Here is a 40,704-nt window from a genome sequence, read left to right as displayed (position 1 = left end):
TTCAATCGTTCTTGTTCGTTGTGAGTCATAATCAGAATTCCGTTCATGTGAATGTTCCTTCATTGGTGCAAATTCTCCAATGTCGGAAATACTGACATTTCTAAAGTGGCGAAACCCTGACATTTCTAAAGTGCTATTACAGAAAATTTTCGGGACGGGGTTTTTTATTGTTTTTCACTCCCAACTTTTCTAAATTTCAAACCCTAAATTTTACTACATGAAGTACCAAGACGATACTATTGCCGCGATAATAACACCAATTGGTGAAGGTGGAATTTCTGTTATTCGGCTTAGCGGAACCGACTCGTTTAAGATTGCAGAGAAGTTTTTTCGTGGAAAGATAAACTTAAGCAACGCTCAATCACATACGGTTCACTTCGGTAACTTCGTAGATGAAAATGATGATGTTCTTGATGAAGTTTTGGTAACCGTTTTCATATCGCCCAATTCATACACGGGAGAGAATGTTGCAGAGATTAGTTGTCATGGCTCTTTTTTTGTGACAAATAAAATCCTTGAAACAATACTTAAGGCAGGAGCGAGATTTGCAGAACCGGGAGAATTTACCAAGCGTGCATTTCTCAATGGCAAAATGGATTTAACTCAGGCAGAAGCAGTAGCCGACTTAATTCACTCAAGGGCAGAGATTTCACATAAATCATCTCTCAAACAACTTAAAGGCGGCACATCAAATAAAATACACCTACTTAGAGATAAATTATTAGATATTTGTAGTTTAATAGAACTCGAATTAGATTTTTCTGAAGAAGACATCCAATTTCTTGACAGAGCAGTGACAATTGAGACCATCAAACGGACAATAATAGAAATGGAGGAGCTAATTAATTCTTATGAACAGGGAAAAATTATCAGAGATGGAGTTAAGGTTGTAATATGTGGAGAACCAAACGTCGGAAAATCAAGTTTACTTAATGCACTATTAGAAGAAGAGCGAGCGATAGTGACTCATATTTCCGGAACAACGAGAGACACAATCGAAGAATCGTTCAAGTTAAACGGAATCGTATTTCGAATAGTTGACACCGCAGGATTACGGGAGACTGAGGATGTAGTCGAAAAAGAAGGAATTCTAAGAAGTGAGAAAGAGATTCAGGACGCGGATATTATTCTTTTTGTACGCGATATTTCCAACGAAGACTCCGATTTTCCATTGGAAAAAATTAGTATCTTGCTTGCACGGGAAGAACAGACAAAGAAAATTATAGTCATTAATAATAAAATTGATTTATTAAAAAAAAATACTCATACTAACGACTCGAATAGCGATAATACTGTTTTTGTTTCAGCGAAAACGAGGATTGGATTAAATGAATTGAAAGAAAGCCTCGTTAAATTATCAACAAAGAACACATTGCATTTACAGGAAAACAAGTTGATAATAACCAATGTACGTCACAGGAATCTTATTCGGTCGGCAAATGAATACCTAAAGAAAGGATTGGATAGTATAATGAAAAACATGAGTGGGGATTTTGTTGCGGTTGACCTAAGAATAGCGTTAGGTTTGCTTGGTGAAATAACAGGAGAGGTAACAACCGAGGATATCCTGAATAATATATTTTCAAAATTTTGTATTGGAAAATGATTGTTTCACGTGAAACAGAAAAATTGAAATTCGACGTAGTGGTAGTTGGTGGTGGCCATGCCGGCATCGAAGCGTCTTTGGCATCAGCGCGCATGGGATGCAAGACGGCATTGTTAACAATGTCAGTAAATTCGATAGGTCGAATGTCTTGTAATCCCGCAATCGGTGGTAGTGCGAAGGGGCACCTTGTTCGCGAAATAGATGCACTTGGTGGTGAATTGGGGAAAATTGCTGATGCCACTGGAATTCATTTTAAGATGTTGAATAAATCGAAGGGACCTGCCGTTTGGTCGCCACGATGCCAAAATGACAGAGAGTGGTATTCAAGGGAGGCGATTCGAGTAATATTGTCTCAGAAAAATCTATATGTGATAGAAGACTCCTTGAAGGAATTTTTAGTTAAAGAAAATGAATCTTGGAAAAGTAAGCACAAAATCAGTGGCTTGATTACTCGTATGGGAGAATCAATAAGCGCAAAGTCAGTAATTTTATGTGCTGGAACATTTCTGCGCGGATTAATGCATACCGGGAGGAATAGTAATGCTGGCGGTAGGTATGGGGAAAATGCATCTGACTACGTTACAGAATCGCTTCTAAAATTAGGTTTTGAAAACGGAAGATTGAAAACCGGCACACCCCCGCGCGTGGACATTAAGTCCATTAGCTTTCAGGAAACAGAAGAACAGCATAGCGATGAAGTTCCATCACCGTTTTCATTCTGCAATGAGAGGATTGTTAATAAACTCATTCCAATGTATTTAACATATACAAATCAAAATACGCACGACGTAATGCGGAAGGGTTTTGACGAGTCCCCGATGTTTACTGGGAGAATTACGGGGGTCGGACCACGGTATTGTCCATCTATTGAAGACAAAATAGTTAGATTTTCCGAACGAGAACGTCATCAAATATTTTTAGAACCCGAAGGATATAATTCAAATATTGTATATGTAAACGGATATTCAACAAGTCTTCCCGAGGAAATTCAGTTAGAGGGATTAAAAACAATCCCAGGTTTAGAGAAAGTAAAAATGCTAAGACCAGGTTATGCAGTAGAATATGATTATTTTCCCCCACACCAATTAAGTCACACCTTAGAAGCCAAGCTGGTTGATGGATTGTTTTTGGCTGGACAAATCTGTGGTACTTCCGGTTATGAAGAAGCCGCCGCTCAGGGCTTGATAGCCGGAATTAATGCAGCACTCAAAGTTCAAAATAGAGACCCGTTTGTTTTGAAAAGGTCGGAGGCATACATTGGCGTCCTGATTGATGACTTGATCAACAAAAGCACGGAGGAACCATACAGAATGTTTACTTCGCGAGCAGAATATCGCCTTGTTCTCCGCCAAGATAATGCAGATAGAAGACTAATGCGGTATGGGTATAAGCTTGGATTGATAAGTAATGAAAGTATGTCAAGGTTAAATGCAAAAGAGCGGTTGATTACCATGGGAACAGACTTTCTTGAAAAGATATCTATATTGCCGGCAAAAATAAATGACCTATTTCAGAAAAAAGGAACAAGCGAAATAAGTCAGAGCGAGAAAATGCTCGGAATTTTGAAAAGACCCGAAATTCAACTTGCTGAATTGCTTCATATTTCAAATGAATTAAGCCACCTGTTTCTTTCTGAGTTGTATAAAGTATCCTCTGATAAACTGAAAAAAGAAATCATAGAACAGATTGAAATTGAAACAAAGTATGAAGGATATATTTCAAGGCAGCAAACAGAAATAGAAAAATTCGATAAAGTCGAAAGAATGAGAATCCCCGACGATTTTGATTATGGAAAAATAAAAGCATTGTCGAATGAAGGGAAGGAAAAACTGAAAAAAATAAAACCATCTTCAGTCGGTCAGGCTTCAAGAATTAGTGGTGTAACTTCATCTGATATTTCAGTTCTGATGGTTTTTCTTGGAAGATAATGCCACCGTATTTTCTTAATTTACAATAACTTGATATTATTTGACAAAAGATAAAAAAACAACTCTCACCAGAATATTCGAAAAAAACAACATTCAAGTAACAGATGAACGGTTTGAAGTAATGAACTTGTTTGCCGGTCATCTTCTGGAATGGAATAAGAAGGTGAATTTAATTTCCCGGAAAGACGAAGAGAACCTTTGGGAGAAACATATTTTCGGCTCGCTTCTGTTGCTTTCGAAAATGAATTTTGAATACGCCACGAACATAGTTGATGTTGGTACTGGAGGCGGATTCCCGGGAATTCCTCTTGCAATTTGTTTACCCGAAAATCATTTCACGCTTGTTGATTCAATTCAAAAAAAAATCAACGCGGTAAATGACATGGTCACTCAACTTGGATTGACAAATGTGACTGCGATTTGTTCGAGAGCAGAAACATTAAGCGAAACGAAAGAACATAAAAATCAGTATGATTATATTGTCTCGCGTGCTGTTGCCCGCGTGAACGAGATTGTTCGATGGTCAAAAAAATTCTTGCAAGGGAATCAACAAGAAACAATTAACGAAGGACAAAAAAACACTACAACACTGAAAAGAAATTCAATTGTTATTTTCAAAGGGGGAGATATTTCAGATGAAATTCGGGAGACAGAAATCAAACAAAAACCAAAGTCAATCGAAGTAATACCGCTCGTTGTGAACGGAATAGAATCATATGACTTTACAGATAAAAAACTTGTTATAGTTCGTCCATGAAATCAATCAAGAAGCATAGCACAAAATTGTTCACACAACTCTCGGGTTTGATGACTGAGCAGCGAAACCCCAAAAGTATGAACATAGATACACTGGATATTGAATCTGTGTTACTCCTTATAAATAAAGAAGATACACGCGTTCCGAAAGCTGTCGAAGCAGAACTCCCATTTATCGCGAAAGCCGTGAAGTTGATTGTGCGCTCATTCAAACTGGGCGGACGATTAATCTACGTTGGTGCGGGTACGAGCGGACGCCTTGGAATTTTAGATGCGTCAGAATGTCCGCCGACGTATGGAACAGAACCAACCATGGTGCAGGGGCTTATTGCCGGCGGAAATGAATCAGTGTTTCGTGCGAAGGAAGGAGCGGAAGACAAATCGGAGAATGGAATACGCGACATCAGAAAAATGAACGTGACAAAGATTGATGTTGTCTGCGGAATCGCGGCGAGTATGAGAACACCATATGTTGTTGCGGCGATTCAGGAAGCAAAGCGACTCGGTGCAAAAACAATTTACATTACCACAAACCCGCGTAAGCTTCTGAAGAATAAAGAATACACCCAACTTCGTTCAAGTCTTGATGTTGCTATTTGTCCGGAGGTCGGACCGGAAGTTATTATGGGTTCGACGCGGATGAAAGCGGGAACTGCGCAGAAACTTGTATTAAACATGCTTACGACCGCCTCGATGATTCGGATTGGCAAAGTGTATGAAAACATGATGGTTGATTTGAAACTCAACAGCAAGAAGTTAGAAGAGCGCGCCAAGCGAGTGTTGATGATTGCAACCGGTGTTGATTATGACACCGCCGCCTTGACTTTAGAAAAAGCGGATGGACATGTGAAAACGGCAATCGTGATGCTCAAGAAAAAGGTTTCCCTTACAGATGCAAAAAAGTTGTTGAAGAAAAACAACGGTTTTGTACGCAGAGCAATTTATTAACATGTGGAACGGTCGTTATCAATTTATTCTCAAACATCTAAACAAAGTATTTACATGAAAAAAGAACTATTACTCGATGCAGACATCTACCCACCCTTTGAAGGATTTCCAAAAGAGGGATTAACATTTCTCAAGCAATTGAAGAAAAACAACACACGTGAATGGTTTGCGCAACACAAATCGGAGTTTGAGAACCTCGTGAAATTACCGATGCAATGTTTCATCGCCGAGTTGAAAACTCCGATGTCAAAGTTAGCGCCGGAGATGGAAGTAAATCCTAAGAAAAACATTTTCAGGATTTACCGCGACACACGGTTCAGCAAAGACAAGACACCCTACAAAACACACGTCGCCGCAGTGTTTCATCTTAAAGGGCACTGGGAAGGTAGCGCGGGATATTATGTTCACGTGGAGCCGGGACATATTTATGTCGGTGGAGGAATTTACATGCCCGATGCAGACCAACTTAAGAAAATTCGAGCGGTGATTGCTCATCGCCCGAAAGAATTTCTTGCGGTAGTTGAAAGTGCGAAGTTCAAAAAGGTCTTCGGAAAAATTGAGGGAGAAAAACTTCAACGCGCTCCGCTTGGTTTTCCGATTGACCACCCGATGATTGAGTGGCTGAAGCACAAACAGTTTTACACGGGAATCGAATGGGATGAGAAGGAGTGTTTCACGCCGAAGTTTTTGGAGAGGGTGATGAACGTGTATAAAGATTTGTACCCGTTCATTCGATTTATGAACTCTGCACTCGGGAAGTTGTAACAGCGCAACGCGTGAAGAAAATTTTTTTCCTTACAGCGGGTTCGCTCTCGGTTCTTTTTGGAGTGATTGGTATAGTCGTGCCCTTGCTTCCGACTGTTCCGTTTTTGTTGCTCGCCGCGTACCTGTACGCAAAAGGTTCGGAACGATTTTATTTGTGGTTAATTCATCACAAATGGCTCGGAACAATTCTTACCAATTATCGGGAAGGAAAAGGGATCCCTTTCAAAATAAGGATGTATTCTGTTTTGTTTCTTTGGCTCACAATCGGTGCGTCCGTCGTTTTTCTTATAGAAGACATCACTGCAAAAATCATTATGCTTGTCGTTGCGGTAGGGATTACGCTTCGGTTGATGTTGATGAAATCGAAGGAATAACCACGCTTACTATCAGCAAGGATTTTCTACACCAACGGTTCTAAGGATATATCCTTAATTACTACTTGTGTTTTTAAGGCTATATCCTTATTTTGTGTCTGCAAGATTATGGATTTATCCTTATGAAAAATCAAAACAGAAAAATACTTATTGGACAACTTGACAGAAAGTTTGAAAAAATCACGGCGTTAAGCGAATTTGAGATTCCAACAAAGGGCTGGATTTATTCAATACGAACCGCTTTGAATATGTCGCTCACGCAGCTCGCGAAAAAACTTAGGAAGACAACACAAAGCGTAAAAGAGATTGAAGAGCGGGAAGCGAACAAAAACATTACTATAAAGAAACTTATGGAAGTTGCTGAAGCGCTGAATCTTCAATTTGTCTATGGTTTTATTCCCCGGGAAAAATCAATCGAAGTAATCATAGAAAAACGAGCGTATCAAATTGCACGCGAGATTGTTTTAAGAACATCTCAGTCCATGAGTCTTGAAGCGCAGGAAAACAGGAAAGAACGGCTTGAGAAAGCCATTCAACAACGAGCGGAAGAAATTAAGGAGGAAATGCCTAAGTATTTATGGGATTAGATCTTTTTGACATTGAAGGTCAAACGCCAATAGATGAAGATGAGAAAGAAGAATTGCTCATCAAAACTATTTCAACACGCGCCGAACTTGATGAATTCGAACAGCTCAATGTAGAGAAAGCAATAGAGTGGTCTTTGAGGAAAAAATTCTCTGTTAAAAAAATTTTAACCGAGGAGTTTGTGAAAGAATTACATCGAAGAATGTTTGACGATGTTTGGATGTGGGCGGGTCAATTCAGAACGTCAAATAAAAATATCGGTGTAGATAAGTTTCTCATTGGAGTAGAACTAAAAAAATTGCTTGAAGATTGTCGGTTCTGGATTACCAACACAGTGTTTCACGGGGACGAGATAGCGGTACGCTTTAGTCACCGGATAGTGAGAATTCATCCATTTGCAAACGGCAACGGCAGACACTCACGTTTGATAGCGGACATTTTAGTGAGCCATGGACTTGGTCAACAGCATTTTTCATGGGGCAGCAGGAGTCTTGACAAACAAGGCGAAGCACGAAAGAAATATTTACAGGCATTGAAAGAAGCAGATGACAATGATTATAGATTGCTTATACAGTTTGCAAGAGGGTGATATGATTATGGAATCTTTACCTCAAGATACCACGGCAAAAATTATTATGCTTGTCGTTGCAGTAGGGATTACGCTTCGGCTGATGTTGATGAAATCGAAAGAGTAAATTGTATAGGGTGATTAGGTCGTAAATATATTTGAGTACAAGAGAGTAAAATTTTTGTAGAAAGTCTAGTCAATCATTTGAATAATATGGTGTTATGATGGTGATTATTTCAATGCTTCGCGGAATAAATGTCGGCGGACAAAAGAAAGTTCCGATGAACGAACTGAAAGCACTTTACGAAGAGTTGAAGTTCAAAAACGTTACGACATATATTCAGAGCGGGAATGTTGTGTTTTCAAGCGATGGTTCTGACTCGAACATCCTCTCGAAAAAAATTGAAGAGAAGATTTTCAAACACTTTGGTTTTGAAGTTCCTGTCATCATTAGGACGCTGAAAGAAATGCAGTCAGTAATCAAGAATAATCCGTTCCTGAAAGAAAAGAACATTGATACGGAACGAATGTACGTTACCTTCCTCGCAGAGACACCCGCTAAAGATTCATTACAGAAAATTCAAGCATACCAATTTCCACCGGAGCGATATATCATCAATGGAAAAGAAGTTTACCTGCACTGTCCCAACGGTTTCGGGAACGCCAAAACGAACAATAACTTCTTTGAAAACAAATTAAAGCTCACTGCGACGACACGAAACTGGAAAACTGTGAATGAGTTGGTGAGAATTGCTCAAGAGGATATTAAATTGTAGGTCGAGATTTATCTCGACTGTTAGCGCTGGGATGAAATAAATTTCGTCCTACAGTTTTTGCTTCTCCCTCCTTTTTACGCTACATTTTCATCATGTCAATTGAAATAGCCGGAACATATCCTGCGTATGTAAACGTGGCAATCCCCGTTGCGGTGGATAAACTGTTCGCGTATTACGTGCCACCCGAACTGCAACCGTCGGTGCGACGCGGAATGCGCGTCACCGTTCCGTTCGGGCGACGGAAACTCACCGGCATTGTAGTCGAGACGATTTCACAACCGCCTGTACCGAATTTGAAAACGGTAACTGATGTGCTTGATACGGAGCCCATACTTTCGGATGAAATGTTGATGCTGACACGATGGATGGCTGAGTATTACTTCGCTCCTTTGGGTGAGGTATTGAAAACGGTTCTCGTTCCGGGCGCGTTGAAAGTCGGCAAACGAAGTATCAAACTAGCGCAGGTGAATCTTCAACTTGTTTACTCAGAATTATTTGCCGCACCGAAACAAGCGGCAATCATCCGGGAGTTGGCAAAAGAATCTCCGCAAACGATTCAACAACTTGAAAAAAAGTTGGAGTTGAAAAGCATCTCGCCGCAACTGAACGAACTTGCACGGAAAGGTTTTATCATCATCGAAGAAGAAACACACACGGTGAAAATGAAACCGAAGTTGGAACAGTTCATCCAAATCAATGATGAAGAAAAACAACAATGGCAGGCATGGCTCGGCGAAATCGAATCAAACAAATCAGAAAAGAGATTAGCAAAACAGGTTGCCGTCGTTCGTACCTTGCTTGATTGGAAAGCGGATGAGCAACCTTCGGTCAGTCAATTTCTAAAACTCACACGGGTTTCATCTTCAACAATTACTACGCTGAAAAAGAAAAATCTCCTCACGCTCGCTAAGCGCGAAGTCGAACGCAAGTTGGAGTTTGAATCGTATGAAGCTGCACTCGGCGCGCAGAATGTTGTTTTGAATCCGCGCCAACAACACGCGCTCGATGCAATCCGGACGGAAGTTGAAAAGAATGCGTTTCACACGTTTCTCTTGCACGGCGTAACAGGAAGCGGTAAAACTCAGGTCTATATCGAAGCGATTCGTGATGTCCTGAGTCGCGGCAAAACAGCGATTGTCCTTGTACCGGAAATTGCATTGACGCCGCAAATCGTTCAACGATTCCGGTTTCATTTCGGAGATAAAGTGGCAACGATGCACAGCAGAATGTCGCACGGTGAACGGTACGATGCGTGGCGGCTGACGCGTGAAGGAAAATATTCCATCGTTATCGGACCACGCTCGGCGTTATTCGCTCCGTTAAAAAATATCGGGTTGATAGTTGTGGATGAAGAGCACGAACCCTCATTCAAACAATATGATAAAACGCCGCGTTACCACGGACGGGATGTCGCCATCATGCGTGCTCTGCACAGCAACGCGGTGGTTGTGCTTGGTTCAGCAACGCCTTCGTTTGAATCGTACAACAACGCGTTGAACGGAAGATACACCCTGCTCGAACTTCCCGAACGCGTTGACGATGCGAAACTTCCGCCGATTGAACTTGTTGACATGCTCATCGAACGGAAAAGAAAACTTTCGGAGTTCCGTGAGCAACGCAAAGCCGCGTATCAAGCCGATGCAATCAAAGCAAAAGAAGAGAACAAAAAATTCGAGAGCAATTCGATTTCTGATATTCTGAAAGAAAAGATTGAGAACCGCTTGATGAAAAAAGAGGGAGTCATTCTTTTGCAAAATCGCCGCGGCTTCGCGCCGTACATCGAATGTCCCGAGTGCGGGTTTGTTCTGATTTGCAAGAACTGCAACATCTCGCTCACGTATCACATCACGAAAAAACATTTGCGCTGTCATTACTGCGGTTCGGTAGAGCAACCGCCCGATGTTTGTCCGCAATGCGACAGCACGGAGATTTCGTACCGCGGCTTTGGCACTCAGCGGGTCGAGCAGGAATTGAAAGCGCTGTTTACAAAAGCAAAACTCATCCGCATGGATCTGGACACGACCACGCGCAGAGGTTCGCACGAAGAGATGCTGAGAAAATTCGGCGAGGGTGAAGCGGATATTTTGCTCGGAACACAGATGGTCGCCAAAGGTTTGGATTTTTCCCGCGTTACGCTCGTCGGAGTGATTTCCGCCGACACACAAATGTTACTTCCCGATTTCCGTTCTGCAGAGCGGACGTTTCAATTACTCACGCAAGTTGCCGGACGTTCGGGTCGCGGCATTCTTGCAGGCGAAGTCGTCATTCAAACTTCGCATCCGGAACACGAGTGTTTGCGTCATGTGTTGCTTCATGATTTTCGTTCGTTCTATGATGAAGAACTGAAATCGCGCGAAGAACTTTCCTACCCGCCCTTCTCCCGGTTGATGCTGATTGAATTTAAAGGAAAGCACGAAGAGTTGGTGATGAATGTTGCCGATGCATTCCGTGCAATTCTGAAAAAATACAGTCACAAGTTTGCCGTGCTCGGTCCTTCGCCTGCCGCGCTGCCGAAACTGAAATCATATTTCCGTTGGCATTTGATTTTGAAAGCGCACAAATCCACCGACCCGAACGGACACGATGTTCACCACGCAGTTGCAAGCACGCTCCACGAATACCGGAACACATCGCAGGGGAAAAGTAAATCAGTTATTATTTCTGTTGATGTTGACCCGACGGGAATGATGTAGCCTTTCGGAGTTAAAAGTTATAAGTTATAAATTAAAAGTGAAACGTTTACTACATACTCTGCGTAACTCTGCGTCTACTTCGCGCCCTTTGCGGTTAAAACAATTTTGAAAATTGTTCTGCACTTGAAAAGAACAAAATCATTTAAACTTTTCACTCTATCAATATGAAGTTCTTATACAGTCAATGGACACCCGACTCAATGACCGACGAGCAACGTCTCCAAAACCTGCTCTCGCTTTTCAGTTACATGGTCACGAAAACCAGCGGCGATGTCGAAGAAGCGCTTGATTGGCTCCGGCAGATTGCGCGTGAGTATGGCATCTTCGATGAGAACATGTCGCTCGAAGATTTGATTGAGAAGTTGAAAGAACTTGGACTCATCGAAGAGATTGACGGCTCGCTTCAACTCACCACGCGCGGCATCCAACGCCTGCGCAAAGATGCCCTCGATGAAATCTTCAGTTCGCTGAAGAAAGGGATGAGCGGAAGTCATGAATCGCCGCAAACGGGCGACGGAGTGAACCGCCTGAGCGAGACAAAAAAATGGTCGTTCGGCGACCAACCCACGAACATAGACCTCACCTCAACGCTGACAAACATGTTTAAACGGGATGGAATTGATAACTTTCAAATGAAAGAGGAAGATTTGGAAGTCTATGAAACCGAAAACACAACCACGTGCGCAACCGTGCTGATGCTCGATATTTCCCACTCAATGATTCTCTACGGTGAAGACCGCATCACGCCGGCAAAGCAGGTGGCGATGGCGCTGACCGAACTCATCATGCAGAAATATCCGAAAGATTATCTCGCGCTTGTTGTGTTTGGTGATGATGCAAAGTTGATGAGCATTGCCGAGTTGCCGTTTCTCAATGTCGGACCGTACCACACAAACACGCGTGCCGGCTTGCAACTTGCGCGGCAGTTGCTGAGACGATGCGGCAAAGCCAACAAACAAATCTTCATGATAACAGACGGAAAACCCTCAGCCATCCTCGATGAGAACGGTCGTCTCTTCAAAAACTCCATCGGACTTGACCCGCGCATCGTGAACAAAACACTTGATGAAGCGGTAACATGCCGCCGCGAAAAAATCACCATCAGCACATTCATGGTCGCCCGCGATCCGTACCTGATTGATTTCGTGGAAGAACTCACGAAAGCAAATCATGGACGTGCGTATTACTCCACACTCCAAAATCTCGGTGAGTTTATATTTGTGGATTATATACGGAACCGGAGGAAGAGGTTTGGGATTTCATAGTCTTGTGCAAATAAGCGAATAATTTTATACATTCATTCTACATGAACGTACTTTACCTTGATTACAATTGCTTTCAACGGATGTTTGATGACCAGAGACAAATCAAGATTCAACTTGAGTCGTTAGCCTGTGAAGAAATCTTTAGAAGGGCAGAGAAAAAACAGGTAAAATTAATTTGGTCATTTATGCATGAAGACGAGAATAGTCTTTGTCCGTTTCCTGAAAGAAAACTTCTGGTTGAACAGTTGTCATCTCTTTGTAATATTAATGTCGTTTTGAACGAAACGATTTTTCTTGTAGCAAAGAGTTATCAGCAAAAAGGAAATCTATCATCAAAAGATGCAATCCATGTCGCATGTGCGGAATATGCAAAGTGTAAAGTTTTTCTTACGTGCGACATCGAATTGATTACTCGCTCAATAAGATTACAACTTGATTTTCCGGTTTTGAATCCGTTAGATTATGTTAGCAAAGGAACAACCTTATGACAACCAAAACAATGAACGACACAGAAATAAAATTTAAGGGTATTGAAATACTGAATAAAAATCTCGGGCCATCCGCGGCTTTACGGTTTCTCGTTCTGCTACACCGGGAGCCAACGGACTATGTTGAAATTTCTAAACGACTCTATGATGGTCAAACAATAGAAGAGATTTTCAAACGAGCAAAGAAACAGAAGAAAAAACCTGGTTGAAGGCCGTTCTTTTGTTTTACAGTGAGAGAACTTACCAAAGCAAATCATGGACGTGCGTATTACTCCACACTCCAGAACTTCGGTGAGTTTATTTTTGTGGATTATATTCGGAATCGGAGGAAGGGGCTTGAGACTTGGTAACCAAGCGGCAACCCTGTGAAGGTTTCATCTTGCCGAACTTTCTAAATCAGGAATTCAGGTCGCTTGTTTTTGTACAATAAAACCTTCGCAAGGTTATTTAAGAAAGATATTCTTCAACACCTTCCCACCCCTTGAAGTCGGAAACTCAATCCCCAACAATGAAACAACTGTTGTTGCAAGGTCAACAACCCTTACTTTCAAAGCCCAAGAATAATATTCACCGCATGAGCAATGGCTTGCATGGAAATTCTATCAAGTTGTCCAACTGTCTTGATAATTCTTCGTTTATCAATGACTCGTATTTGTTCACACAATACGACGGAGTTTTCTGCAATGCCACCGGTGCCCGCATTCAAAACAACATGAGATGGTAATAGTGCTTTTCGAATCTTTGTTGTCAACGGGACAATGATAGTGTGAGGGCTGATGAGATTTGCTTTATCAATTTGCAAAACAATAACAGGGCGAATGCCAGACTGCTCGGTTCCAACCACTGGGTTGAGGTCGCATAACACAACATCTCCGCGATGAATGGCTACCACGCAACTTCCCCGCGGGCTAAGATGTTTTCGTATTCTTCGAGATTCCGAAGATAGTCAGGAAAATCCGACTCGATATTTTCAACCGGCATTCTCTTTGAAATCAAAAATTCAACAAAGTCATTGACTTCCTGAATCATCGGTTCAGGCAAACGTTGGATGTTCGAAATTGTTGATTCATAAACAGTCATAAGTTCTCCTACATTTTCTATTAAGTGTAACAAAATCCTTTCAGATAATCAAGTCATTTTTGTATAACTATTTCTGAGCGAACTTTTCCCGCGCTCGATGCCGGAAACTCAATCCCCAACAACGCGGCAACGGTCGGCGCTAAATCTATCGGAGAGGCATCGTCGGCAAACGTACCGGGAGTGATGTTATTTCCAAAGAAGATGAGCGGAACGTGCGTGTCGTATTCCCACGGCATTCCGTGGTTCGTTCCGTCTTTCGCGCCGTCGAGAATCCAATATGGTTTGAAGACAAACATCAAGTCGCCGCATCGGGGAGGATAACAAGAAAGTTGAACCTGCTCGCGAAGTTTGTTGGGCAGAGAATTCTTCTCCAAATCATCGAGCGTGTAGGAGGCGAACACCGGCAATCTTCCCGGCAGTGAATCTTTCAATATTTGCAGGATGGAGTTTTCGTCAGTGTGACGGTATTTACTAATGAATTCCTTGTTGATGTAAATATTATTCTCCACCACTTTTTCAATCCACAGCGATTCTGCCGCATTGAATTTGTTGTTGAGAATATTCATACACGCTTTCTTCACGCTGTCGGTGCCGATTCTTCCGGCATCGGCGCGGGAATCTTTCTTCAATATATATTCGGGAATCGGGGCGATGCCATGGTCGGCAGAAAGTGCAATCAGACAATTGTACAAGCCGAACTGCGTATCCAGAAACGAAAGAAACTCTGCAAGATACGCATCGGTGCGGAGAAGATTATCAAACACTTCCGGGCTGTGCGGTCCGTAGTTATGTCCGATAATATCCGTTCCCGAAATGCCCACGCTCAGCATGTCGGTGACGCAGCGTGTGCCGAGCGATTCTGCAAGAACAGTCGTACGCGCAAACTCAAACAGCGCTTCGGTAAGAAACGGAGACGTTTCGAGCGCGGTGTAATACGAGTCGGTGAGTTTTGTTCTGTCCTCTCCGCTCACGATGTGTGGAAACGTTGTTCCCATTCCCGCATAACTTGATTCGTATTTGTTCGAGTCTTCATCACAAAGCGCTTGTGCGAGTTCCGGTTTTAGCAACTCCCACTTCTTTCCGAAAAATTTCTGCATGAATCCCGACGCGTTAAACTTCGTTACCCACGAAGGTAATTCCTTGGTGTAATAGGTTGAACTCACAAAACCCGACCCATCGCTCCAATACGCAGTTCCGAATTTTCCGGCTGTCAGAATTGCCGCGCGGTCTTTGTTGGAAACGCCAATCACTTTCGAGCGGAAGTTGGTAGAGAGTTTCAGCATGTCGCCGAGCGTGTACGTTGTCAATGTACGCGGCGATTTTCCGGCGCCTTCTTTTCCTACAAGTTTTTCATTCTCATCACCGACACAGTTCACAGTTTTCTTTTTTGTTCTGTCGTACCACGCGTTCCCGACGATGCCGTTTAGGTCAGGATTCGTTCCGGTTGCAATTGCCGCATGACCGCACGCTGTTTTCGTGTATGCGTACTTGTAATTCGTGTTGATGAAGTTCGCTCCGTTCTTCATCAAATAGTTAAATCCTTTATCGGAGAAGTAGGGGGAGAATCGTTCGAGATGTTCGTAGGGGAGTTGGTCAACGACGATGAGAACAAACAGTTTTGGGTTTGTGTTTTGTGTTTCGGGTTTTGCGATTTGAGATTGGAGATGTGAGCTCTGAGCGAAGAGCAGAGAGCAGAGAGTTAGGAGAAGGTAGATGCGTTTCATGAGAGATTGAGTATTGAAAATGAGTGGACAAAGATAGAGAAATTTCCGGTGAATGAAAATTGAATTCATGGAATTTATTTTTTTGAATTTCACACAACTATTTTGCATTTTTACATCAACATGAAACGAAGTCATACAGCAAATCTTTTAGGTCGTTACATTGTAACCGATCCCGGTATATGCGATGGTCAACCGACATTCCGCGGAACCCGCATCATGGTTTGGCAGGTTCTCGATATGCTTTCAAAAGGGAAAGCATGGGAAACGATAGTTGAGGAATGTCACCACAGCATTACAAACGAAGCCATTGCAGAAGCAATCAAACTTTCCGGCGAAGCTTTTATGAAACACTCTGATGAGTTTATCATAAAGCAAACAGCGGCGTGATTCTCCTTGACGAAAATATTCTTGAGAGCCAACGACTCTTTCTCAAACAACGAAGAATACGTTTTCGTCAAATAGGTTATGAGGTTGGGAGGAAGGGAATGAAGGATAATGAAATTGTGGACTTTCTGATGCGACTTCGTCAACCAACATTCTTCTCTTCTGACAGACATTTTTACAAACGAATCCTCTGTCATTCCCGGTACTGCCTCGTGTTTCTTGAGGTGGAGCAGTCTGAGGCGGCGTTGTTTGCGCAACGATTGCTTCGGCTTGATGTGTTCAACACCAATGCAAAACGGATGGGGAAAGTTATCCGTGTCTCTCATACGGGCGGAAGTGTTTGGGAGGTAAAATCAGAAAACGAAAAGCATTTCACGTGGGAAAACCTCACACTCTGACAAGTTTTGTGTTTGAATTTCACACAACTATTTTGCATTTTGCATCAGCAATTCAGCAACTCACATGCTTCTCCTAATTCCCGCAATTGAAATAAAAGACGGTAAATGTGTTCTCACACCGAAGAATGACCGCGGCGTTGTATGCAGTGACGACCCGGTTGAGATGGTCAAACTATGGCGGAAAGAAAACGCCAAATCACTGCACATCACCGATGTTGACGGTGCGCGTGAAGGTTATCCGGTGAATTTGCGATTGATTCGTGAACTGACGAGAGCGGTGGATATTCCCATCGAACTCGGCGGCGGCATGAGAACAATAAATGATATTCACGAAGCATTCAACAGCGGCGTGTATCGCGTAACCATCGGAACGATGTTGCTCGAAAAACCGGAAGACGCGGCGCGGGCAATCGAACATTACACCGCGAGTAAAATTTCTATCGGCATCAATGCGTCGCAGGGAAAGGTAACAATTCATGGCGGGCAAACTGACTCCGGATTGACCGCTGTCAGCGTTGCGCTAAATGCAAAACAATTAGGTTTTCGAAGAGTGATTTACAAAGATATGATAAACGACAACGGACGACGCGTTCCGAATTTTGCCGGCATCAGAATGTTAGCCGAAACTATCGGCATGAGAGTGACGGCATCGGGCGGTGTTTCTCATCTCGAAGATTTACTCAAATTGCAGGAAATGGAAAAGTTGGGGGTGGATTCGGCCATCATCGGTCATGCATTGTACGAGAATAGATTTTCCTGTCAGGCAATCTGGCGGACGTGTGAAGCAGAAAATTATCCATACACAGCGAGGTTGAGCGCATGAAGATTACTGTCATCGGACATTTGTGCATGGATGTCATTCATCATGCAGACGAAACAGAAACGCAAAGTTACGGCGGAATATTTTTCTCCGTTGCCACGCTTGCGAATTTGCTGAGCGAAAACGACACCGTGCTTCCCGTGTTCGGCATCGGTGATAAAGAGTACGAGGAATTCGTCGAGCGGCTGAAACAATATCCGAATGTTGACACATCCGGAATTTTCAAGTTCAACGGACCAACGAATCAGGTGCATCTCTATTACAACGGAGGTGATGAGCGAACGGAATGTTCAAAGCATATCTCCGAGCCGATTCCGTGGAAGAAAATCAAATCAAAACTTGCCGTGGACATGGTCCTGCTCAACATGGTTTCCGGGTTTGATGTCACACTCGAAACGTTGGATGAAATCCGGATGGAACTGCGCGACGACCACATTCCGCTCTACATGGATGTTCATAGTTTATCGCTCGGCATCAGAGAAGATTTTACGCGTGTACGCCGTCCGCTTGAAGCATGGCGGCGTTGGCTCTTCATGCTTCACGGAGTGCAGATGAATGAACAGGAAGCGGTGGGATTAACTTCAGAGAATTTTGATGAGACGACACTTGCCAAACAAATTCTCGCATTGAATACAAAAGTGCTCACCATTACGCGGGGCGAACGAGGATTCTCATCTTTTATTGATGACCGAAAACATGTGAAGCAGGTTGACAGTGCAGGCATCGCTCCTGAGTTGGCAAAAGATTCTACTGGCTGTGGTGATGTTTTTTCTGCAGCGTACTGTGCGAGGTATTTGACTTCAAAAAATATTCAGGAATCTCTTGACTTTGCCAACAGAGTTGCGGCAAAGAAAGCACAGCATCCCGGTTCGCTCGAAATTGATATGCTGAAAGAATTTAGGGAGGATAGTATATGAGTGCTTTTACCTCTCGACAAAAGAGTCATTGCGAGGTTGCTTTAGCTACCGAAGCAATCCCACACTCAGTTCTATATACTATTGTGAGATTGCTTCTCCCGCTAAAGCGGGATCGCAATGACACTGAATTTCAAGGATGACGTTGTATGAACATTGCATTGATCGGCTACGGAAAAACGGGGAGAGAAATTGAACGGCTCGCGCCGGAACACAAGATGAAGATTGTGCAGATTTTTGATGAAGAGAACAACAGCGGCGCATCCGGCTTGACGAAGCAATCGCTGAAGAATGTTGATGTGTGTATTGATTTCTCAACGCCGCATGTTGTTGTGCAGAATATCGAAGCAACGCTTTCGTGCGGAAAGAATATTGTCGTCGGCTCTACCGGTTGGTACGATAAATTGGACGACGTAAAAAAGTTGGTGATGAAAACGAAAACCGGATTACTGTACGCCGCAAACTTTTCGCTTGGGATGAATATTTTCTATCACGGCGTCAGTGTCATTTCCGAGTTGTGCGACAAATTTCATTTTTATGATGTTGCGATTTCGGAAACGCATCACACGCAGAAACTCGACGCGCCGAGTGCGACGGCAATGGCGCTTGCCCACACTGTCATGCAGAAATTCAAAAGCAAGAAATCTATTTTGCAGGAATCGCCGAAAGGAAAAATCAAACCGGAGCAATTGCAGGTGAGTTCGATTCGGCTTGGCGGCGTGGTAGGTAATCATCGCGTCATGTTTGATTCTGAAGCCGACTCCATCGAGCTGGTTCACTCGGCAAAAAACAGAACGGGGTTTGCTCACGGAGCGCTCATTGCCGCTCAGTGGCTCAAAGGAAAAAAAGGTGTTTATACAATGAAAGATGTTATTACTTCAATGCTATGAAAAGAACAATTCCATTTCGCGGAACAGGAACCGCTCTTGTTACTCCATTCACAAAGAATGATACGATTGATGAAGGCGCGCTCAAACAACTTGTCGAGTTTCAGATTCAAAACAACATCGAAGCGTTGCTTCCCGCGGGAACGACCGGGGAGAGCGTAACGCTTACCGACGATGAAATCGTTCGTGTCGTTGAGACTGTTGTTGTGCAGGCAAACGGACGCGTGAAGATATTTGCAGGAGCGGGAAGCAACTCAACCAAGAAAACAATCACACTTTCAAAGCGCGTTCTTGCCGCAGGCGCGGATGGCGTTCTCATCGTCGCGCCGTATTACAACAAGCCAACGCAGGAAGGATTCTTCCAACATTACGCGGCAATTGCCGATGCGATTGACGCTCCATTCATCGTCTATAACGTTCCCGGAAGAACATCGAGCAACATCGAAGCGGCGACCACGCTACGCATAGCCGAGGAAATTCAGCAGGCGGTTGGCGTGAAAGAAGCATCGGGAAATTTCGGTCAAATCATGGAAATTCTCAGGAATCGCCCGAAAAATTTTGCTGTATGGTCCGGCGATGATGCTATCACACTCCCGATGATTGCTCTTGGCGCGGATGGCGTTGTCTCTGTCGTCTCGAACGAAGTCCCGAAAATGTTTTCCGATTTAGTTCGATTATGCTTAGCAGGGAAGTTCGAGCAAGCACAGAAACTTCAATACAAATTATTAGCGTTGATGAATTTCAATTTTGTTGAATCGAATCCGATTCCCGTTAAAGCCGCGCTTGCGATGATGGGAATGATTGAAGAACGGTACCGGCTTCCGTTAGTGCCGATGAGTAAGAAACATCGCCCGGCGTTGAAGAAAATTTTACAAGACTTAGATTTGATTTGAAATGATCCTCCAGCAAATCATCGAACATCTCTACGAACAGTCACCGGAAAAACTTGACAAAGATGATGCTCTCCGCGCTGTTCATCAACTGAAAGTAGCGCTCAACGGCGGAGCGGTTCGTTCTGCCGATAAACATACGGGAACGTGGCGGGTGAATACGTGGGTGAAGAAGGGAATCCTTCTTGCGTTTCGTCTCGGAACATTGAAAGAATTTTGCAACGATTCCTGTTACAAGTATTTCGATAAAGACACAATGGCGTTGCGCCACTTTGAGTTGAGCGACGGAGTACGAATTGTCCCGGGCGGCTCGGTTGTTCGTGACGGAGCGTTCGTTGCGCACGGTGTTGTGATGATGCCACCGTCATACGTAAACATCGGCGCGTACATTGATGAGAACACGATGATTGATTCACACGCGCTTATCGGTTCGTGTGCACAAATCGGGAAGCGGGTTCACGTCAGCGCGGCGGCGCAAATCGGCGGTGTGCTGGAGCCAATCGGTTCGATGCCTGTTATTATTGAAGACGATGTATTTGTCGGCGGTAACTGCGGCGTGTATGAAGGTGCGCTCGTCAAACGTCGAGCCGTACTTGCCTCGGGAGTAATACTCACCGGTTCGTCCGCTGTGTATGATTTGGTTCATCAAACAATTTTGAAAAAGACAGCCACTGAGCCATTGACGATTCCTGAAGGCGCAGTTGTTATCATGGGAAGCCGTGCAATTGAACAACCGTTTGCAACCGAACACAAACTTTCCATTTCCACTCCTGTCATTATCAAATATCGAGACGAGAAAACCGACGCGGCAACGGCGTTAGAAACCTCGCTGAGATAAATCATGCGCGTTCTCATCACCGGCACGAATGGTTTGCTCGGACAAAAACTTGTCGAGTTGCTGTTCCGATGCGGCAACTATGAACTCCTCTTAACTTCGCGTCAGGAACAATCGGTGTTCGATGAACATTCGTTGAAGTATCGTGTAATGGATATTGTCAGCAAGCGGGAGGTGAGAACGGTGATAGATGAGTTCGAACCGGAAGTGATAATTAACTCTGCGGCAATGACGAATGTTGATGCGTGCGAAACCGAGCGTGCGCAGGCATGGCAATCGAATGCGGCGGGTGTGGAAAATTTAGTCTATGCTTCGAAACTTGTCGGCGCGAAATTCATTCAACTTTCTACCGATTACGTGTTTGACGGTAAGACGGGACCGTACGATGAATACGAACGACCGAATCCAATCAACTATTATGGCAAGACAAAACTTGCGGCAGAAAATATTGTCCGTTCGAGCGGCGTACCGTTTGCCATTGTGCGAACATTGTTCTTGTATGGAGCCGGAGTTCGTTCTCGGGCAAATGTTGCGTTGAGAATTTTAGAAGCCCTCGTCGCCGGACAACCGTACAAAGTTGCCGATGACCAATTCAGCAACCCGACATTGGTTGATGATGTTGCATTTGGAATACTAAAAATCCTCGAAATGAATTCTACAGGAATATTTCACATCGGCGGACCGAAATGGATGAGCAAAGCAGAGTTCGCTTTGAAAGTCGCCAAGGCATTCGACTTTGACAAGAAATTGATTCAACCGACGAAGACTGCCGCGTTGAAGCAACCCGCCGCCCGACCGTTGCGTTCGGGATTTATCACACTCAAAGCAGAAACAACATTGGGATTGAAGACGACAAGCATCGAGCAAGGGTTGCTTGTATTGAAAAGTCAGATTCAACACTTCAATGAAGAAGATGAGAGTGAGTAATCCCGGAAAGTGAATTCACAAAATCAAAATTGTTTTGTATTTTGAACTCCTAAGTTAGAAAATACAATCGTTCATTTTGCAAATTGAAATCAAATGTTAGACGTAAAATTCATTAGAGAAAATCCACAAGCAGTAAAAGAAGGAATTGCCAAGAAAGGCGATGTTGACCGCGTTGATGAAATCCTGAACCTTGATGCGAAACGAAGGGAAATTATTCAACAAGTAGAAGTATTGAAGGGGCGGCGCAACACAGTTTCGGCGGAAGTCGGAAAGTTGAAACGAGAAGGAAAAGATGCAAGCGCAGTCATGGCAGAGATGGACAGCGTGAAAAATCAAATCAAACAATTTGATGATGAACTTGCACTGATTGAAACAGACCTGAACAAATTGTTACTCACAGTTCCGAACATTCCGCACCCCGATGTTCCTGTTGGAAAAACTCCTGAGGACAACAAAGAAGTTTCGCGTTGGGGACAAATTGCAGAGAACGATTTCGTGATGAAGCCGCATTGGGACTTGGTTCAGAAACTCGACATTATTGATTTCGAGCGCGGCGTGAAAATAACCGGAGCGGGCTTTCCAATCTATAAAGATAAAGGAGCGAAACTACAACGTGCGTTGATTAATTTCTTTCTTGATGAAGCCGCAACACGCGGCTACAAAGAAATCCAACCGCCCCTGATGATTAACACCGCAAGCGCAACGGGAACCGGGCAACTACCGGACAAAGAAGATTTGATGTACACGATTCCCCGTGATGAATTTTTTATGGTTCCGACCGCGGAAGTTCCGGTGACAAATATTTTCCGCGATGAAATTCTTTCCGAGCAACAATTGCCGATTAAGTTCTGTGCGTACACTCCATGTTTCCGGCGTGAAGCCGGTTCGTATGGGAAAGATGTTAGAGGATTGAATCGTCTTCATCAGTTCGATAAAGTTGAACTTGTAAAGTTTGTTCATCCGGAAAAATCGTATGACGAACTTGAATCGTTGAGAGAAGATGCAGAGCGATTGCTTCAACTGCTCGGACTTCCTTACCGCGTTTTATTGATGTGTACCGGTGACATGGGATTCACTCAAACAAAAAAATATGACTTGGAAGTCTGGGCGCCCGCTCAAAAACGTTGGCTTGAAGTTTCATCCATCAGCAACTTTGAATCGTTTCAGGCGCGGCGTATGAATATTCGATACAAACCAGCAAGCGGCGGAAAACCGGAAATCATTCATACATTGAACGGTTCGGGACTTGCGTTACCTCGCGTTGTCGCCGCGTTATTGGAACAGTATCAAACACCCGAAGGAAAAGTTGTTGTACCGAAAGCGCTACACAAGTACACGGGGTTTGAGGCGATTGGGTGATTTATTTTCATTATTGCCAAGTTTAGTTACCTTAGAAAGAAACAGGTGAATTATGAACAATCGAATATCGGTAAATCCAACCATTTGCCACGGCAAGCCACATATCGTTGGAACGCGCATCATGGTCTCACAAGTGCTCGAACTCTTGAGTGCTGGTAAATCGTTTGGAGAAATTTGTTCGGAAGATTACTTTCCTGATTTGACGGCGCAAGACATAACGGCGTGCATAGAGTATGCAAACAAACTGGTTGTCAATGAAGATGTTGAATACGTAGTCTAAACGCTGTGAACATTCTTGCTGACCATTGTGTGTACGGGAAAACTGTCCGCCTTTTGAAGGACGCAGGACATCGTGTAGTATGGCTGAAGGAAATTGCCGACCCCGCCTCCCCCGATGATATAGTGCTCTCGCTCGCATCTTCCTCAAATTCTGTCTTAGTTTCCAACGATAAAGACTTTGCTGACATTGTAAAGTATCCGCCAAAAGAACATTTGGGAATTATCGTACTCCGAATTACACCGGAGAATGAGGACAACGTTCACTCGTCTCTTCTTGCATTTCTTGAGAAGAAAACAATCCAAGAAATTCAGGGAACTTTGGTTGTCATCCGCGGCGATAAGGTCAGAATCAGGAAATAGCAATTATTCTTTGGTACGATGCTATGCAAAGTTTCGAGCAAGAAATAAAAGACTTCTTCACCAAATACAATCTCCGTTTCGTTGACGGGACTAACTCGTTGGAGGAACTCGACTTTGCCCTGCCGGATTTCAACGTTCATTTCGATGTGAAGGAAAAGAAACAACATTTCACCATGAGCAACTGGAAGGAAACGGACATTCCGGAAGAACATTTTTTTATTCTTGATGATTTGGCGGCACGAAAAGTTTTATTGAAAGCGCCCCGCTCGTTTGTGTTAATACGCGACTCTGTCAAATCTCCTGTCTTTTATGTCTATTCAATTATTGATTTGCTTTGTATCCCGAAGAAACGTGTTCGTCGTGCGTTGGAGAAGAACACACGCACGTTCAAAGGTAAGTGGCTGATTGATTTCAGACACGCGGCAAAGTTTGAAACATTGGAACACGCTGTAAAATACATGGTGAACTATCCGAAACAGTTCAACATGATTTTCAAAGAAGCAATTGATTGCTGGGGAACGTACGAGGGTGAACAAATTCAAACGGCAGGAATACCACGCAAGCCGAAACACTGGGAAGAAGATTTGAAAAATGCTAAATCGTAGTTGCTTGATTTTGTGCCGGATGTTTCCTAACTTCATAATGCTATGAAATACTCAGCCATCAAACGAAAATACAAAAATCAGTGGGTGTTGCTGGAGTGTACCAAAACGACGGATGACTACAATATTCTCGAAGCAGAAGTTCTGGCACATTCTAAAAGAAAAAAAACAGTAGAAGATAAAATGTCTTCTTTCATGAGCCAAAGTAAAACTTTGGCAATCGAATACCTCGGCACCGTTCCAAAAGACATCGCATATATTTTTTGAAGACGTTTAGACTCAACCGTTCAGGAAGATTATACACAACTTCAGCGTATGTAAAAGGCGAGAAGGGGCAAATTATTTTTTCACTTTTGTTGGATACAGGAGCTTCGTTTACACTTCTTTCCGGCAACGCGTTAGAGAAATTGGGATACGAAATTCATTCGGGTAAAACACGTTATCCTATTGTTACAGTGAATGATAAACTTACAGTTCCCAGAATCTCGCTACAAAAATTTTCTTGTCTGGGATGCACACTCGAACCATTCAAGGTTCTCGCTCACGACCTACCATCGTCTGCAAGAATAGATGGTCTCTTAGGAATGGATTTTCTTACGATGTTTGATTTTACCATCAACACACGGCAAGGAATAGTTACCGTTCGATAGGTAAAGCAAGTATGTCAAAAAGAAAAATGAAAGAATTTGGTGTAGCGCCGCGCGTCGGTTACAATTCCGATGAGTTTTACAAACGCAATCTCTATTCAAAAAACAAGACGCAGGAATCAAAAAGCGATTCCGAAAATATTCTTACCGGAGATGTCCTTGACACGGTGCTCTGTCATGATAGCCGTACGATGATTCATCTTCCGGACAACTCGGTTCATTTGATGGTAACATCGCCCCCCTACAATGTCGGAAAAGAGTATGATGATGACTTATCGCTTGACGATTACAGAAAGTTGCTTCACGATGTTTTCAAAGAAACGTATCGTGTCCTTGTGCCGGGCGGACGCGCCTGCATCAACGTGGCGAACTTAGGACGGAAACCTTACATACCGGTTCACAAATTTATCATTGATGAAATGGAAAAAATAGGATATTTGATGCGCGGCGAAATCATCTGGGACAAATCCGCGAGTGCTGGAACTTCGACGGCGTGGGGAAGTTGGAAATCAGCTTCGAATCCGACGCTACGCGATGTGCATGAGTACATTCTTGTTTTCTCGAAAGAATCGTTTGCGCTTACAAAAGGAGAGAAGAATAATTCAATCACCCGCGACCAATTTCTTGAATACACGAAAAGTATCTGGTCGTTTCCTGCTGAGTCAGCAAAGCGAGTGAAGCACCCTGCTCCGTTTCCTGTTGAACTCCCATTCCGGTTGATTCAACTTTATACATTTGAAGGCGATGTTGTCCTCGACCCGTTTTCAGGAAGCGGCACGACATGCGTTGCCGCGTTGAAGTCGCAACGACATTTTGTCGGGTATGATTTGAATGAAGAGTATGTGAAGATTGCTCAAAAGCGAATTGCATCTGAGCGTGATATGTTTTCAAAAGAATAAAAATATGAACCACGACGTAACAGATTTCCGCACACAAGTTCTCGAACGAAGTTTTCAAATCCCTGTTCTCGTAGATTTCTGGGCTGAATGGTGCGCACCTTGCCGGTTGCTCGGACCAATTCTGGAACGGCTTGCACAGAAAAGCGGGGGCAAGTGGGAACTCGCAAAAGTGAATACGGAAGAACTGCCTGATATTTCCGCCGCGTACGGAATTCAAAGCATTCCGAATGTGAAGTTAATTTCTCAAGGACAAGTTATCGGTGAGTTTTCCGGCGCGATGCCGGAACACATGGTTGTTCAGTGGTTGGAGAAATACCTTCCGAGTAAAATCAAACAGGAACTGGAGGAGGCAAAATCTTTTTTGAACAAGGGAAAGATGTTTGATGCACAACTCCTGTTGCAAAACATTCTCGCGGAAGAACCGGAGAACATCGAGGCGAAAGTTTATCTCGCCAAAACACTTTTGTTTGACTCCCCGGAAGAAGCCAATAAATTGATTGAAGGAATTGATGAACCGAAGTTCAACGAAGTAACCGAGACTATGAAAATCTTCTCGCGCATATTCGAACTTGAATCCGATTCAAGCGTTCTTCCCGATGCAGAAATCAAACCAAAGTATCTCGCGGCAATTCAATCCGTTCGTTCACAGGATTTCGATTCTGCGTTGGAACAATTCATAGATGTCATTCGCGCCGACCGTTACTATGACGATGACGGTTCGAGAAAAGCATGTATTGCCATCTTCAAATATCTGGGGGAAGAACATCCAATCACACTAAAGCATAGACGGGAATTCGGAAGCGCGCTGTACGTATGACTTAGGATAATTCTCACCCCGCTTTTCTAACCCCTCAAATACACTCCGTTTTTCACCAAATCAGCATTTGTATATTATTCTGAAACCACGTATCTTTTCAGAACAATATTCGTATTATTATCTATTAAACTGTATGATTGACTCAATTGACCGCACAATACTGACAATGTTACAAGCGAACGCCCGTGTCGCAAATTCGGAAATTGCCAAGGAAGTCGGCATGGCTCCTTCCGCCGTGCTAGAGCGTGTACGAAAAATGGAAGCACAGGGCATCATCAAAGGATACACCGTAACGCTCGATTCGCGGCAACTCGATTACGGACTTGTCGCATTCGTGTTTGTAAAAACCGATGATTCTATCGGCGAAGTAAAAACAGCAAAACTCCTGGCAAGTATTCCCGAAGTTCAGGAAGTTCACCATGTTGCAGGTGAAGATTGCTTTCTCGTGAAAGTCCGCTCGAAGGATACAAACCATCTTTCTGAAATTCTTCGTGAGCGATTTGGAAAAATTAAAACATTGCGCTCTACGCGGACAACCATTGTTCTCGATACAGTCAAAGAAATATCAACCCTCTTTTTGGACATCAACGAAAAGGAGAAATAATTATGAATGAAAAACAACACAAGACAAAAATCATTGCCGCGTTTGCGGCGGTTTATATCATCTGGGGAACGACGTATCTTGCAATTCGATTCGGCGTGGAGACTATTCCGCCATTGTTTATGGCAGGAGTTCGCTTCCTCGTCGCCGGTATTATCTTTTATCTTTATGCAAGATTGAAAGGAATGGGTTCGCCCTCTCCAACCCAATGGAAACAAGCGGCAATTGGAGGCGGTTTACTGTTCCTTGGAGGAAACGGCGCGCTCACATGGGCAGAACAATATGTCTCATCCGGATTAGCCGCGTTGTTAGTTGCTTCCATTCCTCTGTGGATTGTTCTCTTCAGCGCGATGTATGGAGAAAAAGCGACCCTGAATCTCAGAACGTTCCTCGGCATCGGTTTGGGAATTGCCGGAATTGTTCTTTTAGTTCGACCGGACACAATTGCCACTGACGGAAGTTCGAGTTTATACGGTGCGATTGCAGTTATCGGCGGTTCAATCTCGTGGGCGTGGGGAACTCTTTATACAAAGAAAGCAAAACTTCCATTCTCTCCTGTTCTCACTTCAAGCATGCAAATGCTGGCGGGAGGAATTATGTTGATGCTCGCGTCGCTTATTGCCGGAGAACATCAATTATACTCAGTGGAAAATGTTTCGACAGTTTCTGTGCTTTCTCTGTTGTATTTGATTTCATTCGGTTCGATTGGATTTATGGCGTACATCTTTTTGCTCGGAGCGACGACACCATCACGCGTTGCAACATACGCGTATGTTAATCCGGTTGTTGCGGTGTTTGTTGGATGGTTGTTTGCCGGTGAAGTTCTGACGCAGACAACCTTCATTGCGGCGGCAATTATCGTTGTTGCTGTTGTGTTGATTGTAACAAAGCGCTCATCAACCGAAAAAGTAAAAGCCATAAAGGAACAATTGAGCAAAGACCGGGAAACAAATCAATCTCTCATAACAAGAATGTGGCATGGAGTAACGCCTGCTTCAAAAGCAGAAGAATATCTCGCGTATCTTCGTCAGACGGGCGAGGACGATTGCAGGAAGACAGAAGGAAATCGCGGCGTTGTTGTCATGCACAATATTCAGGAAGATAAAGCGCACTTTCTCTTTCTCTCGTTCTGGGAATCGTACGATGCGATTCGGAAATTTTCCGGCGAGAATATCGAGTGTGCTGTGTATTATCCGAAAGACAAAGAGTATTTACTGGAACTCGAGCCGAATGTCACGCACTACGAAACATACGGGCAGAACGTTTGTATTTGTAATGCCGCTGTCTGATTATGTTTGATTGATTACAATGAGGTAAAAATCAACTTCAACGCGGCGATGATGAGAACGACACCAAGAATTCTTCTCAACCAAAGTGACGAAAATTTTGTCGCCCCCAACTGAGAGCCGATTACGCCACCAAGAATTGCCGCAAGTAAAAACGGAAGGAAATTTCCGACAACGAAGTTTCCTTCCACCTGTCTTCCCAGTAATCCCGCAACCGAATTAACAACAATAAATAATGCAGCCGTTGCTGACGTTTGTTTTGCCGTCGCCCATCCCATCAACAAGATTAGCGGGCTAAGAAAAATTCCTCCTCCGACTCCGACAATTCCCGAAACCAATCCGATGATTGCGCCTGCTAAAAGAGCAACTGACAAAGAAGGAATTGTTTGAGAAGTTTTTTCTTTTGCTTCGACATGAATGATGAGCCGGTACGAAGCGAAGAGGAGTGCCAAGGCAAGTAAGATTGTATATGATTTGGCAGAGACATCCAGCATCCCTCCGAGAAATGCCAATGGAATTGAACTGAGAAAAAAAGGAAGCGTAAGTTTCCATGAAAAATGTCCGGCGCGAAGATAGAAGACAAACGCTATACTCGCTACGACAATATTGAGCATAAGCGCGGTAGTTGACATTTCTTTATGTGCAACGGCAAACATCGAAAGTATTGCGAGGTAGCCCGAGGCTCCTCCATGTCCAACGGATGAGTATAAAGCCGCTACAATGAAAAAAACAGAACAGACAATGAGTGTTGTTGAAAAAGTGAGTTCCATAAATACAAATTGATTTGGGAAGATAATGAAAAACTCATAAAAAGATGGAGTCCACCTTTATTCATAAGAAGTAAAGAATTTTGAGGATTGATAATTTCGATAAGCTAAGGTAGGCTCCATCTTAACAATGGAAGTGTGGACGCTGCTGGGATCGAACCAGCGACCTCCGCCTTGTAAGGGCGGCGCTCTGAACCAGCTGAGCTAAGCGTCCAATCAATGAAAAATTCAAAATGAAAAAAAATCTACAGACGGTAACCCTTTTTGCATTTTTCCTTTTTCATTTTGCATTGGTGAGCGGGAGACGGGGATCGAACCCGCGACGTCAAGCTTGGGAAGCTTGCATTCTACCGCTGAATTACTCCCGCAGTACTGCAACGGCTTGCCAATATACAAAAATCAATCTGTTAATTCAACTCACTTGGTTTTCTTCTCTTTTCTCAATACTATTGCTCTGCAAACTATTTAGAAGTGCTAACAAGGATAACCAATGAAACTAATTCCCTTTTTCGTAACAGCGTTGATGTTTTTGTTCGTTTCATTTCATTGCGATGATGTTCCCGCGGATGAGGAAAAGACGCTCACGCTCAGTTCACCGAACGGCGGAGAACGATGGCAGATAGGAACCATGCAGACGATTCAATGGTCGTCGAGTAATGTTTCCGGTGACGTGAAAATTGAAATCTCCTACGATGATGGCGTGTCGTTTTCGAAATTATTTAACGGAACACCGAACGATGGCGAAGAGCGATGGTATGTAACCGGAACGGTTTCAACGCAAGCACTGATTCGTATTTCAAATTTGAACGAGCCCTCAATACGGGATGAAAGCAACGGCGTGTTCGAGGTGTTTGAAATTCTTCCCGGACCGAGAAACCTTGTTGCAACAGTTCTTACCAGCAGAAGTATCGGTTTGCAATGGCAACAACGGTCAAATAACGAACTGGGGTTTATTGTCGAGCGGAAAACAGGCGTTGACGGAGTGTGGGGCGAACTTGCGCGCACGGGAATTGATTCACTCACCCACAACGACATGAACCTCGTCGCGAACCGGCAATATTTTTACCGCGTTCGTGCGTACACGAACGATGGAGTTTCCGGCGAAACGAATATCGTTTCAAAAATCATTGGCTGGATTCAACAGCCGAGCGGAACAGACCAGCCGTTATTTAGTGTCGCATATGCAACTCAAACAACAGGAATTGCTGTCGGACAAAACGGGACAGTTTTGCGCACAACGAACGGCGGCGATGAATGGATTCAGGTTGCAAGCAATACGGCAAACGTGTTGTACGGGGTTTCCTTCGCGAACGCGACAACAGGAGTTGCCGTTGGCGCGCAAGGAACAATACTCCGAACCACCGATGCCGGCGCAACATGGTCGGCACAAACATTTGGAGGAGCGAACTATCATTTCAAGGGAGTTGATTTCGCGCCACTGAACACCGTGTACGCAGTTGGGTTTTATACATCGCAGACGACAAATGTGCGATGGGGAATTATTCTTCGTTCGGTAGATGGCGGGCTGAACTGGTCGCGCTCGTTCGAAGAACAACGCTACGATTTTGAAAGCGTTTCATTTGCCGGAGTGAATATCGGGACAGTGGTCGGAGGTTACGTCCAGAATGGAGGCGAAGCAATTTTTCACACAACCAACGGCGGGCAAATTTGGGTGAACCAATCAGACACGATGAACAGTAAATTGCTGGCAGTTCATTTTCTTGATGTGAATACCGGAACGGCTGTTGGAATTCAAGGAACAATTAAGCGAACGCTCAATGGCGGCGGAACGTGGACAGACCAGGTAGTTTCGATCTTAAAGTCGTTCAGAAATGTTGCCTTTGCCGATGCGTTGCGCGGAATGGTCGTCGGTGATGACGGGGCGCTGTATCGTACAACCGATGGAGGTGCAAGTTGGATCTCCCGTCCGACGGGCTATACTAAACATTTCGACGGACTCCATCTTCAAGATGCAAACACACAAACCATTGCCGGCGCCGATGGACTAATCATTCGTACGGATAATGGCGGGCAGTAGTTGAGATGATAAGTATATGAGTAGTTGAGATAATGAGTAGATGAGTAGATGAGATGATGAGTGGTTGAGAAATTTTATCTCAACTACTTTGTACTTTCACCCGCCTGCGGCGGGCAAGACTACTCAACTACTTTACAACTCAAACTTCTTTCCACGCACAGGCATCTCTACATGATTGAACCCAAGTCCGTTCAATCCCCGCCTCAGTTTCTCTTGTCGCTCCAATTCACCATGTACAAGAAAAATCTGTTGTAACTGATTTTGGTCAAACTTGGTGATGTACTTCAACAATTCGTTTCCGTCTGCATGTGCGGAGAACGAGTTGAACACAGCCACCTCCGCTCGCAGTTTGAAAAACTCTCCGAACATTTTCACTTCAGGAAATTCCTCCACAAGTTTTCGACCTAACGTATGTTCTGCCTGATAGCCGACAATCATAATCGTGTTGCGGGCGTCTTCAATATTGTTTGCAAGATGATGAACAATGCGCCCGGCTTCGCACATACCCGATGCGGAGATAATCATGCACGGTTCTTTCTTATCGTTGAGTTGTTTTGATTCTTCTGCCGTGCGAACATAGTGTAACTGACTCAAGCCGAGCGGGTCGTGATGTTCGAGAATGTGTTTGAGCGTTTCTTCGTCGTAGCACTCGCGATGTTTACGGAAAATCTCGGTCGCATTAATCGCAAGTGGACTATCAATATAAATCGGGAACGACGGTAAGTTATTTCTGTCTTTCAACTTGTGGAGAGCATACACGATGTCCTGCGTACGCCCGACGCTGAACGCCGGCACAATCACTTTTCCACCCCGCTCAAATGTCCGGTGAAGAACGCTTGATAAATTTTTCTCCATATCATCGGGAGAATCGTGAAGAATGCCACCGTACGTACTTTCACTGATGAGTGCATCAACGTTTCCCATGAACTGCGGGTCGCGGATAATCGGCATATTCCATCGCCCGATGTCGCCGGTGAATCCGAGCGTTTTTGTTGTTCCGTTTTCTTTGATGGTGAGATGAATAGACGCAGAGCCGAGGATGTGTCCGGCATCTACAAACTTAGCGCGGACATTCGGTAACACATCGAACTCCTTGTTATAAGAAACTCCTTGAAAGTTTTCCAACGCACGCGTCGCATCTTCCGGTGTGTACAACGGCTCGACCGGAGGTTCATGCCGCTTCGCATGTTTCTTGTTGATGAACTCCACATCTTTCTCCTGAATATGCGCGCTATCGGCAAGCATAATTCTGCATAAATCAAGTGTCGCGTTTGTACAGAAAATTGGTCCCACGTATCCTTGCTTCACAAGTCCCGGCAAGTTACCGCTGTGGTCAATGTGAGCGTGTGAAAGAATCACCGCATCAATAGATTCCGGGTCAAAGGGAAATTTCCTGTTTCGTTCTGTTGATTCCGCTCTTCTGCCTTGAAATAATCCGCAGTCGAGAAGAATACGTTTTCCGTTTACGTGAAGAAGATGCATTGAGCCGGTTACGGTTTGCGCGGCGCCGAGAAATTCGATTTCCATAATAGTGTTGAGTGAATCTGTTCTGATGCAGGAGAGCGGGTTAAAACAAATTCGCCACGCTCAAAGTAAAGTAAAATCTGCTTGGCTCGAAGAAGCGATATGTTACATCGGCACGAATGATATCGAATATTCTGTTGATACCAATTCCCGCTTCTGAATACACGCCGTCAAATGTTGGTAACTCGTTCATCCACGTTTTTGCAAAGGAGCCGTGAACAAGTAACTCGATATTGTTTCTGTAGAGAAAGGGAATATCAAGCGCGAGAAACGGAACACTCCGGAAGTTATGTTCAATGGTAAGCATGACGAACCGGTTGCCGGAAAATTCTTTGATAGCCGAGCCGCGAAGAACGCCAAATGGCGCGTAGCCGCTTGCGCGTGAATCAAGAACAAACATTCGTTGAAGTGGAAGCACGCCGGAAGAAGTTCCGGCGCTTAACTTCATGCTGAACTTGGGAGGAAACAATAAGTCGGTGGCAAATGTTTGCACGCTCCATTCGAGAGAAGCAAGGTAGCGGGTGAAATCAAAATCTCCGCCGGTGAACGATGGCGAAGAGTGTTCGACCGAAAAGTTAAACGCGTCGCGCGAAACCAATCCCAACGGAATTTCCTCCTGACCGAACCGAAAATCAAAATTGATGCTCTGCAATTTTCCTTCATTTATTGATAGATTCTGCCTGAAAACCTTGTTTTTTGAAAAAATACTGAAGTCGGTATTGTTGAACATCGAAGTATGGTTCTCACTCACCAATCCTAGTTGAAGTGAAAATTGTCTCGTCGGGTTGAATGTTGTAAACGCACGCCAACCTGTAGCGAGAAGATAATCGCAGTAATCATTCTTGTCAATCAACGACATGAGAGAAATTGCAAGCGAGCCATAGTAACCGCCGTCGGGAATATTGTCCAACTTGCGATAGACATCCGCTCCGATGCCAAGACGCTTTTTGTTTGACAGAAAATATGTTGCGCCGAGATTGTATTTGAATGTTGTGTCGGAAAATCCGTAGCCCGCGGAAGCGCGAAGGGAAGTTTTGGGCAACACAGTGTCCATCTCAATTTTTCCGCCAAGAAAAAATCCTTCCACGCGGTTGAACCGCGCATCGAGATGTTCGATGACAGAACCGGTTCCGTCTCCGCCAAGCGAAGCAAGCGGACCTTTCGGTTCAAATTGCTTCTCGAGCGTTTGTGTGCTATCGAGCGTAGCATACGCCGTTTGCTCTTCGCTCGTGAGGGGAAGAATTTCATGTTCTTTCCAGAATGTCGAGTCAAATGTTGTAGCCGCTGAATCAACAACAAGGCGCGGCCTCTTCATCACGCTGTCGGGAACCGGAACGTTCACAGCATAATCATAAATTGCCGATGTTTGTTCGATGCCAATCTTCGGCATCGTAATGCCGATGATGCTGACGCTCAGACTTCCCGTGATGCGAATATCGCTCGGCATCCAGAACATTGAATCGTACAAAGAAAACTGCTGACGATACCGCAGTTCGATATCTTTGATGAACGGAATGTTGAACGTTTCGTTCGGCACAACATCTACACCCATCACCGCGAACGTTTCATCCGCAATGGTGATGATGCCATCGAATAACGGTTTGAGGCGCGTTGTCGGCGTCATCCTGATTTTATACACCTCCACCCCGTTGACGACTGAGGTGCCGATGAGTTTGTAGTCATAATACTCCAGTGCATCGGGTGCGGTTGGTCCGACAAAACGGTAACCGGATGATTTGTTGTTCACCGACATTCTGAACAAGCCGATTTCATCTTCATTGAAGTTGACAATGCCGCGCACCGCCGCAAAGTTTTCATCAAGCGGGATATTTTGTGTCTGCCGTTTTTGTTTGATGACTTCCCGAAGCGTATCGCCGCCGAGCATGGTACCTGTTGAGTAGGCTTCCGTTATGCTTGCGATGGAAGTATCGCTCCGAAGCGTTTGCCGCGTGAATGCTTCAAACCTGTATGATTTGAGTTTATTCATCCACTTCCGTTTGTTGGCAATCGCTTGCCGGATGATTTCAATGGCGGGGTCTTCTGCCGAAACAACAAGTTCGGGAATTTGAACGGGCGATTCTTTCAATCGAACATGATGAGAAAAATTTGAAACGATGTTCACGCGCAATGTTTCCGGCTGATACCCAATCAAACTGAAAACAAGTGTGTTGTTTCCCTTCTCAACAGAAAGCGTGTATTGCCCGACCGAGTTCGACACCGTTCCGAAGGAAGTTCCGACAACACGAATATTGACTGAGGCAAGTTCTTTACGTGACGAAGAATCTATCACCGTTCCGCTAAGCGTAAATCGTGTTTGTGCAAGCGCTGTGTTGAATATCAAAGCCCAAAACACGAAATTCAAAACAGAAACCCTCATTTCAACTTTTCCAGTTCTCTCTCCGTCCTGAACGTGAGCCAGTTTTTGAAATCATATTCTTCTTCGAACTCCAGCACGCGTTCAAATTCTTTTTTTGCAACGACGGTGTTTCCTAATTTCGAGTGACACACACCGAGTTGATAGTGCGACCACGGGAGAAGCCACAGTTCACTGCCGACATTCATTGCAAGAACGTTATTGAAGTGTGAAAGCGCTTCGGCATAGAGTTCCTGTTCCATCAATAATTCACCGATGCCGATGTGCGCTTCTGCGCGATGTATTAATGAAACGCCCGCGAGCGTTTCAAGTGTGTTGTACAGTTCCTTTGCTTTTCCGTAGTTGCCTGCTTTGTAAATATTCTTTGCAGTCAGAAGAATTGAGTCGGCAACTGTGATGGGCGATTTCAAAAACGCCTCTGATTTTCTTGATGAATATTTATCATCGCCGTGTCTGTGTTCAGCGGCGATTGATGCACGGTAATGTTTGAGCGCCTGTTCACGCCTTCCGCTCAACTCGTAACTCACACCGATGCGATGATGCGCTGTCGCCTGATAATTCTCATCGTGGTAAATGGCAAGGAATGCTTTGTACCCATCAATGGCATTCTGAAAATTGTTCAAACGGTAATTACATTCGGCTAATTTGTAGAGGGAAAGCGGTTTTAATCCTGGTACGGTCCCCTTGTCTGATTCGACAATGTTTTGCAAATGTTCGCGTGCGGAGGTGACATCGTTTCGCCGCATTTCCCAGATAGCGAGTGTGAAGGAAATAATCGAATTATTCGGAAAGCGTTTGTTCAAATTGACAAGGAGCGATTCGCTTGCGACAAAGTTACCGCTTTGCCACGGAAGAAATTGCGCGAGATAATATTGTGCTTCGACGTTGGTGAACATTCCCTTCTCCAGCGCGATGCGGATTTCTTTCACTCCGAGATTTGCATCGCCATCTACACCGAGAATGGAAATCACCCATTGCAACGCTTTCGGAGCGAATGCGGCAAAGTAGTGAAATGTTCCAAGTCCGAGATACGCATCGTATGCCTTCGGATTTTGCTGAACGGCATCGGTGAAATAATCGAGACTTTTTTTCCCGTCCCAGGCGGCTTTGAGATAACTTTTGTGCCGCGCATGGGCGAATGCTTTGTAGCCGTAGAGTGTGCCGAGGCAGGTGAGCGCATCCGCGTCCGTTTCATTGTCATCTTGATATTCTTCCGCCGCTTCGATAGAATTCTCCAACATGGGAATCAGTTCGTCATAGAGTTGGTCATCGTTGGCGAGAGAAAATCTCCAGAACAAAATCGTTGCCTTGCTGACATGCGGTCGCGGGTGATTCGGTTCCAATCGTAATGCTTCTTCAAACTTCGCGTTGGCTTGTTCGAGCTCGAAGTTATACGCGAGATTTAATCCTTCAAGCGTGAGAGTGTGGATTCGTTCAAGGATTGTTTTTTCTGTTGCTACAGAGAGTTGAGGAAAAAGAAGCGAGAGTGCGAAGGACAAGAAAAAAAATAAACGCAGAGGGCGCGAAGAAGGCTCACAGAACGCAGAGTTGTTCACCAAGATATTCTTCGTGTTCACTTTGTGACCTTCGTGGTTAAAAATATTTAGTTCCATTCTTTGAAAGCGAAATAGACAGCACCGATAATTAACGCAAATGAAACAATATAGTTCCACTTCAGTTGCTCTTTCAAATAGAAAACAGCAAACACACCGAAGACAACAAGCGTAATGACTTCCTGCATGATTTTTAGTTGGGTAGCCGAAAATTGTCCGTGCCCGAGTCGGTTTGCCGGAACCATGAAGCAGTATTCAAGAAACGCAATTCCCCAGCTTGCCAACACGACTTTCCACAGCGCGACCTCTTTGAATTTGAGATGCCCGTACCATGCAAACGTCATGAAGGTGTTGGAGACAAGAAGCAGAACAATCGTAGTCATGAATCAATGAAAAATTAAAAGTGTAAAAGTAAAAGTGTTATGCCGTAAACGAAGAAAACGAACGGTTAAAAGTAAGGGAAAATGAAGGGAGAAGCAAAAAGGAAGTACGAACGAATCAATCAACTATGCCGTTTCGTCGAAAACTGCAAATGCAGTTCCTTATCAAAAGCACTGTATCGCTTTAACAAACATGTGGTCTTGAGGTTTACAGGATTGGAGGTTTGAAACACTATGACTGATTCGATTACTCTCTTTCCGGTGGGTGTACGTTTTCAGGCAGAAACGAACATATCACTCGAAAAAGATCGTCAGCCATTGTCAGAGCAAGTTCAAATTCTCTCTGAGTTGGCTCTAATGTAGTGCCCGGGTAACGGAACAATGAGACATACGGAGTGAGATACTCTCCCGCTTCGTTCCACTGTAAAATACGTTGATCAACTTCTCCTGCAACAGAAAGTAATTCTTCGATGTCATGAGTTTTTTCGAAAGGTTGGTCGTGAAAAACGAGAAATCCTTTAACGGCTTTTTCTGCAGCTTGTTGGCAATGATAAATTGCTACATCGAGGAGCGGGTGTTCCGATAAAGCAAGTGTGCGTGCGGCTTCAAGATCGTGAGAAGCTTTCGTCAACCAGTTTCGAACAAGTTCCTGTTTTGCGTCAACCATACAACAGCTTTCCTTTTTCGGCAACAGCGCGCTCTAAAGAAGCGGGGACCGAGAAATACCGGTCAAACTCTGAACGTGTTTTTACGAGAATATCTTTTGAAACCCGTACTCCTCGCAAACAACGATACGCACGTGAGGCACGACGTGCAGGCGCTTCAGTGCTTTGTTCTACAATGACACAGATATCCACATCGCTATCATCATTCGGCGTTCCCCATGCATGCGAGCCAAACAGGATAATCTTATGCGGCTGAAATTCCTCAACAAGTCTCCGAGTGATTTCTTCAAGCAATTCTTTTGATATGATTTTCATGCGACTATAATTTACAGTTTATCTTTACTATTGGCAAGAGTCCGAAGCTATCTCCGCTTTGTCGAAAACTGCAAATGGAGTTCTTCGTTGAACGCTTCGAACGCTTCTTTATCGAACAACACAAAGCGAATGAGCGTGACGTACTTTGTTTTCTGCAAGAAATCAATGGCTTCGGTGAGCATCAGCTTTGCACAATGGTGAATCTCGAAACCGCCGATGCCGGTACCAAGCGCAGGAAAACTGAGCGATGAAATTTTCTTTTCCTCGGCAAGTTTCAAAGTGTTTCGTGTTGTAGTTTTGATTTTCTCTGCATCGGTGTGTAGATCTTGTCCCATGACTGCGGCGTGAAAAACAAATTTCGCTTTCAGGGTTCCGGCAGATGTTGCAACCGCTTCCCCGATTTCCACCGGGCCTTGCATGATTGCCTCCTGTTCAATCTTCTGTCCTCCTTTTCGTTTGATGGCGCCTGCAACGCCTGCGCCCATCCACAAATGATTGTTCGCCGCGTTGACGATTACTTCTGTCTCCTGCTCAGCGATGTCCCCCTGTACAATCTCCAGAAATCCTTTATTAATTTTTAGTTTTGACACTTGTGTAAACTTTCTATGAAAAGGTGTTAGGTCATAGGTGAAAGGTAAAAAGAAGATTGTGGATTATAGATTGATGATTGACAATTTACAATTGACTATTTACCGTTCATAATTATTCTCTCGGTCCAAGATACCTTGAACAATTGTCCTATCACCTAAAATCTTTCACCTTTTACCTGCGTTTAAGAAGCATCCGTTGGCAACATAATTCGAATCGTTGTCCCCTTCCCCATCTCGCTGTCAATTTCAATTTTGCCGTGGTGGTCATCAATAATTTTTTTCACGATTGCCATGCCGAGCCCGGTGCCGTGCTTCTTGCCGAATGTCATGAACGGCTCGAAGATTTTTGCTTTTACTTCTTCAGGCATTCCGGTTCCGGTATCAACAAACTCGATAGCGATTTGTTTGTTCTTCTCAAACGTGTTGACCGTCAGCGTTCCACCGTTCGGCATTGCGTCTGCGGCGTTGCCAGCAATGTTATAGAAGACGCGCATCAATTTGTCCTGATCAACTTGTACCATTCCTTTGAACTCGGTGTTCTGGACGAGTTGAACATTTCGCTTTGTCAAATCTTTTGCAATGAAGAGGAGAACCGCATCCATCACTTCGGAGAACTCGCACTCCTGAATGTTCATCGAACTGACGCCGCGTGTGAAATCGAGAATTTCCTGTGTCATTTTCACAAATCGGTCAACCTGCGAAATCATTTCGTCTGCCATCTTCTTGGTTTCATCATCAATGGATTTTTTCTTGATTACCTGCGCATAGACACGCAACGTTCCCATCGGGTTTTTGATATCATGGATAATCGTGCTTGCCATTTGCCCGACTGCCGAGAGCCGTTCGGATTGCACCATTTGCTGTGCAAGTTGTGCGTTTTCAATTGCAATCGAGGCGTGAATCGAAAGCGCATCAATGAACTCCTCATCTTCTTTGCTGAATGTTGCATTCGCTTTGTTGAGCAACTGAAACACACCGATGATTTTTCCATCCTTGTTTTTCATCGGCATACATAAGATTGTTTTCGTTCGGTAGCCGGTCGCTTTATCCACTTCGGGGTTGAAGCGCGAGTCGGCGTACGCATCGGGAATGTTAATTGTCTCGCCGGTTGCGGCTACGAAGCCTGCAATTCCTTTTCCGATGGGCAAACGAATTTCAACCGTTGATTCTCCCTGCAACACTTTCGACCAGAGTTCCTTTTTGATTTCATCAATGATGAAAAGCGTTCCGCGGTCTGCGGCGGTTGTGCCGGTTGCTGTTTGAAGAATGTTGGAGAGAAGTTTTTGTAAATCGAGCGATGAGTTGACAATCTTCGACGCTTCGATGAGTTTGTGCATTTTGTCGAGACGGTAAAGCGTCTCCTGAGAATAATGTTCGCCTTGTAACAGGAACGATTGATTGCTTGTCCGCAGGCGAAGACTCATCATCCGGAGGAGATTGTATGCAAAGGCGGGACACGTATCAAGAAGAACGTTAAAATCTTTTCTGTTGAGTACGGCAATCTTCGAGTCGCTCATTACGCTGACACGGGCAGAACGCGGGCGCGTATCAAGCATTTCCAGCTCGCCGAAGAAATCTCCCGCGTGCAAAATACCAAGCACAACTTCTTCGTTCATCTTTGTGACCTTGCAGATTTTCACACTGCCGGAAAGAATTAAATACATCGAGTCCCCTTCGCTTCCGTCTTCAAACACGACCTGACCGGCGGCGAACTGCATTTCGTTCAGATTCGGGAGAAGCTTCTGAAGAATTTCTTCGCTTGCCGATTCGAACAGAACGTTGTACCTGATTTTATTTATAAGCGATGCGTCTTGCATATTCATTCCCTGATATTCTACATTGTGGACGGGATAAAATAGAAAAAGCTCCTCTAAGAAACAAAGGCAAAAAACACGGCGAGTTGACTCATAAAAAATGTAACCGAAAGGGTTTGAAAATGGAGTCGTTGCCTCATAAGTTAGGTAACCCAACAATTTCAAGGAATTCGGTAGTGACTCATGCAGCAAAACAAGAATATTTACATGAAATCAAAGAACG

44 protein-coding genes and 2 tRNA genes are annotated in these 40,704 nt (G+C 44.2%); 32 read left to right on the top strand and 14 right to left on the bottom strand.

Annotated features, from left to right (window positions below; translation table 11 throughout):
- Nucleotides 1–217: 217 nt before the first annotated feature.
- The 13 genes from mnmE to HY960_06915 all read left to right on the top strand — a co-directional run bounded on the left by mnmE (nucleotide 218) and on the right by HY960_06915 (nucleotide 12,961).
- Nucleotides 218–1,606: a tRNA uridine-5-carboxymethylaminomethyl(34) synthesis GTPase MnmE gene (mnmE, locus tag HY960_06975; GenBank protein MBI5215480.1), complete on the top strand. Its 1,389-nt coding sequence runs from the start codon at nucleotides 218–220 to the stop codon at nucleotides 1,604–1,606.
- The gene (gene mnmG, locus HY960_06970; protein ID MBI5215479.1) at nucleotides 1,603–3,534 is read left to right on the top strand and encodes a tRNA uridine-5-carboxymethylaminomethyl(34) synthesis enzyme MnmG; all 1,932 of its coding nucleotides are present in this window, start codon (nucleotides 1,603–1,605) and stop codon (nucleotides 3,532–3,534) included. Before mnmE ends, mnmG begins: the two co-directional genes overlap by 4 nt.
- 40 nt (nucleotides 3,535–3,574) lie before the next feature.
- On the top strand, nucleotides 3,575–4,291 hold the full coding sequence (gene rsmG / locus HY960_06965) for a 16S rRNA (guanine(527)-N(7))-methyltransferase RsmG (GenBank protein MBI5215478.1): 717 nt from the start codon (nucleotides 3,575–3,577) through the stop codon (nucleotides 4,289–4,291).
- Nucleotides 4,288–5,238, top strand: a complete 951-nt coding sequence (gene murQ / locus HY960_06960) for an N-acetylmuramic acid 6-phosphate etherase (protein ID MBI5215477.1) — start codon at nucleotides 4,288–4,290, stop codon at nucleotides 5,236–5,238. Before rsmG ends, murQ begins: the two co-directional genes overlap by 4 nt.
- Nucleotides 5,239–5,292: 54 nt before the next feature.
- Entirely contained in the window at nucleotides 5,293–6,003 is a 711-nt protein-coding gene (locus tag HY960_06955; protein MBI5215476.1) for a DUF2461 domain-containing protein, read from the top strand.
- 11 nt (nucleotides 6,004–6,014) lie between these two features.
- Nucleotides 6,015–6,377 (top strand): YbaN family protein, encoded by a 363-nt coding sequence (locus HY960_06950; protein ID MBI5215475.1) that lies wholly within the window; start codon nucleotides 6,015–6,017, stop codon nucleotides 6,375–6,377.
- Between the two features lie 122 nt (nucleotides 6,378–6,499).
- Nucleotides 6,500–6,964 (top strand): mobile mystery protein A, encoded by a 465-nt coding sequence (locus tag HY960_06945; protein MBI5215474.1) that lies wholly within the window; start codon nucleotides 6,500–6,502, stop codon nucleotides 6,962–6,964.
- Nucleotides 6,955–7,551 carry a mobile mystery protein B gene (locus tag HY960_06940; protein ID MBI5215473.1) on the top strand — a complete coding sequence of 199 codons (597 nt, stop codon included), beginning with the start codon at nucleotides 6,955–6,957 and terminating at the stop codon, nucleotides 7,549–7,551. Before HY960_06945 ends, HY960_06940 begins: the two co-directional genes overlap by 10 nt.
- 218 nt (nucleotides 7,552–7,769) lie before the next feature.
- Nucleotides 7,770–8,306 (top strand): DUF1697 domain-containing protein, encoded by a 537-nt coding sequence (locus HY960_06935; GenBank protein ID MBI5215472.1) that lies wholly within the window; start codon nucleotides 7,770–7,772, stop codon nucleotides 8,304–8,306.
- A gap of 92 nt (nucleotides 8,307–8,398) precedes the next feature.
- Nucleotides 8,399–10,999: a primosomal protein N' gene (priA, locus tag HY960_06930; protein MBI5215471.1), complete on the top strand. Its 2,601-nt coding sequence runs from the start codon at nucleotides 8,399–8,401 to the stop codon at nucleotides 10,997–10,999.
- Nucleotides 11,000–11,163: 164 nt separating this feature from the next.
- Nucleotides 11,164–12,264 (top strand): VWA domain-containing protein, encoded by a 1,101-nt coding sequence (locus HY960_06925; protein MBI5215470.1) that lies wholly within the window; start codon nucleotides 11,164–11,166, stop codon nucleotides 12,262–12,264.
- 41 nt (nucleotides 12,265–12,305) lie between these two features.
- Nucleotides 12,306–12,752, top strand: coding sequence for a PIN domain-containing protein (locus HY960_06920; GenBank protein ID MBI5215469.1), 447 nt, complete (start codon nucleotides 12,306–12,308; stop codon nucleotides 12,750–12,752).
- Nucleotides 12,749–12,961: a hypothetical protein gene (locus HY960_06915; GenBank protein ID MBI5215468.1), complete on the top strand. Its 213-nt coding sequence runs from the start codon at nucleotides 12,749–12,751 to the stop codon at nucleotides 12,959–12,961. Before HY960_06920 ends, HY960_06915 begins: the two co-directional genes overlap by 4 nt.
- Before the next feature lie 338 nt (nucleotides 12,962–13,299).
- Here the strand turns inward: HY960_06915 and HY960_06910 are convergent, their stop codons facing one another.
- From HY960_06910 to HY960_06900, 3 genes are read right to left on the bottom strand one after another with little or no spacing between them, the layout of a single operon-like run.
- The gene (locus HY960_06910; protein MBI5215467.1) at nucleotides 13,300–13,644 is read right to left on the bottom strand and encodes a type II toxin-antitoxin system PemK/MazF family toxin; all 345 of its coding nucleotides are present in this window, start codon (nucleotides 13,642–13,644) and stop codon (nucleotides 13,300–13,302) included.
- On the bottom strand, nucleotides 13,638–13,832 hold the full coding sequence (locus HY960_06905; protein ID MBI5215466.1) for a DUF2281 domain-containing protein: 195 nt from the start codon (nucleotides 13,830–13,832) through the stop codon (nucleotides 13,638–13,640). Before HY960_06905 ends, HY960_06910 begins: the two co-directional genes overlap by 7 nt.
- 53 nt (nucleotides 13,833–13,885) lie before the next feature.
- Complete coding sequence (locus tag HY960_06900; GenBank protein ID MBI5215465.1) at nucleotides 13,886–15,556, bottom strand: alkaline phosphatase family protein; 1,671 nt, start codon at nucleotides 15,554–15,556, stop codon at nucleotides 13,886–13,888.
- A 120-nt stretch (nucleotides 15,557–15,676) separates the two neighbouring features.
- Here HY960_06900 and HY960_06895 point away from each other — a divergent pair, with 120 nt between their 5' ends.
- From HY960_06895 to yedA, 18 genes are all read left to right on the top strand, one after another.
- A complete protein-coding gene (locus tag HY960_06895) occupies nucleotides 15,677–15,943 on the top strand; it encodes a DUF433 domain-containing protein (GenBank protein MBI5215464.1) in 267 nt (88 codons plus the stop codon).
- A gap of 98 nt (nucleotides 15,944–16,041) precedes the next feature.
- Entirely contained in the window at nucleotides 16,042–16,338 is a 297-nt protein-coding gene (locus tag HY960_06890) for a hypothetical protein (GenBank protein MBI5215463.1), read from the top strand.
- Nucleotides 16,339–16,402: 64 nt separating this feature from the next.
- Nucleotides 16,403–17,161, top strand: coding sequence for a 1-(5-phosphoribosyl)-5-[(5-phosphoribosylamino)methylideneamino] imidazole-4-carboxamide isomerase (locus tag HY960_06885; GenBank protein ID MBI5215462.1), 759 nt, complete (start codon nucleotides 16,403–16,405; stop codon nucleotides 17,159–17,161).
- Nucleotides 17,158–18,075: a carbohydrate kinase family protein gene (locus HY960_06880; GenBank protein MBI5215461.1), complete on the top strand. Its 918-nt coding sequence runs from the start codon at nucleotides 17,158–17,160 to the stop codon at nucleotides 18,073–18,075. Before HY960_06885 ends, HY960_06880 begins: the two co-directional genes overlap by 4 nt.
- Nucleotides 18,076–18,221: 146 nt before the next feature.
- Nucleotides 18,222–18,962, top strand: a complete 741-nt coding sequence (gene dapB, locus HY960_06875; GenBank protein ID MBI5215460.1) for a 4-hydroxy-tetrahydrodipicolinate reductase — start codon at nucleotides 18,222–18,224, stop codon at nucleotides 18,960–18,962.
- On the top strand, nucleotides 18,959–19,852 hold the full coding sequence (locus HY960_06870) for a 4-hydroxy-tetrahydrodipicolinate synthase (GenBank protein ID MBI5215459.1): 894 nt from the start codon (nucleotides 18,959–18,961) through the stop codon (nucleotides 19,850–19,852). The genes dapB and HY960_06870 overlap by 4 nt, the downstream gene beginning before the upstream one ends.
- A 1-nt stretch (nucleotide 19,853) precedes the next feature.
- Complete coding sequence (locus HY960_06865; GenBank protein ID MBI5215458.1) at nucleotides 19,854–20,687, top strand: 2,3,4,5-tetrahydropyridine-2,6-dicarboxylate N-succinyltransferase; 834 nt, start codon at nucleotides 19,854–19,856, stop codon at nucleotides 20,685–20,687.
- A 3-nt stretch (nucleotides 20,688–20,690) separates the two neighbouring features.
- Nucleotides 20,691–21,611: an SDR family oxidoreductase gene (locus HY960_06860; GenBank protein ID MBI5215457.1), complete on the top strand. Its 921-nt coding sequence runs from the start codon at nucleotides 20,691–20,693 to the stop codon at nucleotides 21,609–21,611.
- A 93-nt stretch (nucleotides 21,612–21,704) separates the two neighbouring features.
- The gene (gene serS, locus HY960_06855) at nucleotides 21,705–22,970 is read left to right on the top strand and encodes a serine--tRNA ligase (protein MBI5215456.1); all 1,266 of its coding nucleotides are present in this window, start codon (nucleotides 21,705–21,707) and stop codon (nucleotides 22,968–22,970) included.
- Nucleotides 22,971–23,022: 52 nt separating this feature from the next.
- On the top strand, nucleotides 23,023–23,250 hold the full coding sequence (locus tag HY960_06850; protein MBI5215455.1) for a DUF433 domain-containing protein: 228 nt from the start codon (nucleotides 23,023–23,025) through the stop codon (nucleotides 23,248–23,250).
- A gap of 5 nt (nucleotides 23,251–23,255) precedes the next feature.
- Nucleotides 23,256–23,609 carry a DUF5615 family PIN-like protein gene (locus HY960_06845; protein ID MBI5215454.1) on the top strand — a complete coding sequence of 118 codons (354 nt, stop codon included), beginning with the start codon at nucleotides 23,256–23,258 and terminating at the stop codon, nucleotides 23,607–23,609.
- Between the two features lie 23 nt (nucleotides 23,610–23,632).
- The gene (locus tag HY960_06840) at nucleotides 23,633–24,214 is read left to right on the top strand and encodes a hypothetical protein (GenBank protein ID MBI5215453.1); all 582 of its coding nucleotides are present in this window, start codon (nucleotides 23,633–23,635) and stop codon (nucleotides 24,212–24,214) included.
- 42 nt (nucleotides 24,215–24,256) lie between these two features.
- A complete protein-coding gene (locus tag HY960_06835) occupies nucleotides 24,257–24,478 on the top strand; it encodes a hypothetical protein (GenBank protein MBI5215452.1) in 222 nt (73 codons plus the stop codon).
- Nucleotides 24,475–24,861: a retropepsin-like domain-containing protein gene (locus HY960_06830; GenBank protein MBI5215451.1), complete on the top strand. Its 387-nt coding sequence runs from the start codon at nucleotides 24,475–24,477 to the stop codon at nucleotides 24,859–24,861. The genes HY960_06835 and HY960_06830 overlap by 4 nt, the downstream gene beginning before the upstream one ends.
- 11 nt (nucleotides 24,862–24,872) lie before the next feature.
- A complete protein-coding gene (locus tag HY960_06825) occupies nucleotides 24,873–25,757 on the top strand; it encodes a site-specific DNA-methyltransferase (protein MBI5215450.1) in 885 nt (294 codons plus the stop codon).
- A 4-nt stretch (nucleotides 25,758–25,761) separates the two neighbouring features.
- On the top strand, nucleotides 25,762–26,574 hold the full coding sequence (locus HY960_06820) for a tetratricopeptide repeat protein (protein ID MBI5215449.1): 813 nt from the start codon (nucleotides 25,762–25,764) through the stop codon (nucleotides 26,572–26,574).
- Nucleotides 26,575–26,707: 133 nt separating this feature from the next.
- Complete coding sequence (locus tag HY960_06815) at nucleotides 26,708–27,178, top strand: Lrp/AsnC family transcriptional regulator (GenBank protein ID MBI5215448.1); 471 nt, start codon at nucleotides 26,708–26,710, stop codon at nucleotides 27,176–27,178.
- 2 nt (nucleotides 27,179–27,180) lie between these two features.
- A complete protein-coding gene (yedA, locus tag HY960_06810) occupies nucleotides 27,181–28,464 on the top strand; it encodes a drug/metabolite exporter YedA (GenBank protein ID MBI5215447.1) in 1,284 nt (427 codons plus the stop codon).
- 14 nt (nucleotides 28,465–28,478) lie between these two features.
- On the opposite strand, the gene HY960_06805 is transcribed toward yedA, so the two are convergent.
- The 3 genes from HY960_06805 to HY960_06795 all read right to left on the bottom strand — a co-directional run bounded on the left by HY960_06805 (nucleotide 28,479) and on the right by HY960_06795 (nucleotide 29,596).
- On the bottom strand, nucleotides 28,479–29,231 hold the full coding sequence (locus tag HY960_06805; GenBank protein MBI5215446.1) for a sulfite exporter TauE/SafE family protein: 753 nt from the start codon (nucleotides 29,229–29,231) through the stop codon (nucleotides 28,479–28,481).
- A 136-nt stretch (nucleotides 29,232–29,367) separates the two neighbouring features.
- A tRNA-Val gene (locus HY960_06800) sits at nucleotides 29,368–29,442 on the bottom strand.
- A gap of 82 nt (nucleotides 29,443–29,524) precedes the next feature.
- Nucleotides 29,525–29,596: transfer RNA gene (locus tag HY960_06795), tRNA-Gly, on the bottom strand.
- Nucleotides 29,597–29,718: 122 nt separating this feature from the next.
- Here HY960_06795 and HY960_06790 point away from each other — a divergent pair.
- Nucleotides 29,719–31,266, top strand: a complete 1,548-nt coding sequence (locus tag HY960_06790; protein MBI5215445.1) for a hypothetical protein — start codon at nucleotides 29,719–29,721, stop codon at nucleotides 31,264–31,266.
- 132 nt (nucleotides 31,267–31,398) lie between these two features.
- Here the strand turns inward: HY960_06790 and HY960_06785 are convergent, their stop codons facing one another.
- The 8 genes from HY960_06785 to HY960_06750 form a co-directional block, all read right to left on the bottom strand.
- Complete coding sequence (locus HY960_06785) at nucleotides 31,399–32,793, bottom strand: MBL fold metallo-hydrolase (GenBank protein MBI5215444.1); 1,395 nt, start codon at nucleotides 32,791–32,793, stop codon at nucleotides 31,399–31,401.
- A 40-nt stretch (nucleotides 32,794–32,833) separates the two neighbouring features.
- Nucleotides 32,834–35,167, bottom strand: a complete 2,334-nt coding sequence (locus HY960_06780; GenBank protein MBI5215443.1) for a carboxypeptidase-like regulatory domain-containing protein — start codon at nucleotides 35,165–35,167, stop codon at nucleotides 32,834–32,836.
- Nucleotides 35,164–36,741 (bottom strand): DUF3808 domain-containing protein, encoded by a 1,578-nt coding sequence (locus HY960_06775; protein ID MBI5215442.1) that lies wholly within the window; start codon nucleotides 36,739–36,741, stop codon nucleotides 35,164–35,166. Before HY960_06775 ends, HY960_06780 begins: the two co-directional genes overlap by 4 nt.
- Nucleotides 36,742–36,767: 26 nt before the next feature.
- Nucleotides 36,768–37,100, bottom strand: coding sequence for a DMT family protein (locus tag HY960_06770; protein MBI5215441.1), 333 nt, complete (start codon nucleotides 37,098–37,100; stop codon nucleotides 36,768–36,770).
- 244 nt (nucleotides 37,101–37,344) lie between these two features.
- Entirely contained in the window at nucleotides 37,345–37,764 is a 420-nt protein-coding gene (locus HY960_06765; protein MBI5215440.1) for a HEPN domain-containing protein, read from the bottom strand.
- Nucleotides 37,757–38,077 (bottom strand): nucleotidyltransferase domain-containing protein, encoded by a 321-nt coding sequence (locus HY960_06760; protein ID MBI5215439.1) that lies wholly within the window; start codon nucleotides 38,075–38,077, stop codon nucleotides 37,757–37,759. The genes HY960_06765 and HY960_06760 overlap by 8 nt, the downstream gene beginning before the upstream one ends.
- 47 nt (nucleotides 38,078–38,124) lie before the next feature.
- A complete protein-coding gene (locus HY960_06755; GenBank protein MBI5215438.1) occupies nucleotides 38,125–38,667 on the bottom strand; it encodes a macro domain-containing protein in 543 nt (180 codons plus the stop codon).
- Nucleotides 38,668–38,849: 182 nt separating this feature from the next.
- On the bottom strand, nucleotides 38,850–40,490 hold the full coding sequence (locus tag HY960_06750; GenBank protein ID MBI5215437.1) for a cyclic nucleotide-binding domain-containing protein: 1,641 nt from the start codon (nucleotides 40,488–40,490) through the stop codon (nucleotides 38,850–38,852).
- Nucleotides 40,491–40,704: the final 214 nt, after the last annotated feature.

This window comes from Ignavibacteriota bacterium (assembly GCA_016212665.1).
GTDB lineage: Bacteria > Bacteroidota > Ignavibacteria > UBA10030 > SZUA-254 > FW602-bin19.
Note: the sequence above shows the minus strand (reverse complement) of the source record. Positions and strands in the feature narration are given on the sequence as shown.

Coding starts and splice junctions, on each gene's coding strand:
- murQ (MBI5215477.1), top strand. CDS start 4,288: ATGAAATCAATCAAGAAGCATAGCACAAAATTGTTCACACAACTCTCG.
- HY960_06780 (MBI5215443.1), bottom strand. CDS start 35,167: ATGAGGGTTTCTGTTTTGAATTTCGTGTTTTGGGCTTTGATATTCAAC.
- HY960_06890 (MBI5215463.1), top strand. CDS start 16,042: ATGAAGGATAATGAAATTGTGGACTTTCTGATGCGACTTCGTCAACCA.
- HY960_06850 (MBI5215455.1), top strand. CDS start 23,023: ATGAACAATCGAATATCGGTAAATCCAACCATTTGCCACGGCAAGCCA.
- mnmG (MBI5215479.1), top strand. CDS start 1,603: ATGATTGTTTCACGTGAAACAGAAAAATTGAAATTCGACGTAGTGGTA.
- HY960_06920 (MBI5215469.1), top strand. CDS start 12,306: ATGAACGTACTTTACCTTGATTACAATTGCTTTCAACGGATGTTTGAT.
- priA (MBI5215471.1), top strand. CDS start 8,399: ATGTCAATTGAAATAGCCGGAACATATCCTGCGTATGTAAACGTGGCA.
- mnmE (MBI5215480.1), top strand. CDS start 218: ATGAAGTACCAAGACGATACTATTGCCGCGATAATAACACCAATTGGT.
- HY960_06765 (MBI5215440.1), bottom strand. CDS start 37,764: ATGGTTGACGCAAAACAGGAACTTGTTCGAAACTGGTTGACGAAAGCT.
- HY960_06945 (MBI5215474.1), top strand. CDS start 6,500: ATGAAAAATCAAAACAGAAAAATACTTATTGGACAACTTGACAGAAAG.
- serS (MBI5215456.1), top strand. CDS start 21,705: ATGTTAGACGTAAAATTCATTAGAGAAAATCCACAAGCAGTAAAAGAA.
- HY960_06790 (MBI5215445.1), top strand. CDS start 29,719: ATGAAACTAATTCCCTTTTTCGTAACAGCGTTGATGTTTTTGTTCGTT.
- HY960_06815 (MBI5215448.1), top strand. CDS start 26,708: ATGATTGACTCAATTGACCGCACAATACTGACAATGTTACAAGCGAAC.
- HY960_06750 (MBI5215437.1), bottom strand. CDS start 40,490: ATGAATATGCAAGACGCATCGCTTATAAATAAAATCAGGTACAACGTT.
- HY960_06880 (MBI5215461.1), top strand. CDS start 17,158: ATGAAGATTACTGTCATCGGACATTTGTGCATGGATGTCATTCATCAT.
- HY960_06835 (MBI5215452.1), top strand. CDS start 24,257: ATGAAATACTCAGCCATCAAACGAAAATACAAAAATCAGTGGGTGTTG.
- HY960_06805 (MBI5215446.1), bottom strand. CDS start 29,231: ATGGAACTCACTTTTTCAACAACACTCATTGTCTGTTCTGTTTTTTTC.
- dapB (MBI5215460.1), top strand. CDS start 18,222: ATGAACATTGCATTGATCGGCTACGGAAAAACGGGGAGAGAAATTGAA.
- HY960_06955 (MBI5215476.1), top strand. CDS start 5,293: ATGAAAAAAGAACTATTACTCGATGCAGACATCTACCCACCCTTTGAA.
- HY960_06915 (MBI5215468.1), top strand. CDS start 12,749: ATGACAACCAAAACAATGAACGACACAGAAATAAAATTTAAGGGTATT.
- HY960_06785 (MBI5215444.1), bottom strand. CDS start 32,793: ATGGAAATCGAATTTCTCGGCGCCGCGCAAACCGTAACCGGCTCAATG.
- HY960_06925 (MBI5215470.1), top strand. CDS start 11,164: ATGAAGTTCTTATACAGTCAATGGACACCCGACTCAATGACCGACGAG.
- HY960_06840 (MBI5215453.1), top strand. CDS start 23,633: ATGCAAAGTTTCGAGCAAGAAATAAAAGACTTCTTCACCAAATACAAT.
- HY960_06870 (MBI5215459.1), top strand. CDS start 18,959: ATGAAAAGAACAATTCCATTTCGCGGAACAGGAACCGCTCTTGTTACT.
- HY960_06760 (MBI5215439.1), bottom strand. CDS start 38,077: ATGAAAATCATATCAAAAGAATTGCTTGAAGAAATCACTCGGAGACTT.
- HY960_06940 (MBI5215473.1), top strand. CDS start 6,955: ATGGGATTAGATCTTTTTGACATTGAAGGTCAAACGCCAATAGATGAA.
- HY960_06905 (MBI5215466.1), bottom strand. CDS start 13,832: ATGACTGTTTATGAATCAACAATTTCGAACATCCAACGTTTGCCTGAA.
- HY960_06865 (MBI5215458.1), top strand. CDS start 19,854: ATGATCCTCCAGCAAATCATCGAACATCTCTACGAACAGTCACCGGAA.
- HY960_06770 (MBI5215441.1), bottom strand. CDS start 37,100: ATGACTACGATTGTTCTGCTTCTTGTCTCCAACACCTTCATGACGTTT.
- HY960_06860 (MBI5215457.1), top strand. CDS start 20,691: ATGCGCGTTCTCATCACCGGCACGAATGGTTTGCTCGGACAAAAACTT.
- HY960_06895 (MBI5215464.1), top strand. CDS start 15,677: ATGAAACGAAGTCATACAGCAAATCTTTTAGGTCGTTACATTGTAACC.
- HY960_06885 (MBI5215462.1), top strand. CDS start 16,403: ATGCTTCTCCTAATTCCCGCAATTGAAATAAAAGACGGTAAATGTGTT.
- HY960_06825 (MBI5215450.1), top strand. CDS start 24,873: ATGTCAAAAAGAAAAATGAAAGAATTTGGTGTAGCGCCGCGCGTCGGT.
- yedA (MBI5215447.1), top strand. CDS start 27,181: ATGAATGAAAAACAACACAAGACAAAAATCATTGCCGCGTTTGCGGCG.
- HY960_06935 (MBI5215472.1), top strand. CDS start 7,770: ATGCTTCGCGGAATAAATGTCGGCGGACAAAAGAAAGTTCCGATGAAC.
- HY960_06900 (MBI5215465.1), bottom strand. CDS start 15,556: ATGAAACGCATCTACCTTCTCCTAACTCTCTGCTCTCTGCTCTTCGCT.
- HY960_06820 (MBI5215449.1), top strand. CDS start 25,762: ATGAACCACGACGTAACAGATTTCCGCACACAAGTTCTCGAACGAAGT.